Below are 55,313 nucleotides of genomic sequence, written 5' to 3' on the forward strand. Positions count from 1 at the left end.
CCGGTCGGGATCGACCATCGCGGCTTCGAGCGAGCGCAGTTCGGCGGCAACGCTGCTGACTGGCCCTGCCCCGTCCATCACCTCGGTGACGGCGCTGACGCCCGACATTTCTCCGACGTCCTGATTGAAATAGCCGATCGTCACATGCTTCTCGACCGTGACCTGTCCCTCATCGGGCAGCTCCTGGCCGGTGATCATCCGGAACAGAGTCGTCTTGCCCGCCCCGTTCGGACCGACCAGACCGATCTTTTCGCCGCGGTTCAGGGCCGCAGAGGTCTCGATGTAGAGAATGCGGGAACTGTTGGACTTGCTGATATTCTCGATGCGGATCATGGCTGCCGGAAAGTGAGGACGCGTTCGGCGAGCCTTATGTCACGGGATGGGCCGGATGTCGCGGGGTTTCATGGTGCCATAACCGCAAGCATCAAGGTGTGTGGCTCAAGCAGCACTCGACAAACTGAAACGCAAAAGGCCGGACAGTTTCCTGCCCGGCCTTTTGTCAATTTGTATCTCAGAAGATTACTCTGCGCTGTCTTCAGCGGCCTTCTTCTTCGGTGCTGCCTTCTTCTTCGGAGCAGCGGCTTCTTCGCCTTCTGCAGCCTCTGAAGCTTCAGCCTTTGCCTTCTTCGGCGAGGCCTTCTTCTTGGCAGGCTTGTCCGCGTCTTCGCCTTCTTCTTCGGCGAGCAGCTCTTCCTTCGTCACGGTCTTGTCAGTGACCTTGACCTCGGACAGGAGATGATCGACGACCTTTTCTTCAAAGATCGGGGCACGCAGCGAAGCGGAAGCGCCTGGGGTGTTGCGGAAGAAATCGAGGATTTCCTTCTGCTGGCCCGGGAACTGCTGCAGCTGTGCGTAGAGTGCACGCTGCATTTCTTCCTCGGTTACTTCGACGCCGGCCTTTTCGCCGATTTCGGAGAGAACCAGGCCGAGACGGACGCGACGTTCGGCAAGCTTGCGATACTCTTCGCGTGCTTCTTCCTCAGTCGTTTCTTCGTCTTCAAACGTCTTGCCCGACTGCTGCAGATCGGTGTTGATCTGGCGCCAGATGTTGTCGAACTCGGCGTCAACGAGGCCCTGCGGCGCGTCGAACTTGTACATCTCGTCGAGCTGGTCGAGGATCTGACGCTTGACCTTCTGACGCGTGACGTTGCCGTACTGGCTTTCGATCTGGCCGCGGACGATTTCCTTCAGACGATCGACCGATTCGATGCCAAGCGTCGAAGCAAGTTCGTCGTTGATCTCGACGGCAGCCGGAGCAGCGATGTCCTTGACGGTGATGTCGAAGGTCGCGTCCTTGCCAGCCAGGTTCGGAGCCGGATATTCGGACGGGAAGGTCACGGTGATCTGCTTTTCGTCGCCCGACTTGACGCCAACCAGCTGGTCTTCGAAGCCCGGGATGAAGCGACCCGAACCGATGACCAATTCTGCGTCTTCAGCAGTGCCGCCATCGAAGGCTTCGCCATCGACCTTGCCGAGGTAGTTCATGGTGACGCGATCGCCTTCAGCGGCAACGCCGTCCTTTGTCTCGAATGTGCGGGCGCTTTCGGCGATCTTGAGGATCTGCTCGTTGACTTCGTCTTCCGACACTTCAACGACTTCGCGCTCGACGGTGATACCGTCAGTCGACTTCAGCTCGATCGGCGGGATCACTTCATAGGTCAGGGTGAATTCAAAATCAGCCTGTGCATTGAGGATCTTTTCGGCTTCCGCCTCGTCTTCGGTCATCGATACCGAAGGCTGCGTTGCCGACTTCTCGCCGCGCTCGGAGAGAATCTTGGTGGGGCGTTCACGGACGATCTCGTTGACGAGATCAGCCATGATCGACTTGCCATAGGTTTTCTTGAGGTGTGAAAGCGGCACCTTGCCCGGACGGAATCCGTTGATGCGAACCTTGTCCTTGGCATCGGCCAGACGAACGTTGAGCTCGGCTTCCATATCCTGCTTAGGGATAACGACCTTGATTTCGCGCTTCAGCCCTTCAGCGAGCGTTTCGGTAACCTGCATTTTTATACCTTCTTATCGTGGCGGCGGCGCCCATACAGCCGTTCGTGTTTTTCGTGAGCACACCACCGGAACTAAAAAGTGACCAGCCGCGGCTTTCATAAGCAGCGCGTCCTGCCGTTACCGGCGAACAGCGCGTCCAGCGATCCTGGTGCGGGTAGAGAGACTTGAACTCCCACGCCTTGCGGCACCAGAACCTAAATCTGGCGTGTCTACCAATTTCACCATACCCGCGCCCCTAGGCATCGAAACTCTAGCGGCCAGAGGCCTTCCGGAGCGCGCGTCTCTATAACACCCGTTTTCCTACACGCAAAGGAAAAATGAAGGTTTGTGACGCCTGTTTGATGATGATCAAAAGGGAGACTGCGTTCGCCTCGGGTCGAGCTGGCAAGCAGGACAGAAACGGCCCTACGCGCCTTCATTGTGGGTGTAATAGACGTAAAATTCAGCGCCTGATCAAATTATGGTCAGATACAGCTAGTTTCCGCACGATCCTTCTGCATGCAATGCAACAGATGCATAGGTGGCATACGAAATGCGCGCTTTTTCCTTCGCAGCGCAGCATTTAAAACGATTAGCAACGCAGCCGGTAGCAATTAGCCGGCATTGACCAACGAAGGAAACGACCATGAAAATCGCAAAGAAGCTGAACGACTGGCGCAAGTACCGCGAAACGGTTTCGGAACTCGGCCGCATGTCGGACCGCGAACTCTCTGACCTCGGTATTGGCCGCTCCGACATCCGTCGCGTTGCACGCACGGCAGTCGGCTTCTAAAATCTAAAGAACGACCAACGGTCTACCGTTTAAAAGCGCCTCCTTCGGGAGGCGTTTTTCGTTTGTGCATAATGCTTCACGCAGCGAAACGGCTGCTGCTGCTTTTTCGTACGAAGCTGCAAAAAGCATCAACTCATTGCACAAACGCATGGCAGTCGCACATTTTTTGCACTGCACCTTTCCGCGCGTCTCACCTATATGAAGCTCATCGCCGGTGACGATAGATCACTGGGAAAAAGATGATTGAGGAAACACCAAATGAACCCGATCCGCATCGCTAAGAACTGGATCAGCTACCGCCGTACGATCAATGAACTCGGCAGCCTTTCCAACCAGGCGCTCAACGACATTGGTCTGACCCGCTACGACATCCGCGGCATCGCCGCTCGTTCCTTCCGTTAATCCATCCATTGTGATGGACCAGCGCGATATGATGTCGCGATGGCGAGAGAACGATAGTCGCAATGATCCGAAAAGATCAAAGAGACACCCAAGGAATGATCAGAGGCACCTTTTTAGGTGCCTTTTTGATTCCGGCCGTTCGAATGCCGTGATAATGAGCCGGACATGAGCACTATATCGAATTCGTCTACCCCTGCCCCAATCCACGTCGTCGGTGGCGGCCTTGCCGGCTCCGAAGCATCCTGGCAGATCGCTGAGGCCGGCATCCCCGTCATTCTCCACGAGATGCGCGGCGTGCGCGGCACCGATGCCCACCGCACGGACGGTCTCGCCGAGCTCGTCTGCTCGAACTCTTTCCGCTCCGATGATGCGACGGCCAATGCCGTCGGCGTCATCCATGCAGAAATGAGGCTGGCCGGCTCTTTGATCATGGCCTGCGCCGACAAAAATCAGGTCCCGGCCGGCGGCGCACTTGCGGTCGACCGCGACGGTTTCTCTCATGCAGTCACGCAGGCGATCGAAAACCATCCGCTGATCACCGTTGTGCGAGAGGAAATCCACGGTCTACCGCCGGCGGAATGGGACTTGGCCGTCGTCGCGACCGGTCCTCTGACGTCGCCCGATCTCGCAAAGTCGATCCAGGCCGAGACCGGAGAGGACCAGCTCGCCTTCTTCGACGCGATCGCGCCGATCGTCCACCGCGAATCGATCGATATGGATATCTGCTGGTACCAGTCGCGCTACGACAAGGTCGGGCCCGGCGGCACAGGCAAGGATTACATCAACTGCCCGCTCGACGAAGCGCAGTACAATGCCTTTCTCGATGCACTGATTGCGGGCGATACGGTCGGCTTCAAGGAATGGGAAGGCACGCCCTATTTCGATGGCTGCCTGCCGATCGAGGTCATGGCGGAGCGTGGGCGCGAAACGCTGCGCCACGGTCCGATGAAGCCGATGGGGCTTACCAATTCACACAATCCGACCGTCAAGGCCTATGCCGTCGTCCAACTGCGGCAGGACAATGCACTTGGCACGCTCTACAATATGGTCGGGTTCCAGACCAAGCTGAAGTATGGCGCGCAGGCCGAGATCTTCCGGATGATCCCGGGGCTGCAGAACGCCGAATTCGCGCGGCTCGGCGGCTTGCATCGCAACACCTATATCCAGTCACCGATGCTGCTCGATCACTCGCTGACCTTGAAGAGCCGGCCGGGCCTGCGATTCGCCGGTCAGATCACCGGCTGCGAGGGCTATGTGGAGAGTTCGGCAATCGGTCTTCTGGCTGGTCGTTTTGCGGCTGCCGAGCGCAAGGGCGAAGAAATCGTCCCGCCGCCGGCGACAACGGCCTTCGGTTCTCTGCTTGGGCATATTACCGGGGGGCATCTGGTCCACGACGAAGAGCCCGGCAAACGGTCCTTCCAGCCGATGAATGTCAATTTCGGCCTGTTCCCGGATCTTGCTCCCGGCTCGATCGTCAAACCCGAAGGCGTCAAACGCTTTCGCGGCAAGGACAAGACGATCATGAAACGGCAGTTGATGTCGGTTCGTGCGCTGAAGGACTGCCGTGAGTGGCTGGGTATCGCCTAAAAGCCTAATCGGAGCGGCCGGTGTTTGAAGCCGGCTGCGGTTCGGCCGGAAGCTGTCGATCGGCAACGCTGACATAATTGTCGAGAAGCCAAAGCGACACTTCTGCCGCCTCGTTTTCATTCTTGAAGACGAAAGTTCCGTTCTGTGTCGGGGAGTCCAGGAATTCGGCCGAAAAGCCTTTCGGTTCGGGCGTCGGCGTGACCCGCACGCGGCCGGGCCGGATTACGTGGCATGCGAAATGATTGCCACGGTTGCGCATGATGCCTGACTTATTGTCGTGCAGTCGCACAAAGATCGTGTTCGCATCGGCTGTGCTGTGCAGGCTCCTGATGGCTTCGGCAGGATAGGCGCGACCGAATTCGAGTATCGCCAGTCCCATATCGTGAAGGCTGTCCTCGTCACTGTGCTTGACCAGGCGGGTAACATAAAAGGCCAAGGCCAGCATCACGCCGATGGCGATCGACCAAACTACCAAAGGGCTCAAGACTGCTTCTCCACTGATGGCAGATGCGCACCTGCCGATAGAGGGCATTTATCCCTCAAGGCTTGCGTGAAGCGTGGCGACTGGTGATTGCTAGAAGCGTTTGAGGACGGCGGCCTTCAGCATCTGCAACTGACGACGCCATTGGGGAGACTGCATGTCTCCGTCGAGAGCATCGGCACCCCGGCGTGAAGCGCGCTTCAGAACCGGCTCGACAAGCGCTACCGGCACGAAGGCCGGCACGAGCGCGGGCGGAACAGGACCGGCACGTCGTGCCTTGTCGAGATGCTCGAGGCCAAGGCCGGCAAAGGCCTGAATTGCTGCGGAAATGCGAGGTTTGTCGCTGCCGGCCAGAAAGCTGTCGCGGTCAAGACCGGTGGCAGCCAGAAGATCGAGCGGGAGGTAAAGCTGGTTGCGGCGCCGATGGATCGGCAAAAGCAGGATGAAACCGGCGATCGCCTGCGCAACACCCGCATGGCCGGCCGCCTGCGCGGACCTTGCGGCGTCTTCGGGCGAAAGGATGAGGCTTGCAAGCTGGATCAAAGCCGAGGCGGTTTCGCCAGCATAGCCTTCCAGCGCGTTGCGGTCAGTGAGCGGATCGTCGTAGAGATCGAAGATTCGCGCTTCCGTCATGCCGACAAGCGTCTGACGCGGCAGCCGATAGGTTTCGATCGCATCCTGCAGTCCCGCAGCGATCGGATTGCCGCCCGTGTCTCCCAGCCCGTCTGCCTGACTTCCACCCTCAAGGAAATCCCGCCACCATTGCAGGCGGATCTCTCCCGGGAGAGGATCGCGGACCATGTCCCGGACGCGCGCAATTTCGGCGTTGAAGGCGTAGAGCGCGGCGAGCGCCGGGCGCTTGTCTTCCGGAGACAGGAGGCATGCGAGATAGCGGTCGCGGTCCGTGTCTCGCAGCGTCGCGAGACAGAGTTCGCCATTCGTTGCACGATCGTCACTCATGGGTCAGACGGCAATCAGCGCGACGGCGACGGCACGGGATTCGGCGAGCATGATATTGTAGGTGCGCACGGCAGCACCGGTGCTCATCGGGTCGGAAGAGATGCCCTTCGCCTTCAATGCGGCTTTCACCTCGGCAGGTATCGGCTTCAGGTTCTGGCCAGTGCCGATCAGCAAGACCTCAATGCCTGAGGCTTCGTCGAGGACCTTGTAGAGGGAGGAAACCGTCAGGGGCTCACCTTCGCCCAGATCCCAGCCGTGTATCCCTGAGGGAAGGCAGAGGATCGACCCGCGATGCGACATGTCGGCAAAGCGGAACCCGCCATTGCCATAGGCGTCGATCTGGGCGCGACCGGGGAAATGGGCTTCGCGTATCTCGATCCCTTTTGCCATCACCGCGTCCTTGATTGATTAAAAATGGAAAGGCCCGCCAGAGCGGGCCTGCCGGATGTCAGGACGCGGTGTCGGCCTTGACCGGCTCGCCCTTGACGCGGACTTCGGCGATGTAGGCGCGCATTGCGCGGACCTTGACGCCGTCGGCGATTTCGACTTCGACTTCGTTGTCATCGACAACCTTCGAAACCCGGCCGACGAGGCCGCCGCCCAGCACAACCTGGTCGCCACGGCGAATGCTCGTCAGGGTCTCCTGGCGTTTCTTGGCCTGGGCGCGCTGCGGACGGATAAGGAAGAAATACCAGACCACCATCAGAGGTGCGAAGAGCAGCACCATCTGCAGAATCGAGTCTGTTGCGGAAGCCGCCGGCGCCGCTCCACCCGCCTGCGCGAATGCCTCAGTAATGAACATCAAGAACTCCTAAACGATAAGCGGAGGCGCCGAGCCCCCTGTCATAAGCCGCCGGAATATAGTTGTGACACCCAGGAATGCAACAGAAAGCGGTCCTCCCGCGTACTGAATCCACGGCTCTACGGCTTTTGATGCAATAACGAGCATGTTACCTGCTGAAAAAAGCGGCCGAGAGGGCGCGACCGATGACAAAAAGTCTTGAGGAATACCAGATGACCGACGAGCTCAACGCCCTGATCCTGTCTGAAGTGCGCCGGCTCGCCGACGCAGTCGAGCGGCTGGCGGGCCCTCCACCAGCGGTCAACGACTGGACTGTCGCGGATTGCTTTGTCTGGGTGCCGACAAACCAGCGCCTGCAGCCCGTGCCACGCCCCAACCGCGTCGCCCTCACCCTGATCCGTGGCGTTGACCACGTGCGCGACATCCTGCAGGAAAACACGTTGCGGTTTGCCGAAGGTTATCCGGCAAACAACGTCCTTCTCTGGGGCGCGCGCGGCATGGGCAAGTCGTCGCTGGTCAAGGCCGTGCAAGAGGATATCCGCGCGTCGACCGGTGTCTCGCTGAAACTGGTCGAAGTCCACCGCGAGGATATCGCCTCGCTGCCGGCGCTACTCGACATCCTCAAGGCATCCGGCCATCGCATCATCGTGTTTTGCGACGATCTGTCCTTCGACCACGACGATACGGCCTACAAGTCTCTGAAGGCAGCGCTCGACGGTGGCATCGAAGGCCGGCCGGACAACGTCCTGTTCTACGCCACATCGAACCGGCGCCACCTTTTGCCGCGGCATATGCTGGAAAACGAGCAGTCGACGGCGATCAACCCGTCCGAAGCGGTCGAGGAGAAGGTTTCGCTCTCGGATCGTTTCGGGCTTTGGCTCGGGTTCCACAAGTGTAGTCAGGACGACTACCTGACCATGATCGACGGCTATGCCGACCATTTCGATCTCGGCCTCAACCGCGAAACCCTGCACCACGAGGCGCTCGCCTGGGCGACGACGCGCGGCGGGCGTTCCGGCCGCGTCGCGTGGCAGTATATCCAGGATCTCGCCGGGCGGATGCGCAAGACACTCACGCCGTGAGTTCTTGAAGCAGCCCCAAAACGAAAAAAGCGCAGCCGAAGCTGCGCTTTTCTCCCGTCCCCTTGAAACGCACTACAATTATTCAAGGAAAGTGATGGGGTTGACCGGTGTCGCATCCTTGCGCACCTCGAAGTGGACCTGCGGACGCTGAGCGTCGCCGCTCATGCCGGACGCCGCAACAGTCTGGCCGCGGGTGACCTTCTGGCCGCGCGTGACGTTGATGTTGCCGGCGTGGCCGTAAACGGTGACCTTGCCATCGTCGTGGCGAACCAGAACGGTGTTTCCGAGCTGCTTCAGGCCGTTGCCGGCATAGATGACGACGCCGTTTTCAGCGGCCTTGATCGGCGTGCCCTCGGGAACCGAGATGTCGATACCGTCATTGCGGCTGCCGTTGACGTTGGCCCCGTAGCCGGCGATGACCGCGCCACTGACTGGCCAGCGATATTTCGAAATGCCGGTCGACTGCGGTGCAGCGGCAGACACATCGGACTTCTTCTCGACGTCCGACAGCGATGCTGTTTCCTGTGGCGCAGGCTTTGCGGGTGCTGCTTCAGCGACAGGCGACGGTGCAGCAGGCTTCGGCTGGGCAGCCGGCTTTTCCGGGATGGATGCGGTTCTGACCGGATCGGTCGCAACCGAGCTACCACCGACCTTCAGGCTCTGGCCGACCCGCACACCGTCCGTCGTCAGACCGTTTGCGGCCTTCAGCTGATCAATCGGTGTGCCGGTTTCGCGAGCGATCTTTGCAAGGCTGTCGCCAGGCTTGACCGTGTAGGTGCCACCGAGAGGCTTGCCGCCCGGAGGTGTGATCTTGCCAGGCTCCGCCATCGCCTTGTCGCGGGTCGGCGTCGGCAGAACGGCAACCTTCTGCTCGGTCTGCTGGGTGGGCGCTGGCGCCTTGTTCTGCAGGTCGATATCGGACGCCGCAGTCTTCGCGGAATTACGGGACGGGCCGAAGGTCGGGATGACAATCGTCTGGCCCGGCTTCACAGCGCCGCCATTGGCCTTCAGGATTTCCTTTTCAGGAACGCCGTAGCGGGAAGACAGGGTCGATGCGGTCTCGCCTGCCCTGAGCGTTACCCGCGGAGCGTTGACCGAAGACCAGCCTGACATCGGCTTCGTCGAAGCCGTTGTCAGGTTGTCGCCTCGAGCGGTCGACGGTGTGGGAGCCGTCAGAGACTGCGAACCACCGCTACGACCCGGGTATGACTGGGCCATCGATTCCTGGCGAGTGCCCTGACCGCGGTCAGCCGCCATCGGTGCACGGGACGCCATGGGAGCGGACGCCTGAGCCGAAGGCATGCCGGGAGCTGCCAACTCGTTGCGCTGGACGGCCATCGGCGCCGAAGCGGCGCGGGCCGGTGATGAATAGCCACCGGACTGGGCCGGATAAGGCTGGTTCATCGCGGTATTTCGCGAACCGTAATCCTGCTGGACCGGTGCCACCGCCTGGCCCGACCGCACATCGTCGCGCGGCATTGGCGCCTGGCCATAGGCCCCGCCGACCGGACGCTGGGGTATTGAAGCCGTTGTCAGCTCATCTTTGGAGAACAGCCCGGAGAAACGGCTCGAATCCGAGCTGCAGCCAGTGGCCGCACTCGCAAGCAAAGCCGCAACTGCGAGCTTAGCTACTGATTTTCCGACTTTTTGTGCACTGTTGACACGCATGGACTCGACCTACACTCACGCAACCATCGTGGGAGTCATTAAAGCGCGTTAGTCTTACTGTGGGGTTAAAGTGTCGGAAGAGATGCGATTTTTTTGATAATTCGCTAACCATGAGTTGGAAGCGCTTGGCAGGAGCGGAACCAAAGCCGAACCAGCTTAAAGCGCTGCCGCCATCTGCGGAATGATCGGCAGGAATGGCACGGTGAACAGGTCTTCCCGTTCGAATCGGCTCCCGGTCTTGGTGAGCCTAACCATCATGCAGGTCTCGTCGTCGCCGATCAGCGGCGCAACCATCGAACCGCCATGGGTCAGCTGCTCCGCATAGAATCGCGGCAGAATCGTAAATGCCGTGGTCACGAATATCCGATCGAACGTGCCCTCACCCGGCATCCCGTTGCTGCCATCCGCCTGTCGTACGATGACGTTGCGCATTCCAAGGGCGTCAACGCGGGCCTGCGCCGCAACGGTGAGCGTCTTATAGCGATCTACGGTCAGCACCCGTTCTGCGATGCGGCCGATGACGGCGGCTGTAAAACCGCTGCCGGTACCGATTTCGAGAACGCGATGACCGGGTTTCACCTGCAGAGCGGCCAGAAGGCGAACCGCAAGATCTGCCCCTTCCATAAAGGCACCGCAATCGATCGGGACCGTGCGGCTGGAATAGGCTTCCTGAGAAAGCGTGGGCGGCACGAACTGCGAACGAGGCGTCTGCTCGACGGCAGTCAGAAGGTCGATATTAGAAATGCCTGCGGACCGGAGCCGCAAGACAAGTGCAGCAAACCCTTCCTTCTCGACCATGCCCGATTTCAAGCTGTCACTCCGCCTGCCACGTTATCTGGGTTCAACCCAGCGCCTTCATCAAGCGATCCTGCACCGAATAGTCGGTCAGGTCCAGTTTCAGCGGTGTTACTGAAATGCGATTGGCCTTGATGGCGTTGATGTCGGTGCCCTCCGCCTGGCGGCCGACACGCGAGGCAAAGTACAGCCAATAGTATGGGAAGCCTCGACCATCCTGGCGTTCGTCGATCGCCACATCGAAATCGGTCTTGCCCTGAGACGTGACTTCCGTCCCCTGGACGTCGTCAGGCGCGCAGGCCGGGAAATTGACGTTGAGAAACGTGCCGGCCGGAAGGTCCGTATCCAGCAATTTGCGGATCAGGCCCGGGCCATGCGATTCGGCCGTATCCCAAGGCAGGACGCGGCCGTTCTCCTTGCGGTAGGCCTGGCTGAGCGCGATCGACCGGACGCCCTGCAGGGTGCCCTCGATGGCGCCTGCGACCGTGCCAGAATAGGTCACGTCGTCGGCAAGGTTGGCGCCGACGTTGACACCCGACAGAACGAGATCCGGCTTGCCCCCCATGACGTGGCGCATCGCCATGATGACGCAGTCCGTCGGCGTGCCGCGCACGGCATAGTGCCGGTCGCTGATCTCGCGCAGGCGCAGCGGCTCCGACAGGGTCAGGGAATGCGCATAACCGCTCTGGTCGGTTTCTGGCGCAACAATCCAGACGTCATCGGAAAGCTGGCGGGCAATCCGTTCGAGAACCGCCAGGCCTTCCGCGTGGATACCGTCGTCGTTGGTGAGCAGGATGCGCATTCAGGGCTGCCTTATGCTTTTTTTATTTTGGTCAGTCCGCCCATGTAGGGCAGCAGCGCGTCCGGGATCGTGACGGAGCCGTCTTCATTGAGATAATTTTCGAGGACTGCGATCAGGCAGCGGCCGACAGCGGTGCCCGAGCCGTTCAGCGTGTGAACAAATTTCAAAGCCTTGTCGTCCTTGCCGCGATAGCGCGCGTTCATCCGGCGGCCCTGGAAATCGCCACAGACCGAGCAGGACGAGATTTCGCGGAACGCATCCTGTCCCGGCAACCAGACTTCGATGTCATAGGTCTTGCGGGCGCTGAAGCCCATGTCGCCGGTGCAGAGCGTCATCGTCCGGAAATGCAGGCCGAGACGCTTGAGGACGTTTTCGGCGCATTCGGTCATCCGCTCGTGCTCAGCGATCGATGATTCCTGATCCGTGATCGAGACGAGTTCGCATTTCCAGAACTGGTGCTGGCGCAACATGCCGCGCGTATCGCGACCCGCAGAACCGGCTTCCGAACGGAAGGACGGGGTAAGCGCCGTAAAGCGCAGCGGCAGCTTTTCGGCGTCCAGAACCTCGCCCGACACGAGGTTGGTCAGCGTCACCTCAGCCGTCGGGATGAGGTAGCGGCCATCCGTCGTCTTGAAGAGATCTTCCTCGAACTTCGGCAACTGGCCTGTGCCGTACATTGCCTCGGACTTTACCATCAGCGGCGACGACACTTCCGTGTACCCGTGCTCGCTGGTGTGCATGTCGATCATGAACTGACCGATTGCCCGCTCAAGACGGGCAAGCGGTCCGGTCAGCACCGTAAAGCGCGAGCCCGAGAGTTTTGCGGCGCGCTCGAAATCCATATAGCCGAGCGCTTCGCCGATCTCGAAATGCTCCTTGGCGGGATGATTCCAGCCGGGCTTCGTTCCGATCGTGCGCGTGACGACGTTCCCTGATTCGTCCGAGCCGACGGGGACATCGTCGAGAGGAATGTTTGGAAGGCGCGACAGCGCGTCATCGAGCGCTGCGACAGCTGCCCGTTCTTCCTGCTCGGCGGCCGGCATCGTGTCCTTGATGGTGGCGACTTCCGCCTTCAGCTTCTCGGCGAGTTCGGTATTCTTCTGCGCCATCGCATTGCCGATCTCCTTGGAGGCGGCGTTACGGCGCGACTGCATATCCTGAAGCGTCTGGATGACGCTGCGGCGGGTATCGTCCATCGCAAGCAGGGTGGCAGCCATTGGCTCGGCGCCGCGCTTGTTCAGCGCTGCGTCGAAAGCTTCCGGATTATCGCGGATCCACTTGATATCGAGCATGATTCTTGGCCTTCAAAGCATGAGGCCGCTGCGATATCGATCGAGAGAAAAACCTCAGGCCTTCTCCGTCTCTGCGACGTCAGACGAGGCCTCATCACTCGAAGCGTCCTCATCGCGTCTGCGCTCGACGAGTCGCGCGGCGTAGATGGAAATCTCGTAGAGAAGGATGGTCGGTATAGCAAGACCGATCTGGGACATCGGATCCGGCGGCGTCAGGACGGCGGCAACGACGAAGGCGATGACGATCGCGAACTTGCGCTTCTCGCGCAGCCACTTGCTGGACAGGATGCCCACGCGAGCAAGCAGCGTCGTGACAACGGGAAGCTGGAAAACCAGTCCAAAGGACAGAACCAGCGTCATGATGAGGCTGAGATATTCCGAAACACGCGGAAGAAGTGAGATCCCCACTTCACCCTCGGTCGGCGCCTGCTGCATGGCCAGGAAGAACCACATCACCATCGGCGTGAAGAAGAAGTAGACCAGTGCCCCTCCAAGCAGGAACAGCACAGGCGAGGCAATCAGGAACGGCAGGAAGGCTGCCCGCTCGTTCTTGTAGAGGCCGGGAGCCACGAACTTGTAGATCTGCGAGGCAATCACCGGAAAGGCAATGACCAGCGCGCCAAACATCGCAACCTTCACCTGGGTGAAGAAGAATTCCTGCGGCGCGGTGTAGATCAGTTCGGATTTCGCGATATCGAGCTTTGCCCAGATGACCGCCCATTTGTAGGGAATGACGAGAAGGTTGAAGAGCTGCTTTGCGAAGAAGAAGCACACGACAAAGGCCAGGAAGAAAGCGCCGATCGACCAGATGAGCCTTGTCCGCAACTCCATCAGATGCTCGATAAGCGGCTGCGGCTTATCTTCGTAATCACCGCTCATCAGGCATCGTCCTTCGGGGTATCGACAGGCTTCTTCGGGGTACGCTTGCGGGCGGCTGCAAGCTTGACGGCCGTCTCAGTCGTTTCAGGTGCGGACACCGGGACCTTGGCCACGCGAACACGTTTCGGCTGTTCGGCAGACGTCGCCACTGGGGCAGGCTTCTCCGCCCTCGTGGATCTGCGTGTCGTTGCAGGCTTATCCACAGCTGCCGGTTCACCCGTGGCCGCCAATTTCGGTGCGCGAGGTTTTCTAACGCTTCCGGGTTCGGCAGGCGTTGTCGCCTCCGCTGGTGCCGGCGTCGCAGCAGAGGACGTCGGCGCAGCAACAGGAGATGCCGTGACGGGCGTAACCGGCACAGCCGCAACAACAGGCGCCGTATCGGCGACCGGAGCACCTTCGACAGCATGCTGCGCTTCGACATCCGTGCTGACCGGCGTCGGCGTCGACGGCATATGCGTCGCCTTCTGCAGATCGTTTCGGATGTCCTGCCCCATCTGGCGAAGCGGATTTATCGCGTCGCGCAGGCTGTTGGCGGGATTGAGGCTCTTGGCGTCCGAAATCGTCTTCCGGACGTCATCCATGTCTGCCTCGCGAAGCGCCTCGTCGAACTGCGTCCGAAAGTCACCCGCCATCTTGCGCAGGTTTGATGTCATCTTCCCGAAAGCGCGCAGCATGGGCGGCAAGTCCTTGGGACCTACGACCACGATAAGCACAATGGCAATGACAAGTAGCTCGGTCCAACCGATATCCAACATTCAGCGAGGCTCCTGAAACCCTCCCGACCAATTAAGACCGGGTGGTTTCCTTGATCTCGTCGGGCTTGTGATCGACCGTCCTGCCGCCGTTCACAGTATCGGTAGGCTTTGCCTCAGGGGCATCCTCGTCCGCCATGCCTTTTTTGAAGCTCTTGATGCCTTTGGCAAAGTCGCCCATCAGCTCAGGAATCTTGCCGCGTCCGAACAGGACAAGCACGATGACTAGAACGATCAGCCAGTGCCACACACTAAAAGAACCCATAGTCTAACTCCATTGGAACGTGACCCCGATGTAAGCTTTTTAAGTTTGTTTTTCAAACACCAAATACGTTGCACGAAAAGCTATGAACGGATGACTTTCGCGATGTAGCGACGCTGCTGTCGGCAACGGACGATCACGCACGGTCCATATTCGGGAACACAGAAATAATAAGGGGAAAGCTCGCTGAAAGCCCTGCTAGCCATCACCGTCGCCGGTTGGCGGCAGCAAGCCAAGCTCCTCCAGATCAAGCTGGGTGATGGGGTCTTCCTCGTCCGAAAGCTCGTCCTCACCGCCCGGAACCGGCACCGAAAAGCCGGATGGAATGCGACCGGATAGAAGTCCCGCGCCCTTCAATTCTTCGAGACCAGGAAGATCGCGTAGCTCTTCCAACCCGAAATGATCGAGAAAATCTCCTGTCGTTCCGAGTGTCACCGGTCTGCCCGGCGACCGACGCCGACCGCGGAAACGGACCCAGCCAGCTTCCATCAGCACGTCAAGCGTACCTCTTGAGGTCTGGACGCCGCGAATATCCTCGATCTCGGCGCGGGTCACAGGCTGGTGGTAGGCGATGATGGCAAGCACTTCGAGGGCGGCCCTCGACAGCTTCTTCACGTCGCTGTCGTCTTTGCGAATGACGAAGGAAAGGTCTGCTGCCGTGCGGAAAGCCCAGCGATCGGCCACCTTGACCAGGTTCACTCCGCGTGAGGCATAGATGCCCGCCAGTCTCTGCATCACGGCCTGGATATCTTCTCCCCGTGGAAGACGCTCAGCCAGAAACGCTTCAGAGACAGGCTCGGCCGATGCAAACACGAGGGCTTCGGCGATCCGCTCGATCTCCTCCGACGAGTAGGGCACCGGCACAATAGTATCCACTGCCGCGTCGTCGTCCATCGCGTCCTCGATCTGGCTCATTCGGCTGTCCCTGCCTTTAGAGGCAACGTCTCGGCCTTCGGCCGCCCGGGTCCCTTTCTGAGATAGATTGTCTGGAAAGCGCCATCCTGGCGGATCTCGAGCTGTCCTTCGCGCACCAGTTCCAACGAGGCGGCAAAGGCGCTGGCAGTCGCAGTGACGCGATCCTGCGGCGGCAGATACGGCAGAAGGTACTGCTGCAGGGCCGTCCAATCGCCGATCTCGCCCAGCATGCGGTTGAGAAGGTCCCTCGCCTCGACCAGCGACCAGACCTTGCGGCGTTCGATCGTGACATGGGTGATGGCGTTGCGCTGTCTAAGATTTGCGTAGGCCGACAACAGGTCGTAGAGCGATGCGTCATAGGCCGACGGCCTGTGCTGCGGGATATGCTCCGGTGCCCCACGTGCAAAAATATCGCGACCGAGTCGGTTACGGTTGACGAGCTGGGCGGCTGCATCGCGGATTGCTTCCAGCCGTTTCAACCGGAAGGCAAGCGTTGCCGCCAGTTCCTCGCCCGTCGGGCCGTCGTCGATCTTGATCTGCTTGGGGATCAGCAACCGCGACTTCAGATAGGCGAGCCAAGCTGCCATCACGAGATAGTCGGCCGCCAGTTCGATCCGAACGCGCCGCGCGCTGTCGACGAATGTGAGATACTGCTCGGCGAGTGCCAGGACAGAGATCCGCGACAGATCCACTTTCTGGCTGCGAGCAAGATGCAGCAGAAGATCGAGCGGTCCCTCGAAGCCCGCGACGTCGATCACCAGTGAAGGATCATCGATCGCCCGCTCGGTCACGTCTTGCCACATCTTGTCCATCGGAATGGCATTTTCAGCTTTTGTCATCGCCATTCCGATCCGTCTTCACTGTCGGCGGTCAGGCGACCCCAATCAGTCCGTGGAATTCGTCGCGAAGCGTGTCTTCCTGTGCATCATCAGCAACCGGGAAACCTTGCTCCACCGCTTTGGCACGTCGAAGCGCCTCGCCGCCAAGCGGGATCGCCTCGTTCACAACCGCCTTCATTTCGTCCATCAGGCCGTTGCAATGCAAGACGATATCACAACCGCCCCCAACGATTCTCGCCGCGCGCTCGCCGATCGTGCCCTTTAGGGCGTTCATCGAGCTGTCGTCGGACATCAGCAGGCCATCGAAGCCGATATGACCGCGAATGACATCCTCGATGACTTTCCGAGAAATCGTTGCCGGCTCTTCCGTGTCGATCGCGGTGAAGACGATATGCGCGCTCATCGCCATCAGCTCGTTCTTGAGCGCCACGAAGGGCAGGAAGTCATGCGCTTCGAGTTCCGCCCGCGATGCCGATACGACAGGCAGTTCGTGATGCGAGTCGGCCAAGCCGCGGCCGTGGCCCGGGATGTGCTTCATCACAGGAAGCATGCCGCCGGCCTTGAGGCCATCGGCCGCAGCCTGCCCCATCTCGGACACCGTCTTCGGATCAAAGCCATAGGCCCGGTCGCCGATGACGTTGCTGGCGCCTTCCACCGGTACGTCCAGGACCGGCAGGCAGTCGACGTTGATGCCGAGCTTCATGAGATCGAAGGCGTGCAGCCGCGACATCAGCCATGCGGCGCGCAAGCCCATTTCACGGTCATTCTTGTAGAGAGCCCCCAAGGCGGCGGCTGACGGATAACGCTCGATCATCGGCGGACGGATACGCTGAACGCGGCCACCCTCCTGGTCGATCAGGACAGGCGCATCTGGGCGGCCGACGGCGTCGCGCATGGCTGCAACCAGATCAGTGATCTGGGCCGGCTCGACACAGTTGCGGGCAAAGAGAATGAAACCCCAGGGACGCTCATCCCGGTAGAGCAGGATTTCGTCCTGGGTAAGCTGCGGGCCGCTGGAGCCCAGGATCATCGCTTTCGATTCGGTCATGTTCGATCCTAGAATGCTGGGAGCAGAATAGAAAACGGGGCGCTGTGCGCCCCGTTCGATGGTTTCTCGTCAAAGATCTCAGCGAGCGACGAGGCAGGTGCCGCCGACACCGCGATACTTTTCGCAGAGTGCTACGGCTTCCGTCTTGCTGCCGGCCGGGATGCGAACGCGATAGAAGGTACCCTTGCCGGCGATTTCAGCAGCCTTGATATCGACCCCACGTCCGCCGATCACGTTGCCGAACTTCGACGACAGGTTCTGGTAAGACCTCTGAGCGTCAGCCTGGGATGGCAGCGATGCGATCTGGATGACGTAGCCGCCCTCGCCGACCGACGCGACCTGTGCATTGGCAGCGGCAGGAGTTGCCGAAACCGGCTGAACCTGTGCTGCGGGAGCGCGAACGTTGCCCTGATCGCTGACGGATGCGACGACATTGACCGGCTGCTGCGAAGGACGAACCTTCGGGACCGGCGCCTTCGCGACAGCAGCAGGTGCCGAAGTGTCCAGTGGCGCCATAGTGGCTGCCGTCATCGGCGCAGACGCCGGGATGATTTCGGCAACCGTACTGGCAGCAGGTGCAGATGCGGCGATCGCAGCGGCCGGAGTGACTGGCTGGGCCAGTTCCGGAGACTTCACCGAAGCCGCCGGCATCTTGCCTGTATGCGCCGCAGCAAGCGCCGGAGCCGGCACTTCCTGTTCGACGAGCTTCCCATCCGGACGCACGATCATCGTCTTTACCCGACGCGGCGTAACGGTGAGAGGATCCTGTCCGCCCGTCGAAGCAACCTGCTGGCCCTGATCGGGAAGCAGACGTGCATCCTGGGTCTCGCCGGTATCGGTCGGATCGATATCGTTTTCGCCTTCGAGCGGAAGGCTTTCCGGCATCAGCGTCTTTTGAACGACATCGACCGGCTGCTCTTCGCTGGAGATCAGCGCTTCCTGCTTCGGCGTTTCGGATGCAGCGCCGGCAACGCGGTCGTAAACAGCCTTGTCCTGATTCGGAACGGTCTTGCCACCCGGATTTTCCGGGACAACCTTTACCGGATCGGTATCGGCTGCGATGACGACCGGCTCGCCGCCCATCATCCGCGAAGGTCCGCTACCCAGCATCGTGTAGGCACCTGCGCCGGCAACGACCAGGACGCCGACAACGGCGATGGGAAGAAGCCACGTCCGGGACGCCGACCGGGGCGAACGCTGGTCGAGGTCGTTTTCGTATCCGTTGAGATCGCTGTCATGGTCGTTGGCCGGAAGCGGCGCGACAAGGCTGCGACGGAAGTCTTCTTCCAGGGCCCGCTCGAAATCGTCGAGGTCGGGGTAAGCGCTGCCCGATGTCTGCCGAGGCTGCTCTGGGAAATTGCCGGCAGCGACGGAAGCCGGGGCAGCCGCCTCCTGATGCCGCGGTGCCGGAGCAGTCTGCGACGTCGGGTTTACCAAGAGCGCCGCGAGTTCTGCATCGATATCGATATCGTACTCGGACGCGTAGGCAGGCTCTTCTTCCGGCTGCTCGACTGGCAGGTCCGGCACGTTGAGATCGGCGATCGCCTCGACATGCTCTTCCGATTCGGAAATCATCGCCGCATCGAACGGCATTTCCGCTTCGACGACGGCGACTTCTTCTTCCGGCTCAGGCGCTGCTGCAACGATGGGTGCTGCTGCAGCCGCGGGCGTCGAGACGGCGGCAGGGATTGCCGCGGCAGGTGCCACCGGCTGAACGGAGTTTTCCGCCACCACGATGTCGGCTAGATCGAGTTCGAGATCGTCAAGCGCCAGTTCAAAGTCTTCGTCGGCGAAAGGATCGAAGTCATCTGCCAGGTCGGCGACGGGTGCCGCCTGCTGAACAGTCGGCGTTGGAACCGGCGTCGGGATCACGGGCGCCGCCACAGCGGCAACGGTCGGAGCGACGGCGATTGGCTGCGGCTTGGAGGCCGGAGCCTGCGGCAGTTCGAGTTTCGGCTCGGCGCGAACAGTCGCAGGCGCTTCCTGGCTGACCGGGAAACGGGCAACGTCATAAACCAGCTCGTTAAGCGGCGAAAATTTCTGCGCCTCCAAAGAGGGCTGGACGACCTCTTTCACAGCGACCGGTTCAGCAGCGCGAGGCTGTTCGACCGGGGCAGCAACGGCCTTGGGCTGGACAACCGGCGGCTTTTCGACGGGGCGTTCCAGCGACGTGACACCGGCGTTCAAACCGAAATTCGCAAGCGGCATGCGGAAGCCCGGCGTGTAACCGGTGCTCTTGCGGGGTTCAGCCCGAACAGGCTCCGGCGCCGAAACCATGGGAGCTGCAGCGACTGGCTCGGCTGCAACGGCGAACGAGCTCTCCAGCTCTGCGGCCAGATCGAAAGCGTCAACCGACGGTTCCTGCCTGGACTGAGTCGCAGGCTGGTAGTCATCGGCGCTCTCTACCTCCGCACTGAGTGTCGGAAGCCCATGGAAATTTGACGGGTCGAAATTCGGCTCGGCCGGTGCACGGTGAGCATCGACGGCAGGGGAAACAGCTTCCGCCTCCGCAGGTGCTGCACCAAACGGATCGACGGAAAATTCCGGAGCATCGAAAGGGTTGAGATCTTCCTGCTTCTGCGACACCACCGGCTGGACCGGCTGTTCGAAAACCGGCTCGCGTTCGATGGGAGGCTCATAGGCAATAGAAGGCGCAGCCTGATAGCCGTGATCGACCGGCAAAGGCGCCTCCACGCGGGAAGGCTTGGCGTCGAGCGGGATATCGTTGACCGGATCGATCCGCGGAGTATCGTATTGCTCGAATTCCCGCAGCAACTCGTCTTCGAGATTGAAGGCCGGCTCGCGGCGGGCAGATGCCGCCATTGGCGCAGAACCCACGGAAGGGGCAGCCGGATTAGCGACTGTCCGTTCCTCGTAGCCTACGATGCGAGCGAGCTCTGCCAGAGGATCGCCGTCAGCAAAAAATTCCGGGGCGTCATTCCGGCTACGCGCTAGGTTGTTGTCCGCCATTCGCTCGTCCACTCACCACCATTACAACTCATCTGCCAGTGCAATGTGGGGAAATGAGGGCGTTTCTACCGCATTTCCTCAGGTGCCGCTGTACCTGTGATTGCAAGTCCCGACTTCAGGACACAGGCGACTGCGTGCACCAGTCCAAGCCTGGCAATGCTCAATTGTCGGTTTTTATCGTTAACAAACCGTAATTCCGGTTGGTCCTTGCCCTTATTCCAGTGAGCATGGAAGAAACTGGCCAGATCATAGAGGTAAAATGCGAGCCTGTGCGGCTCCTGGGCCAGAGCTGCAGCTTCGACGATTCGCGGATATTCCGCAAGCTTCGCGACCAGCTGAAGCTCGCTCTTGTCGGTGATTTCGCCAATGTTTTCAGCGAAATCGAGCGCCTCTGTATCCAGACCCGGAAACGCCTCCCTTGCCTGGCGGAAGATCGACATGCAGCGGGCGTGGGCATACTGGACATAAAAGACAGGGTTGTCTTTCGACTGCTCGGTCACCTTGGCAAAATCGAAATCGAGCGGCTCCGAGCTCTTCCGGTAGAGCATCATGAAGCGAACTGAGTCGCGACCGACCTCGTCCACGACGTCACGCAGGGTCACGAAGTCGCCGGAGCGCTTCGACATCTTGACCGGCTCGCCGTTGCGGTAAAGCTTGACGAGCTGGCAGAGAAGAACAGTGAGCTTTGCCTTGCCTTCGGAGACGGCGCGCGCCACGGCCTCGAGCCGCTTGACGTAGCCACCGTGGTCGGCACCGAGCACGTAGATCATCTCGTCGTAGCCGCGGTCGAACTTGTCCTTGAAATAGGCAACGTCGGCGGCGAAATAGGTGTAGCTGCCGTCCGACTTGATCAGCGGACGATCGATATCGTCGCCGACTTCGGTCGAGCGGAACAGCGTCTGGTCGCGGTCTTCCCAGTCTTCGGGAAGCTGACCCTTCGGCGGCGGCAGCTTGCCCTTGTAGACATGGCCCTTGAACGTCAGATCGTTGATCGCCGCACGGATGCGCTGCGCGCCGTCCGCATGCAGCGTGCGCTCGGAATAGAACACGTCGTGATGCACGTTGAGGGCTTCGAGATCTTCGCGGATCATGGCCATCATCGCGTCGATGGCCTTCTCCTTGACGATCGGCATCCACTCGTCTTCGGGCATGGCATGCAGCCGGGGACCGTATTCAGCGGCCAGAGCCTGCCCGACCGGGACGAGGTAGTCGCCCGGATAGAGGCCAGCCGGAATCTCGCCGACTGCTTCGCCCAACGCCTCGCGGTACCGGATGAAGACCGAGCGGGCCAAAACGTCGATCTGGCTCCCAGCGTCGTTGATGTAGTATTCCTTGGTGACGTCATAGCCGGCAAAGGCCATCAGGTTGGCGAGCGCATCGCCCACGACAGCGCCGCGGCAATGACCGACATGCATCGGCCCCGTCGGATTGGCCGAGACATACTCGACGTTTGCCTTGCGACCGGCGCCGACATCCGAGCGGCCGTAGTCCGTCCCTTGCGCAATCATCTTGGCGAGCATCTGCTGCCAGTATCCGGTGGAAAGCCTGATATTGATGAAGCCGGGACCGGCAACGGAGACTTCCGAAATATCCGCGTCGCCACGCAACGCTTCGGCGATGATCTCGGCGAGCGCGCGCGGGTTGGTGCCGAGAGGCTTGGCAAGCACCATCGCTGCATTGGTCGCGACGTCGCCATGGCTCTGATCGCGCGGAGGCTCGACCGTGAGGCGTCCGAAATCAACCGCACTTCGATTTTCTCGAATGATTTCGAGAGTTTCTAGCGCGTTCTTAATTCTATTGTCGAATTCGGCAAAAAGATTCATATGTTTACATCCGCTCAAAGTGTTTTGGGCGGGCCCCTCGAAGCCATTGGTGTCGGGCAGGCCCTAGCGCAAATCAGGAGTCTGGTCAAACAACTCGGCATGGACGCGGGTTGCGTAGGTGTCGGTCATACCGGCAAGATAATCTGCAACGTGGCGCGCACGGGCCGCCTCCGGGACGCCGTTCATCTGCTTGACCCAGTAGTGGCCTTTCATCAGCGCCGGGTCGTCCATGTAGCGATGGAACAGGTCGACGACGATCTGCGAGGCGCCGGCCCGGATGCGCATGATTTCGGGGTGCCGGTAGATCCGGGAGAACAGCACTCGTTTGATCTGCTTGTCCGTTTCCGCCATCTCGTTGGAGAAGGTCGAGATCACCCTTCCCGCCATGCGCACATCTTGTGCGCTCTCGGGTGCAAGCTCTCTAAGGTTCTTCTGGGAGACCGCGATAACGTCCTCGACCATGTGGGTGATCTGGCGGCGCGTCACTTCGTAGGCAAAGCGGGTCGGGTCCAGATTGGGGTATTTCGTCCTCACTTCCTGCATCAGTCCGGCGAGGAACGGCACCTCCTCCAGCATATCGAAAGTGAGCAGGCCAGAGCGAAGCCCATCGTCGATATCGTGGGTGTTGTAGGCAATGTCGTCGGAAATCGCCGCGACCTGCGCCTCCAGGCTGGCATAGCTCGAAAGCTCGAGATCGTGCAGGAGGCAGTAGTCGCGGATCGGCTGCGGCAAAGGACCGTGGGAACCCTCGCTGCCGTCGGCCATCATCAAAGGGCCATTGTGCTTGACGAGACCCTCAAGCGTTTCCCATGTCAGGTTGAGACCGTCGAACTCCGCGTATCGCCGCTCAAGCTTGGTGACGATCCGCAGCGACTGTGCATTGTGGTCGAACCCGCCATAGGCCTTCATCAGCTCATCGAGCGCATCCTCACCCGTATGTCCGAAGGGGGTGTGGCCAAAATCGTGAACGAGCGCGACGCCCTCCGCCAGATCTTCATCCAGCTTCAGGGCACGGGCCAACGCGCGGGCCACCTGCGCCACTTCGATCGTATGGGTCAGCCGCGTTCTGTAATGGTCGCCGTCAGGACTAATAAACACCTGCGTTTTGTGCTTGAGCCTGCGAAACGCCGTCGTATGGACGATACGGTCACGATCGCGCTGAAACTCCGAGCGCGTCAGGCTGCTCGCTTCGGGAAACAGGCGGCCCCGCGAGGCCCAGGGATTGGATGCATATAACGCACGCTCGCCCCCACCGAAACCAAGTACCCCCGTATCGATCGCCATAACCGTCCTCAATGCCTCAAGCGTGCCTGCGTGTTGTCGTGTATGGGTACGCCCCATTGACGCGCCGTTCAGGTCTTCATACCTATAGTGTTGCCGTGTGCAACGGCAGTGACATCCATCTTCGAGTTATCAGGGTGCCTTTACCCAAGACTCACCGGGCCTTTACCCCGGCAGGAGACCATTGAAATGACGATGAACGTAACTCTCTCCGATGCTGCAGCCAAGCGGATCGCCCAAATCGTTGCGGCAGAATCCGAAAAGCAGTCTCTGCGTGTTTCTGTTGAAGGCGGCGGCTGCTCCGGTTTCTCCTACAAGTTCGACCTCGCGGGCGCGCCGGAAGCAGATGACGTGGTGATCGCCAACGGCGATGCCAAGGTGCTGATCGACAGCCTGTCCATCGTCTACATGGAAGGTTCAGAGATTGACTTCGTCGATAATCTGCTTGGCCAGTCATTCCAGATCAAGAATCCGAACGCGGTCGCAAGCTGCGGCTGCGGTACCAGCTTCTCCATCTAAGATCTTCCGGTCGTCCTGATCAGATTGCCACTCGACCCTTCCCATCAGCTTGTCTTTCGCTAAAAGGATAGGCTGAAGACGGAAGGACGACTGCAATGAAGATTGCCACCTGGAACATCAACGGCATCAAGGCGCGGATTGATAATCTGCGTCAGTGGCTTGCCGACTCGTCGCCTGACATCGCCTGCCTCCAGGAGATCAAATCCGTCGACGAAGGCTTTCCGCGGCTCGAGATCGAATCGCTTGGCTATCATGTCGAGACACACGGCCAGAAGGGCTTTAACGGGGTGGCGATCCTGTCGAAGATAAAACCCGACGAAGTGATGCGCCGTCTACCCGGTGCCGTCGGTCCCGACGGACAAATTGACGAGCAATCGCGCTACATCGAATGCGTCTTTTCCGTTCAGGGCGGCGTGATCCGCGTTGCGTCGATCTACCTGCCCAACGGCAACCCGTCCGATGACCCGGTCAAGTACCCGTACAAGCTTGCCTGGATGGAACGGCTGCGGCTGCATGCCCAGCAATGCTTGGCACTCGAGGAGCCACTGATACTTGCCGGCGACTACAACGTCATTCCCGAGCCGCACGATTGTTTCGATCCGGCCGCATGGGCGACAGATGCGCTCTTCCTGCCGAAAACGAGGGCGGCATTCCGTGCGCTCGAAAATCTCGGCCTGACGGACGCCGTTCGCGCAACCACGGATGCCACCAAGCTCTATACGTTCTGGGATTATCAGGCGGGCGCCTGGCAGAAGAACAACGGCATCCGCATCGATCATCTGTTGCTGTCGCCGGAAGCTGCCGACCGGTTGAAGGCGACGGTCATCGAGAAGCATGTGCGCGGATGGGAAAAGCCGTCCGACCATGTCCCGGTCGCAGGAATTTTCGATTTCGCGCCGGTTTGACCGGGGCTCGTCTTCCCTGATAGCTCGGAATTGAAGGAAGCGGCTGATGCCGCTTCTTTAGTCCATGCCCTTGGCAAACTCGTGGGATAGAGCGATCGCCCCGCGCCGGTCTTCCTCGCTTGCCATGGAAAACGCCTGCTCCTGCAGGGGCTCCATCCACATACAGTCCTTCGTGCTACACTTGTCGAGTGCAGCCGTCAGGAATGCCAGGCCACGCACCGTCTGCCCCTCCTCGAACAGGATATCGCCGAAGACGGCCATGGCGCCTGGATGGCCGCTCTTGCGGGCTTGGTTCAGCCACTTCTTCGCCTGCTGGATATTGGGCGATCCGCCCTCGCCTGCAAGAATCATCTTGGCAAGCTGGAACTGCGCTTCTGCTACCCCGAAGGTCGAAGCAACCTGGAAATAGATCTGCCGCGCCTGGGCAAGATCGGGCTTCACCGGTGTATCGGGGATGCCGCGGCGATAGTAGCTCGCGAGCGACAGGAGTGCGTTGACGAAGAAGCCGGTGTCTTCGGAGCCGGGTTCAACGCCCTGGGTGGCAATCTCGTTATAGATCTTGAACGCTTCGAGATCGTTCTTCGTGACGCCGTCGCCAAAGGCATACATGTTGGCCAGTGCCCAGCGGGAGCCGGTATGGCCCTTCTCGGCAGCATAGCGATAGGCTTCGACCGCGTCTTCCTTCTGACCGTTCTTGTAGGCCTTGAAGCCGAACTTGAAGAGATCGAAGGGACCGGATTCCTTGGTGACGCCGGATTGGATGTCGAACGCCGCTGCCGAACCCACCATTGCAGAGGTGAGCGACACGCCAAGAAGCAATACTTTCATGGACACAATGCCAAACTTCGACATGGTTCAGTTTCTTCCCATACACCCGGGAGTCATAAAGCTTGCCATCTCCGCCCGATTGCTCGGCAAAACCTGCGAACCGGTAATGAGGTAGAGGCCAGCTATCGCTGCCGTTCTAGGTTGGAAACTGTACATCCCGTTTTCGGCAAGAGTAGGACCTGCCTGCAAAACGCGCCGAAGTTGTGCACGGCGATCCGATCCGCCTGCAACAACGCGGCCAAAGCCCCGTATCTTATTGAAAAACCCGCCCATGGTACTCCAATTCACACGCGCCGCCCCCGCGGTCCGCGTCCGTTATTCCTTTACCGCTGCTCCCTGTTTGTGGCGGGAAATGGACAAAACCGCCCTTGTTCGCCAACCCCTTCATCGTGACAAAAGAGTGTTGCCAAATCGTCACAAATTTAGTGACCTCGGAGCCCGGCAGCCACAAACGAAAAAGCCCGGCGCGAGCCGGGCCTTTACCAATTCATAACAGATTTCAGAACTTTACCTTCAGCGACGTAGAAAGTGCTGCAACCAGGTCGCTATCGTATTCATAGCTAGCTTCGTCGCCGGCTTCCTTGCCGTCAATAGTCATTTCACTAGAATCGCCGCCAGTAAGAATGCCAAGTACGCCGCCAAGGCGGATTTCAACATTTGTCGTCGGCGAGTAAGCAACGCCGGCGTTAAACAGCCACGTATCGCTGAGGCTGCCATATTCCTTCGAGGTACCGCGGTCCCAAGTGACGCTTACGGCACCACTCCACTGTTCATTGAATTTATGGCCAACACCACCAGTCAACGTCCAGCCATCACGATAACCTAAATCAAGCGACGTAACCTCTAAACCAGCACTGTTATAGAAGGGGATACGCTGTAACTGGCTCCAATCAGTCCACTTAACCGAACCAAATGCAAGCCAGTCAGGCGCGATACCGGATTGTAGCTTGAGCTCAAGGGCGTCCGGCATCGCCGTTGAGCCATGGACTGGAATTACGGTGCCAGCGCCGGGAATGAGAGGACCGCCATCGGGCCCGGGGATTGCGCCCAGCAAAGCCGGAATGTTAGTCAAATCAACGGATCCTGTGATGTCGTCAAGTTTGACTTGGCTGTAGTACATAAGGCTGGCACGGAAAGCATATTCCGGAATTTCATACGCCAACCCGGCTCTCCAACCCCATCCATCACCCTCCAAATCAAGACGGCCGACACCGCTCCCGGAAAGTCCAAAGACGTCCAACGGCGCAGTGTCGAACAGCCCTGGTGCAATGACTAGCCGTTCCTTGAAGCCATCCATCTTGAGATAGCTGCCGCCACCAATAATACGTAGCTGACCTGGACCGGCGTCAAACCGGTAGGAACAGGTGAGAGCGTAATTATCGCTGTTTATTTTGGTTTCGATATTTTGCTGCGCACCAGCCCAATTCTCGCCTGGGTTAGTGTGCGCGCCGTACGGCTGAGAATAGTCGAACATGCAGTCGGCGTTCTCATAGCCTGCCTTTATCCCGATACGCGGCGACCAAAAGTTTTCCGTCTCATCCGCAGACGAGGAATAGCCGAACGCATTGAGTGGACCGTCGGTTGGCTCGCTATCAACAACGTTCTTCAACTTACGACCCGGCATTACAAACGTAGCTGTGGATTCGGCTGCAATTCGGGATTGGTCGAAAAGCAGATCTATATTGTAACCGCCCCGTTCGATCCCGCCCGCTAACGCTGGCGAATAAACGCTCCATCCAGCCATCAGAACAAAGGCGCCCTTGGCGATGTAATTGCTTTGCATCTCGTCTCCCACTCCCAGGCAAGTCATTGAGACAATTCTAAATACTCTGCCCAAAATAACAACTTTCGGCTGTCCCCGATCTTGCGCTGCAAAACGGTCGCTAATTTACGTAAGCGGAGGAACAATCGCCACCGAATCGGTGGTTGGGAACAAAATTACCTAATCTGGGGCCGTACCGTAGCTGGAATTAGAACACCATCCCGCATGGGCGCGGCGATGTGACAATGCGGCAACATTGCGGCTTTCTCCCGTTGTGCATGTGCACGCAAACGGAACTTCTGGATCGAAGCGCAGCAAAAAGCCGCGGTCACAGGACCGCGGCTTTCAGAGATTCGTTCGTTGGCGCCGGCCTAGAGCACGGCGGAGACCTTGGTCATCAGCCGGCTTCGATGACCCGCTGCAGAGCGATCTTGAGGCTTTCGAGCTGAACTTCCAGTTCGGCATGGCGCTCCCGGTCAGCCGCAACCACGTCCGGATCGGCATTGGCAATGAACTTCTCGTTGGAGAGCTTCTTGCCGAGACGGTCCTTTTCCTGCTCGTTCTTGACGATCGCCTTCTCGATTCGGGCCTTCTCCGTGCCGAGATCGATCAGGTTGCCGAGCGGCAGGCAGGCCGTCGCCTCGCCGACGATGATCTGTGCCGCACCCTTCGGGGCGACGTCAGCTGTCGAGATGCTCTCGACACGCGCGAGCCGGCAGATTGCCGCCTCGTGACGCGCGAGCCGCGACGAGGTGACCGCATTGGCACCAACCATGATGAGCGGTGCTGTCGCCGATGGCGGGACGTTCATTTCGGACCGTGCAGAGCGGAGACCGGATACCAGATCGACAAGCCAGTTGATCTCGTCGGCAGCGTCAGCGTCCGCAAAACCGGAGACCGGCCACTCGCCATGGGCGAGCAATCCGTCACGGGCTGCCGTGTGAGCCCAGAGCTCCTCGGTCATGAACGGCATGAACGGGTGGAGAAGCGCGTAGCTCTGCTCCAGGACATAGGCCATGCAGGCCTGCGCCTCGGCCTTGGCGGCTTCATCCTCGCCCATGAAGATCGGCTTCAACAGCTCGACATACCAATCGCAAACCTGGTTCCAGACGAAGCGGTAGAGCGAAGCGGCAGCCTCGTTGAAGCGCTGCGTCTCGATCGCGGTGGTAACGTCAGAAACGGTCTTCGACAGTTCCGTGAGGATCCAGCGATTGACGGTCAGCTTCGCATTCTCAGGATCAAAGCCCGCATCACGCTTGACGCCGTTCATCTCCCCGAAGCGCGTTGCGTTCCAGACCTTCGTGCCGAAGTTGCGGTAGCCGGCGATACGGGCCGGATCGAGTTTCACATCGCGACCCTGTGCCGCCATGATGGCCAGCGTGAACCGCAGCGCATCGGCGCCGTATTCGTCGATCAGGTCGAGCGGATCGATGACGTTGCCCTTCGACTTCGACATCTTCTGGCCGTTCTTGTCGCGAACCAGCGCATGAACGTAGATCGTGTGGAACGGCTCGACAGGCTCGCCTTCCGCATCCTTCATGAAATGCATGCCCATCATCATCATCCGGGCAACCCAGAAGAAGATGATGTCGAAGCCGGTGACGAGAACGCTGGTCGGGTAATAGCGCTCCAGTTCCGGCGTCTTGTCCGGCCAGCCCAGCGTCGAGAAGGGCCAGAGTGCCGACGAGAACCAGGTGTCGAGCACGTCCTCGTCGCGGATCAGGATCTCGCCAGGCTTGAAGTTCTCGAGCTTCTCCTGAACCCAGGCCTTCCATGGGCCTTCGTGTGCCAGATAATGCTGGATGGCCGCGTCGAGTGCTTCTTCCTCGGACTTTTCGACGAAGCACTGACCATCAGGACCGTACCAGGCCGGAATCTGATGTCCCCACCAGAGCTGGCGCGAAATGCACCAGGGCTCGATATTTTCCATCCAGTCGAAATAGGTCTTTTCCCAGTTCTTCGGGACGAAGTTGGTGCGGCCTTCGCGAACCGAAGCAATCGCCGGTTCTGCCAGCGTCTTGGCGTCGGCGAACCACTGATCCGTCAGCATCGGCTCGATGACGACGCCGGAGCGGTCGCCGAACGGCTGCATGATCTTCTTTGCCTCGACATACGGAATGTCGTTGCCCTCGCTGTCCTTGACGGTAACGGCAAGGCCTTCGGCATTGATCGTCTCGATGATCTTCTTGCGGGCGACCATGCGGTCGAGGCCGCGATACTCTTCCGGAACCAGATTGATCTCGTCGATATCGGCTTCGCCCGGCAGTTCGCCGGACTTGGCTATCTCCAGCGCCTTGGCCGCATAGACAGAATAAGCGTCGCCATCGTCGCGCATCGAGGCGGTGGTATCCATCAGGCGATAGAGCGGGATCTTGTTGCGCTTGGCGACCTGGTAGTCGTTGAAGTCATGCGCGCCGGTGATCTTGACCGCGCCCGAGCCGAAATCCGGTTCCGGATATTCGTCAGCGATGATCGGGATCAGGCGGCGATGCTCCTTCGGGCCGACAGGGATTTCGCACAGCTTGCCGATGATCGGCGCATAGCGCTCGTCCGACGGATGGACGGCAACCGCACCATCACCCAGCATGGTTTCGGGACGCGTCGTGGCGATCGAGATATAATTGCGCTCTTCGGAAAGCACGATATTCCCGTCCGCATCCTTCTCGACATAGGTATAGGTCTCGCCGCCGGCCAGCGGGTATTTGAAGTGCCACATGTGGCCTTCGACTTCCCTGGACTCGACTTCAAGATCGGAGATCGCCGTTTCGAACTTCGGATCCCAGTTGACCAGCCGCTTGCCGCGGTAGATCAGGCCTTCCTTATAGAGCGTGACGAAGACTTCGAGAACGGCCTTGGACAGACCCTCGTCCATGGTGAAGCGTTCGCGCGACCAGTCGCAGGATGCGCCGAGGCGCTTCAACTGGTTGAAGATCAGGCCGCCCGACTCTTCCTTCCATTCCCAGACGCGCTCGACAAAGGCCTCGCGGCCCATCTCGCGACGGCCGGGAAGCTTTCGCTCGGCCAGCTGGCGCTCGACGACCATCTGCGTGGCAATGCCCGCATGGTCCATGCCCGGCTGCCACAGCACGTCCTTGCCGCGCATGCGCTCGAAGCGGACCATGATATCCTGCAGCGTGTTGTTGAGCGCGTGCCCCATGTGCAGCGACCCGGTCACATTCGGCGGCGGGATGACGATGGTGAAGCTTTCCGCACCAGCCTTTGCGTTGGCACCGGCACGGAAGGCGTCCGCATCGTCCCAGGCTTTGGCGATCTTCGGTTCGACGGCGGCGGAATCGTAGGTCTTTTCGAGCATTTCCTGACCCGTTTTTCTTTTTGAATGAGATGGTGCGGTGTTAAAGACGTGGAGGCCGTGAAGTCAATAAAAAAGCCGCCCCGTGTGGAGCGGCCCTTGATGACAGGCATTGGAGGCGATTTAGCGACGCGGGCCGCGGGCAACGCGCTCGATTTCCTCGCGCACGAGACGCTCCACCAGTGTCGGCAGGTTGTCGTCCAGCCATTCCTGCAGCATCGGACGCAGCATTTCCTGCGCCATATCCTCGACAGAGCGACGCTCGAGACCATCGAAGACGGCTGCAAGTTCGTTGAACGATTTTGTCACCTGCGCGCCCGCTTCGACCGAAAGGAGCGTTGCAGCGGCCTCCTCGATCATCGCAGGAAGATTTTCCTGTTGAGCCGGTTGCGCCTTCGGTGCCGGCTGTTCGACCGGCTCGGACATCTCCGGCTGCTGCGCGACTGCCGGTTGCGGCTTCAGCGCTGGAATGGGCGATGGTCCTGCAGGCTCGACGTCTTTCGCCATAGGGGTCTCGATCGGCTTGGATACCATTGCCGCAGGCCTTGTTTCGAGAGGGGCGATGGTGTCACGCAGCGCGACGTCGGCAAAGGCCGAGATTGCAGCGGATGCCTTCTCGGCTGCGGGCATCGACAGGCGCGGCGCCGGTGCCGGGCGGCTCATCGCATTTTCCTGCTGGCGGGCCGAAGCGGCGCGGACGCGGGCCGCAACGTCGGCAAGCGAGAGCGAGCGCTCACCCGATGATGAAATCTCAGGGTCGACTGTCGATGCGGAAACAGGCTTGGGTGCGTCGTTTGCGGATGCGGGGGCGTAGGGTTCCGACTGGAACGGCATCGGGGCCGGTGAATGGGGATGAAGAGGGAGGCCCGGGTCGTTTGCAGCGATGCCAGCAGCAAGATCGGACGCAAAGTCCGTATCGTCGATATCGTCGATCAGATCGTCATCCGCATAGGGCGAACGCGATGCCTGATCTGGTGAACCCTCGCCGACCGGCTCGTTGCTTTCGATGATCCGGCGGATCGAAGCCAGGATCTCTTCCATTGACGGTTCACGCGCTACACTTGGCTGAGCCATTTTCATCCCCGTTCTCGCCGACTGGGTGCCAGGTCGGCAGACGACCTCTTTTCAAAGGTCTGATTCGTTTTCACTTTACGAACCTCGTCTCGCGATACAACGACGGGCGCATCAACGACTCTAGCGATACACAGATTTGTTGCCGACGTGAATCCCCGCTGCCGATTTGTATCGCGCTGGAAAAACAAAAAGGAGGCCAAGGCCCCCTTTCTAAACTTCGCAAACCGTCAGCAAGCCGATTTTAGAATACGAAATCCTTCGCTCGGCGGAATCCCGGCAACGGTTTGATCGAAGCGTTGAAGTGGGCGCTTTTCGAAAGTGCACCCTGCTCTTTGACGAAGAGCGTCGCCTGCGCGGCATTGCCGTATCCGAGAACGGCGACCAGACGCCCGCCATCCTTGAGCTGCGCACTAAGTTCAGCCGGCACGTCTTCGATCGAGCCGGCAATGAAGATGACATCGTAAGGGCCCTGGTTCGCAACGCCTTTTTCCATGTCGCCCGTGACGACAGTCACGTTGTGGGCGCCCGCGAGGTTGGCGATTGCCTGCTCGGCGAGCGCTTCATCGGATTCGATCGACACGACCGATTTCGCGAGAAGCGACAAAAGCGCAGAAATGTATCCGCTGCCTGTGCCGACCTCGAGCACCGTATCCGACTTGGTAATCGCAGCCAACTGCAAAAGCTTGGCCAGCGGCGAGGCTTCCATCAGGAAGCGACCGGGACAGATTTCAACATCTTTGTCGATATAGGCCAGTGACTTCGACTTGGCCGGAACAAAGTTTTCGCGCTGTACCGTGAGAAACGCCTGAAGCACGGAATGTGCCGTCACGTCTGTCGTGCGGATCTGGTTCTCGACCATCTTTACACGGGCTGCTTCGAAATCAATCATGTCATCTGCCTCACAGCGCCGGCGTACCGGCCAATCCTTCAGCCGTGTTACTTGCCTCTCGCTGCGCTTTCAAGATAGCGCGCGCATCGATTGGAAAAAACACGGTGATGCAGGCGCTCGTGCAACTCTTGCTTAGTGCAGGATAAGGGTCGGAAGCTCGCGCTTCTTGGCGAGGACGACATCGTGTCCGTAGGATTTGCGCAGGCTATGGCTGCGATCGAATGCCAACTGCTCGGCAGCACTCAGATGAAAGGCTCCATCTGCAAACGTGCCAGTCGCATCATCTTCGGTGACGGGTCTGTAGAGTGCGGTGATCAATCGGTTCAGCATTTTTCACTCCCTGGGCTTCGCTCACTAAAGTCGGAAGAGCTCGGTTCCGTTCCCCTGACCGCGAGGAATATTCGTGAAATATTTACCATAGGATCAACACAGCCAGATGACGCGAACACGCTGCATACAGCCTCCCCCGCAGGGGTATCTTCCGAGGACGCCGCGTTTTGCAGGCGCCCTTCATCACCGGTACAGACAGGCGCCGCTGACGAAGTGGATAAAAACGTCGAGGATTGAACAGAAGGGTATTGCACCCATCGGAGATTCGTTCTAATTCGGCGCCACCACTCGCTTTTTTAGCATCGGATGGCCTCGTGGCGGAGTGGTGACGCAGAGGACTGCAAATCCTCGTACCCCGGTTCAATTCCGGGCGAGGCCTCCATCCCTTTCTTGATATATCGCAATGGGTTAGCATCGGCGTCAGCCGATCGACACGATCTGTCCGATCGCAACCGGTCGCGCACATTCCTCGATGTTATTTAGGTATTGCGACTGGTGCACGAGAACGCCAGCGGATCTTCTTTCACGCCCGCCAGCCTTCCGCCAATTCGCGACTGAAGCTGTCGCCTGCCCGGATCAGCCCACCGGCCGCACCAGTTCTTCAACCAAGCCACGATACGCCTCTGCGGCCAGTTCCAACTCCGCGATGAGGGTCTCGTTCGACGTCGTCTGCGTCCTGAACCCGCTCGTGGTCAGCCACTCGATGTCCGCACGAAGGATTTGGATAGTGTCTTTATAGCGTTGGACGCGATTTTCCGGCTGCATGTTCGGCTCCTGTGAACCGGAACAACTACCGCGCTTTGCGTTCGAGGCAATAAGCGGGATGCCAGAGACCGGACGTTTATCGGCACCGGTCGCTGGTTTGTGTCAAGAATTCAAGGATTGGGCGCGAAGCGTGATAATGTCAGAGAGCAGACGCCGCGGCCGGCTTGCGTCCCCTGGCTGCCGCGGAAAGATCGATGGAGCTTATGGTCGCCACCAGGAACATGACCGGAATGCCGAATTCCAGCACTTCTTCGACGATACCCAACAGAAGATTGGTGTGATCGCTGACAATGACGCCAAAAGGCGCAAGCTTGCGATCCAGCCCATCGATCGACTTGGAGACAATGGCAAGACCGATCGCCGCGATGATGTTCCAAGCCCAGGACGCGCGATACCTGACGCCGGAGAGAAGCTCAGGGCCGTTGCGAACGATCAGCCGGAACGCGACGGTTGCCACGAACAGGATCACCAGAACGCCAAAGACGCGCTCGACAGGTTGCGCCATGTTCGTCAGGTAGAGGTTGCTCTTGAGCATGCCGACACTGGTCAGACGCTTGTCGAGGTCGAGTTCTCGCCCCATCATCAACAGCATGATGGCCGCAACCTGCCAGTCCCGCCGCCATATGTCGCCGGTGCGCGTCCACAGCCACACCATTGCGGTATAGGCGTAGAGCAAGGCCGTCGAAATCTCGAGCGCGCCGGTTTCCTTCGTCAGTGCTGTCGTAAAACCGTTACTCGCAAGGTCTATAGCGAACAGAACGGCAGCCCCGACCAATGCCAGTGTCAAAAGATACCAAGGACGGGAAGTAACAGCGTAGGCGTGGTGTGGGAGCATTTCGATTCTCAAAATTCATGTCGACGAGTGTGGATTGAGGGCGTGGACCGCTTAGCGGCCCGCTGACCGGTGCCGTGCGCGCCGATTCTGGATGAAAACGGTCTACTACTGGAGAAGCCGGTAGTCCATGTCTTTGACGGCGGACAGATTCTGCTCTGCCCCTGTTTCCAAAGAAACCGGCAAACCCGAAAAACTGTAGAGCAGTCCTTTACGCCGTTGATTTATTGCTTCTATTAGCAAATTTCCTTTACATTTCTGCAGGCGCGACTATTTCCGGCCCCTCACGGAATGATCGCAGCGAGGCCGATTTGAAGGATGATCCCGCCACACAACTCGCAGATATTGCGCGGCAACTCGCACTGCTTGCGGAGGCAGCCAAGGCATTGTCGCAGACGCCGCTGGTGGAACTGTCCGGTCAGCTTCTGCCGGCCGGCCGCGAGAAGCCGGACGAGCCCAAAACCCCTCTCCCAAACAGCGTCAATTAGATTTGAACGGCTCGTATCGGACAAGCTTGCCGTGATCACGTGGTCGCGCAGCGATATGGGGTCTGCGGGGGTGCCCTGCCCATATCAGCGACACGAGCCGCAACATTTCACGATCGGTTCGTAACCAGATATTAACGTTCCTCCATAGGGCTGCGTTAAACTATTTGTCCTAGAAATAGGCAGACGGCGATGTTGCCGCCATACCCTTGTCAGAGGATCGCCATGACGGCGATGGTTCGATATGAAGCTCTCATCTTCCGACGCCGTCATGGCGTTCACGACTATTATATCCCTCGTCAGCATCATTTATGTGGGGCATCTTTTCGTTGCCCTGTTTTGACGGTCTCACCGAGACACGCTGACTGACGGCCTCTTCTCGTCCCCCACAAGCCGCACGCTCGCCATGATCAACATTCTCGCTCACGGATCAAAATCGTGTTAGAGTGTCTGAAGTCAGGTGTGGGAGACATCTGGCGGCTTGGCTAACGGGAAGAGGAGACCGTTATGCAGTATCTCGATTTTGTAGCCGCATTGAATCCATTCGTCTTGTGCACTCTTGGTGTCGTGGTGGCCTGCGGCCTCTATGATCGCTGGGCGCAACCGAAATAGTGGATTGCATGCGCAGCCGGGAAACCGCGAGGCGTTGCTCGTGTTCGAAAACCGGTACATCTGGAGGCGGCTTGATGGTCGACTGACGCGCCGCGCGTCGCGCGAGTTCGTTTTGTTGCCTTTGAGTTGCTTGTTTCTGCTGTTATTCAGACTGCATTTCTTATGATAGAGGTGCAGCTTTGCAGGATAACGCGGAATTCGAAGATACATCGGCAGGTCTCAGCGAAACGCTGAGGAAATTGATCGGTCGGATTGACGGCGGCACCGTGACGCTGCGTCAGTTGATGGATGGCGTCGGTGAACAGGGTCTTCTGCTGATCTGCGCGGTCACATCCCTCCCCTTTCTGCTGCCCGTTTCGATCCCGGGTGTTAGCACCGTGTTCGGCGCGGCCATCATAATGATCAGCATTGCTGTGGTGCTGAACCGGATGCCTTGGCTTCCTCGTGCGATTCTCGATCGGGAACTCGACAGCGCAAAGCTGGTGCCGACCCTTGAGAAAGGTGTGAAAATCGTCTCCAGGCTCGACAAATATCTGAAGCACCGCATGGCCGGCATCACGACCGGGCCCATTGCCAACAGGGTCAATGGCCTCGCAATCACGTTCGCCGGTGTGCTGCTGATGTTTCCGCTCGGCCTCATCCCCCTGTCCAACACGCTGCCCGGCATTGCTATTCTGCTTCTGTCGACAGGCATGGTTCAGCGGGATGGTCTCGTCGTTCTCGGCGGTTATTTCTTCAACCTTGCAACGATCGTCTATTTCGGGGCGCTTGCTTATGGCGCGTTCGCCGCCGGCCAGGGCCTGGCGTCACTCGCCGGATAAGACTCATCCCGGGAGACGCTCTCGCACAAGACGATAGCTTCTCCCGGTCTGGTTGACGTCATGTCATTTCCGAAGCGAAGCTGCTTGTTTCTCGCGGCGCCTGCGACCCCACCAGACTTCCAGACGACGACGTCGTCGTCTGACGAAAGCGAGATCCTGCGACAGGATCAAGATACCCAGCGGCACCATCCAGAAGCCCAGAATCGGCAGGAAGCCCAGAATGCCGCCGACGATAAGAACGGTTCCGATGCAGAGCCGCGCCACGCGCGAGCGAGGCATCGGAATGGACCGCCCTGCGATGAAGAGACGACCCTGCCCCGGATCCATTCCAAACCGCCTGACTTGAGGTTTTTCCACCACGTATACGGCTCCAACTAAACGCTTTTTTGTAGGGGCGAGATGGGGATGCATGGGGATAAAACAAGCCGGACCTAATTTTTTTGAAAAAACCGCTTGGCAAATGCGTGAAGCATTTGTATTACCCCGCTCACACCGCAAGCGCGGTTGTTCCCTGGTAGCTCAGCGGTAGAGCATTCGACTGTTAATCGACAGGTCGCCGGTTCGAATCCGGCCCGGGGAGCCAAATTCTGCGATAAGCGCCTGTTTTTGTTGATCCGTATCCGAAGACAGGCGCTTTTCCACTTCCCCTATTTTGACAAAGCGAAAAAGCAACTTGATATCGCGAGCGGTTTCGCGTTCGGGGATGTGTAACGCTGTTGCGTTCAGTTCCACTGCTAAAGAAGCAAGCCGGTCGCGATCAGCCAAGTTGCAACGTGAGTCTTCTGTTTGCTCGCGCTCATCTCAAAGTCGTCTTCACTTCTGATCCGAGGGTGCGGGCGTGCCGGGAAGCGCGTTTTCGCGGGATGGGGCAGCCGGCGTATCGTAATGCGTGCCCTGCGGATCGGGCGGCACACTGTTGGCGGTCGGAGCCTGCGTGACGCCGATGCTAACCGCGACGCCGACGGCGATCGCAACGGCCAAGCCGGCCAACGGGATCAGAGAGCGATGTCGGCTTTCCTTATACGAGCCGTACGCAAGTGCGAGCCCAAGCATTGCTGCTCCGCCTGCGACGACGATAAACCACATGTAATTAGCCATTATTTTTCCTCCTGAAACCAGAACATGCGTATCTGGCCGAAGTTCCGCGTCCAGCGGAGACGCCTCACCGACGCGACTGTTGCAGGCTGGTGCCGCGCGACGTCGCGAGTGACGACAGTTGTTCTCGTGCCTTGAAGTGAGCAGACAGGCTAATTCGATCGCGTTCGTTGGGGCGGTGTCACGACGCCCCGTCCCTGGGCACAGTGCCCGGCGATGCCGCCCCTTAAATGCTCCCAACACACATCCGAACCCGGAAAATCCGCTTGTCCTAATGGAACATTGCGCTAGGCTGGAGGTAGAGGACAGTTGACTTAGGGAGGAGACAACTATGCCGCAGCCGAACTGGCAAAAACCGGTCAAAGTCGCGTTTGGGAATCTTGGGACCGAGGTAATCAATGGGCCATCCGAGGCCCTCATCCTGCTACTGGACCACTGGCCGGATCTTCGGGGTCCGCATTTCGTGCGGGCGCGCAGTGCCTGCCGGGCTGCCCTCGACGGCCGTCGTTCGCCGGAGGACGCACGACAGTTTTTCGAGCAGGCCGTGAGCGAAGCGCAAATGCACGTAAACTGATTGGTCTGACTGCTGCGTTTTCAGTTCTGGCCGATTGACGAATGGTTGACCGCGAACCAACCATTCGATGACAGTGTTCGGCTTTAAAGTCCGATCATATCGCCCATGAGCTGGATCGGCGATCCGCTGAGAGCGATCGGTGCAAACAGGACGGAAAAGCAGACGCACGGCCCCGAATCACCAACGATCGGCCGGTGATCGAGCGTCTCGTCAGCGACCGATATGTCGCCCTGCGTGAAGTTTCCGCGGTGATCGTGGAATTCGCCTTCGATCACCAGCGTGAGTTCGAGACCGTTGTGGCCATGGTTTGGAAGTGCCCTCCCAGGACGGGCCCAGAGAAGACTTGCTTCCACGTCGGGCGACCGCTCGATAATATGCTCGCGCAGTCCCGGCAGCTTGCGCCGCCACGGAATAGAGGTCAGGTCTTTCCCCGTATAATCCCGCAACAGGGCCGGCAACTGGGAACCTTGCTCCGGTGGCAACACGCTCCATGCCGGCGGGTCCGATCTGACAATATCGCTGATGGCCCTGTCTCGAAATTCACGGGACAACGTCTCATCGCAGGTCATGTCTTCCAACCCATCGCCGGCCAGTCGTTGAAGGGCATCGACAAGCTGGGCATTGGGTTTCTGCATCTGCAGATGGGAACCTAACAAGACGTGGGCTGCCTTTGGCAGAGAGCCGGCTACGTATTGCGAGATCAGAAAATCGACTCTCTCAATATTCAGATGCATAAACTAAGCCGCAATCGTTGGCGTGAACGAAATTCAGTTCTCAAAATCAATGCCATCAGGTCGAATCGTCTGAAACCAAAACCGAGCGCTCCACTCTGCGTAGTGCAGGGCGAAGGATGTATTATACAGTTGCATCCGAGCCATGTCGATAAACCTGCCGGTATTGTCCGGTAGATGACAGTCCTCGGTATGCGGGGGCGATCCCACCGCGCGCGATACGCGGAAAGGATTTTCTTGGCGCGGATGCCTTGCCCGCCGAATGCAGCCTGATTACATGATCCTTGAAAAAGAAGGCATTTCCCATGGCAATACAATCTTCTGTTCTCGACCTCATCGGCAATACGCCGCTCATCAGGCTGGCGGCTGCATCCGATGCAACCGGATGCGAAATCCTCGGCAAGGCCGAATTTCTCAATCCCGGTCAGTCGGTCAAGGATCGCGCAGCGTTCTATATCATTAGAGATGCCGAGAAGAAGGGGCTTCTGAAGCCGGGCGGAGTGATCGTCGAAGGGACCGCCGGCAACACCGGTATCGGTCTGACCCTGGTCGCAAAGGCACTGGGGTATCGAACCGTCATCGTCATTCCGGAGACCCAGAGCCAGGAGAAGAAGGACGCGCTGAGACTGATGGGCGCCGAGCTCGTGGAAGTACCAGCCGTTCCCTACAAGAACCCGAACAACTATGTGAAGGTTTCCGGTCGCCTTGCCGAGCAGCTTGCCAAGACGGAGCCTGCGGGCGCGATCTGGGCAAACCAGTTCGACAATGTTGCCAACCGGCAGGCCCATATCGAGATGACGGGCCCGGAGATCTTTGAACAGACGGGCGGCAAGGTGGACGGCTTCGTGTGCGCAGTTGGCTCCGGCGGTACGCTGGTCGGTACAGCCATGGCGTTGCGGGCGCTTAAGCCCGGCGTCAAGATCGGCATCGCGGATCCGGAAGGCGCGGCACTCTACGAATTTTATGCGCACGGCGAGATGAAATCCGAGGGAAGTTCGATCACCGAGGGCATCGGTCAGGGACGTATCACCGCCAATCTCGAAGGGTTTGCGCCTGACTTTTCCTATCGCATCTCGGATGCTGAAGCGCTGCCGATCGTGTTCGATCTGATCGAGAACGAGGGGCTTTGCCTTGGCGGCTCTTCCGGCATCAACATCGCTGGCGCGATGCGACTCGCGAAGGATCTCGGTCCCGGCCATACGATCGTGACGATCCTTTGCGACTACGGCAACCGCTATCAGTCCAAACTCTTCAACCCGGATTTCCTGCAGTCCAAGGGCCTGCCGGTTCCGGGCTGGCTCACGAAGAAGACCAAGATCGATATTCCGTTCGAAACCGTCTGAAACCGACCGCAGAGAACAGAACCGATGGCAACCGAACTCCTCTATCGCGACGACTTCTATCTCTCGACACTGGAGGCGGTTGTTACCGCGATCCATGAGGATGGCGGCATCGAATTCGACCGCACCTGCTTCTATGCGACATCTGGGGGGCAACCTGGTGATACCGGCAGTCTGGAACGCGCCGACGGAACCAGGATCAAGCTTGGCCAGACACGGCACGGCGAGACGAAGGACATCGTCGTCCACGTTCCGCTGGAAGGCGAACCGCGGCCGACGGTCGGCGAAACTGTTGTCATGCATGTCGACTGGGACAGACGGCACAAGCTGATGCGGATGCATACGGCCTGCCACCTGCTGTCGGTCGTCTGCTCCTACCCGATCACCGGTGCCGCCGTGGGCGAAGACGAATCGCGTGTCGATTTCGACATGACCGCCGTCATCGACAAGGATGAGGTGACCGCCGGCTTGATGGATCTCGTCACGCAGAACCATCCGGTCTACCTGCAATGGATCACCGACGCGGAACTGGCGGCCAACCCTGGCATCGTCAAATCGAAGAACGTCCGGCCGCCGGTCGGGCTCGGGCGCGTCAGCCTTGTCTGCATCGGCGAGGATTCGAGCGTTGACAGCCAGCCGTGCGGCGGCACACATGTTGCAAACACCGGGGAAGTGGGCGCTATCCACATTTCCAAAATCGAGAAAAAGGGCAAGGAAAACCGTCGCTTCCGGATCCGGTTCGGCGATATCGCCACGGATGCCTGAAGACACTCGTTTGTCCGAACCGGTTTCTCACCGAATACCGCGTTTTATCAAGGTAGGAGTTTTGACATGAGCGACACCAGCCGTTTCGTCGTTTCGTCCAAGTGGCTCGAAAACGAGCTCGGAAGCCCGGATTTGAGAATCGTCGACGCCTCCTTCTACCTGCCTGCCCACAACCGCGATGCAGATGCCGAATATGCGGCAGGGCATATTCCCGGTGCCGTGCGTTTCGATCACGACAAAGTCGCGGATCATTCCACCGGTCTCCCGCATATGGTGCCCTCGCCCGATGTGTTTGCCGATGCTGTCGGCAAGCTCGGCATCAGCGAGAATGACCGCATCGTCATCTATGACGGCCCGGGCATCTTTTCTTCGCCGCGCGGCTGGTGGCTGTTCCGAATCATGGGGGCGAAACAGGTGTTTATCCTGGACGGTGGCCTCGATGGCTGGGAGGCGGAAGGGCGCGCGCTCGAAACCGAGATCCCCTCGCCGGTTGCGTCCAATTTCGATGCGGAGCTTCGCCTGGACAAGGTCATCGACTACCATCAGATGATGTCGATCGTCAGCGATCGTACAAGCCAGATCGCCGATGCACGGCCGGCCGGACGCTTTACCGGCACAGAGCCGGAACCCCGCGCTGGCATGCGCTCCGGTCACATGCCGGGTGCCGTCAACGCTCCCTCCAGCAGCTTTTCGACAAACGGCAAGCTGAAGACGATACCCGAACTGCGCCAGGCTATTGAAGCCGCGGGAATCGATTTGGGGCGCCCGGTCGTGACGAGCTGCGGTTCGGGCATTACCGCTGCGATCATCACGCTTGCGCTGGAATCGCTCGGGCATGAGGACAACGCGCTTTATGACGGGTCTTGGACGGAATGGGGCGGACGCTCGGACACGCCGATCGAGACAGGACCGGCTAAGCCTACCCCTGCAATCTCGTCGCAGGCGTAACGATGGCGAAAAAGCCCGTACCGCTGAAGGCGCGCGTCACCGTTCTGGAAATGACGGCCGCGCCCAAGACCAGCATGCCGATTCCGGCCAACATTCAAACCGCCATCATACGCGCCACCGAAGTGCCGTTGCATTTCTACCGGTACCTATACCGGCAAGTCGGCAAACGCTGGCACTGGTACGATAGGCTGCGGCTGTCCGACGCCGAGCTTGCGGCCGCGATACACAACCCGCGCTGTTCGATCACGATCCTTCTGGTCGACGGATCGCCAGCCGGCTTCTACGAGCTGAACTCTACTGACGACAACGTCGTAGAGCTGTCCTATTTCGGCCTGTTCGAGCGGGCCCTCGGGCTCGGCATCGGCAAGTGGTTCCTGACGCAGGCTCTTTATTCTGCGTGGCAGAACAACCCGGAGAAGGTCACCGTCACCACCAATTCGCTCGACCATCCCCGAGCGCTGCAGCTCTACCAGATGATGGGTTTTTCGCCCGTCTCGACATACGAGGCCGAGATCGTGCCGATGACCAGCGCGGAACTGGTAAAGGTGCTGGACAGCTAGCTCGCGCAAGGATCGGGTGGCGCTTCGAAGCCCGACGGGTCATCTCCTATACATAGAAAAGGAGACGACCATGCCAATCTTCAACGCGATCCCGGGTGACCACGCAGAGCATCTATGGAACGGAGGCAGCGATTCCTACGGACACCAGCCGGAGACCATGATCTCGGATGGTCCCGGATATCCCTGCCGCCATTGCCTCAGGAATATCGACGCGGGCGAAAGCCTGTTCGTTCTTGCCTATCGACCGTTTCCGACAACGCAGCCCTATGCCGAAACCGGTCCCATCTTCCTGCATAAGACGCCCTGCCCACGGTTTATCGCGGAAGAGGTTCTACCGCCAATTCTTGTCAGTCCCGATTACATCGTCCGGGGTTATGGAGAGGATGACAGGATCGTCTATGGCACGGGTGCGGTGACCCCCACGTCCGAAATCATGCGGCGCGCCGAAGACCTGCTTCAACGCGCCGATATCGCCTATGTCCACGTTCGCTCGGCCCGCAACAACTGTTTCCAGTGCCGGATTGACGCGGCTTAGCAGGAGCCCCTTATGCCTGCGGGTCTCCGCCGTCCCGCTCCAGCTTTTCGGCAAAATCGAGGAGCTGCCGCACGAGATCGCCCGCAGCCTTGTCGTTTTGTTCGATCCTGCGAGCCGACACTTCTCTCAGGTTGAGAAGCGCCGCTTCCACACTGCGCGGCAGAGCCGGGCCGCGGTCATGATGTGGCCCCTTGTCGTGATCGCGGTGGTGTTCGTGCCGTTCCTGCTTCTGCTTGATCTTTTCAGCCAGCTCGGACAAGCGCTCGAGGATGGTCGTTGCGAAACTGCGGTTCTCATCGAGGTGCGCACGGCCCTCGTCAGTGATGGTGTAACGCTTCTTGTTGCCATCCGCTTCAGCCGTCACGTAGCCGGCTTCCTCAAGATAGGTCAGCGTCGGATAGATGACACCAGGGCTGGGTGCGTAAAAACCATACGTCATATCTTCGATATGTTTTATGATCTCGTAGCCGTGGCGGGCTTCCTTCTCGATCAAGGCCAGGACGACCAGTCTGAGATCGCCCTGCATCAGAAAGCGACCGATACGACCCTCGCCATCATCGCCGAAGCCACGGCCACCGCCCGGCCCGCCTTTTCCGCCAAAACCCCTACCCGCAAAGCCTTTGCTGAACGGACCGCCCCGCATGGTAAATAGTCCCTCGAAGCCCGAGCGATCGGCGTTGCAGCTTTTGTTGGTTTCAAATCGTTGAAACATCTTACTCTCCTTTAGAGTATCTTTCGATATATCTAAAGCTAGCACATTTGCGCAATGCTGCAAGCTGCCAGATATATCTAAGTCATATCCATTTGATTTTTGTGGCGGATTTTTTTCGAGCTATCTTCGGCGCGCGGTGCGGCCGATCCGGATTGACCGTCGCGTCATTACCCGGCAGTCACCGAACTTTCGCCGACCGTCATTTTAGGGATGCGTCCGTGGGCGATTGTGCCTAAGCTCGCCTCCATCAGTGATCCGAAGGGAGATATTAGATGTCGCTTTTTACCAAAGACCTTTTCGAAAATCATGCGGTCTCGCGCCGATCCCTTCTCGGTGGCATTGCGGCCACATCGGCGCTGGTCATGCTCCACCCGTTTGCGGCACGCGCGGCCGCCAACCAGGCGCATCTGCGGCTGATGGAGACGACAGACATCCACGTGCATGTCTTCCCTTATGATTATTATGCCGACAAGCCGAACGACACACTTGGACTGGCCCGTACCGCCTCGCTCATCGATTCGATTCGAGCCGAAGCCGGAAATTCGATGCTGATCGACAACGGCGACTTCCTGCAGGGCAATCCGCTCGGGGACTACATCGCCTATGAGCGTGGCATGAAGGAGGGCGACAAGCATCCCGTGCTCACTGCGATGAACGTGCTGGGATATGACGTCGGCACGCTTGGAAACCACGAATTCAACTACGGCCTCGATTTCCTGTTCAAGGTTCTTGCAGGATCCGGCTTCCCGCATGTCTGCGCCAACCTGACCAAGGGCCAGCTTGCCTCCAGTGCCAAGGACGACGATCTCTTCTTCAAACCCTACGTGATCATCGAAAAGCAGATCCGCGACGGTTCCGGCCAGTCGACCCCGATCAAGGTCGGCTTCATCGGCTTCGTGCCGCCACAGATCATGACCTGGGATAGCAAGAATCTTGAGGGCAAGGCGCAGACGCGCGATATCGTCGATGCTGCCAAGGCCTGGGTGCCTGTCATGAAGGAGGAAGGCGCCGACATCGTCATCGCCCTATCCCATTCCGGCATCGATGGTTCCGGCCAGAGCGATCGGATGGAAAACGCGTCTCTTTATCTCGCAGGGATCGAGGGTATCGATGCGATCTTCACCGGTCACCAGCATCTGGTTTTCCCGGGTCCAAAGGATTTCGAGGGCATTGCCGGCGCTGATGCCAAGAAAGGCACGCTGATGGGCAAGCCCGCCGTCATGGCCGGGTTCTGGGGCTCCCATATGGGTCTGATCGACCTGTTGATCGAAAAGGATGGCAGCGGCTGGAAGATCGTCGATTCCACCTCGGAAGTCAGACCGATCTATCACCGCGACGAAAATCGCAAGGTCGTTGCCGACGTCAAAGACAAGCCTGAGGTCACCGCGGCCATCAAGCCGGAACACGAGGCGACGCTTGCCTATATCCGCCGCCCGGTCGGCAAGACATCTGCGCCGCTCTATTCCTACTTCGCGCTGGTCGCGGATGATCCGTCGGTGCAGATCGTCTCAAATGCGCAGACCTGGTACATCAAGGACATGCTGAAGGATGGCGAGTACAAGGACCTCCCGGTGCTATCCGCCGCCGCTCCCTTCAAGGCCGGCGGTCGCGGCGGTGCGGATTACTTCACCGACGTCCCGACCGGCGACATCGCCATCAAGAATGTCGCGGATCTCTATCTCTATCCCAACACGGTTCAGGCCGTGCTGATATCGGGCGCGCAGGTCAAGAACTGGCTGGAAATGTCGGCTGGCATGTTCAACCAGGTCAAGCCGGGATCAAAGGATGTTCCGCTGCTCAACGCCGGTTTCCCGTCCTACAATTTCGACGTGATCGATGGCGTGACCTACCAGATCGACCTGTCCCAGCCGTCGCGCTTCGACAAGGATGGAAAGGTACTGGACGAGAATGCTCACCGTATCGTCGACCTGATGTTTGACGGCAAGCCGATCGATCCGGCGCAGAAGTTTGTCGTCGTCACCAATAACTACCGTGCCGGCGGTGGCGGCAAGTTCCCGGAGATCGCCAGCGACAAGGTCATTTTCGTCGCACCCGACACCAACCGCGACGTCGTTGTTCGCTACATCATCGATCAAGGTACGATCAATCCTTCGGCCGACGACAACTGGTCGTTCAAGGCGCAGCCCGGATCCACGGCCCTGTTCGAGACCGGACCCAAGGCGCGCCAGTTTGCCGGCAGTCTGAAGGGGACGAAGATCGAGGATGCCGGCGACGGCGAGAACGGTTTCGCGAAGTTCAGACTGGTTCTTTGAGGCGCCACATCCAGTCGTCCGGCCGAGGACCCGTGTTATTCGGCAGCCTGCCAATACGTCCTTCCCGGCTCCTGCTTCAGGAGTTCGGGAAGGTCATCATGGTTTGGACATGAGGACAGCTTGGCTGCAAACGATTCGATCAACCACTGTCCCGCGGGTCCGGGCGGATTGGATGCCTTTCGCAAGGCGTAGATCGGATATTGCCCCTGCTCGTACGCGTCGATATCCAACGCGACCAGATCGCCGTTGCGGATGTCATCGAGCACCAGGGACGCCGGAAGCCCGCCCCAACCAAGTCCACCCTCGATCAGCTGATACTTGGTGGCGATGTCACTGATGCGCCAGATCTTGTAGGACAAGACATTGAAGTTACGCCCTGCGGTAAGGCCTGACGCGTCGGTCACGACCAGTTGCGTCTCGTCGCGCACATCGGCGAGGGTGAGTGTGCGGTTGAGCTGCACCAGTGGATGATCCGGCGCTGCGACCGGCAAGAGGTAGGAATGACCGATCCTTTCGGCAATCAGCGAATCGTCCTGCTTCAGGAGAGCGCCACCGATGCCGATGCCGGCCCGCCCACTGATGACCTGGCCCATCACCATGCCGAGTTCCCCGACGCTGAGGTTGAGGGCGACACTTGGAAATTTCTCTCGGAATTCGCGTAGCTGGCTGACCACCGCGTCGGCCGGCACCATCACGCTGACGGCCAGCGTGATCTCGGCTTCCAATCCCTGAGTGATGCTCTTTGCCCGAGACCGCATGATCTGCAGGTCGGCAACAATTCGCCGCGCATCCATCAGCATCGCCCGCCCGGCCTCGGTCAGTTTTGGCTGACGCGCCCCGGCCCGGTCGAACAACTGAATCTCGAGCTGCGTCTCGAGGTTGGCAATCGTGTAGCTGACAACCGACTGAGCCCGGTTCAGCAGGCGTGAGGCTGCCGAAAAACTGCCGCTTTCGGCAACTGCGATGAAGACCTGCAGCTGATCGAGGGTGGGATTCGCGTCCATGTGACCTATCCAGATTTTAGATCGAAAGCTTCGACATTATCCCCATTCCATCGATTGCCGTCTACTCCTATTTGTCTTCTCAGACAGGCGACCTCCAGTCTCCCACCGTCGAGAAATTCATAGGAAACAAAGCAATGCCATCCATCCTTCTCGTGACATCCAGCCCTCGCGGCAACGAATCACTGTCGACAAAGATTGCGACGGAATTTGTCGACAAGCTGAAGGTCCAGCATCCGGGCGCGACCGTTGTGACCCGGGATTTGGGTCAGAACCCGATCGCCCATCTCGACACCGTGACCACATCTGCGATCCGCAAGCCCGCAGATGCTCGCAATTCCGAGGAAGCGGCAGCAGCGAAACTGTCCGACGAACTCGTCGCCGAGTTGCTCGCCGCCGATACGGTCGTGCTTGCCACGGGCCTGATCAATTTCAATATCTATTCGACGCTGAAAAGCTGGATCGACAACGTTGCCCGCGCCGGCATGACGTTCCGCTACACAGCCGAAGGTCCGCAGGGACTTGCGACCGGCAAGAAGGTCTATGTCGTTCTGTCGGCTGCCGGCATCTATTCGGAAGGCCCGGCCATGGCGATGAACCACGCCGTTCCTTATCTCAAGACGGTTCTTGGCTTCATGGGCATGACGGATGTCGAAGTGATCTACATTGAAGGTACCGCATTCGGTCCGGAAGCGTATGAGAAGGCGATTGCCGCCGCACAGGATCGCACGCAGCAGCTTGCACTGGCGGCCTGATCCTAGACGTCCACACCGGTTGGTGAGACGAGACGCCCCTGACGGCCGTGGACATTGTCCCGGCCGTCTTTCTTTGCGTGATAGAGGCGTTGGTCCGCAACGCCGAACAGCGTGGCGAATGTGTCGCCATCGTCAGACGTGGTCGCCACTCCGATCGATACGGTGATGCACTTGCCATCCGGCCTGATGACAGACGCGCAGATATCCTGGCGAAGCCGCTCGGAGAGCGCCAAGGCTCCTTCGTGGTTCGTGTTCGGCAGGATCAGCACAAACTCCTCGCCGCCGAACCGCGAGAGATGATCGCGCGGCCGCGTTCGGGCCTTGAGCTGCGCTGCCACGTCCTTGAGCACCTCGTCCCCCTTCATGTGACCGAAGAGATCGTTCACGTCCTTGAACCGGTCTGCGTCGATGATCACGAGACTGAGCTGCTGCCGCATGTCGATACTTTGCTTGATCATCGCCGGCGCATCGGCTTCCAGCCGGTTGCGATCGAAAACGCCAGTCAACCGATCGACGCCGCTTGTGGCAAGCAGCGCCTGATACCGCTCGCGAAACGTCAGATCGTGAAAAATGTCGGCAATTTCGCGCCGCGACAAGGCAAGCCTCGGGATCTGTTCGACCTTGAGATAGGCGAGCAGCAGCACGGAATAGATGATCACCGCGAGCATTTTGGCGTACCAACCGCCGAACAGGACCGACAGCGGCGCGTCGAACAGCAATCGCAGTCCGGAATAGAAGGCAAGCTGGTCAAAGCTTAGAACGATCGCACCGCTGACGGCAAAGCGCAGGATGATATGGCGCCTGAAGATCCGGCCGAAACGCTCATAGAGAAGAATGATGGCGATGGCGTCGATATAGAGTAGCGCCGTGCCCCATACCATGAGTGAGCCCATCTCGTTGAGAAAGACCATGTCGGCAGGCCGTCCCGCAGGAAGGGTGACGACCGGATGCGCCTGCAGGATCTGCGCGATGAGAACCGTCAGGAGATTGCCGAGAAACAGTCCGTAGATGGGCTGGCGCACCGTCGAGGCATCCTCTTTCAAGTACAAGAGGAGGATCATCATCAGCTTGCCCGCGAAGAAGACGGACGATCCGGGCGATACCAGCCCGAACGGCAGTTCGACATAGAAGACCGCCGCGAGGTAGGTCTCCATGAAGTGCATCACACCGAGCGCAGCCAAGAACACGCCAAGGCCAAGCTGGCGCCTGAAATGCAGGAAGGCGGCCATGATCGTGAAATAGACGATCGCTTCTGCAACGAACAGAAAGAGGTTTAAAACCTGCATCATCACGCCTTTTAAGCCTGGCGGACCTCGCGTTCACATCCCAAAGCCATGACTTTGTTAGATAATCGCAACACCAGTTATGCCGGTAAATTGCTGCGGCGCAATAGAGGATCTCGCGGGACCCACGAACAATCAGGCAGAGCGCGAAACGGCGCCATCCGAGAACAGCGAGGCGCCGTTCTGATCAATGATCTGCTGTGCCTTGCGAACGGCATATTCGGATGCGTCCTCCGCAGAGGTGAACATGTCTGCCCGCACGAAAGTGCGGACGAGTGTTTCGCCAGCGACATCTTTTTCGATGCGGCCGGCAAGCCGGAACTGGCTGCCTTCCTTGATCGGTGCAGGATAGATGCGGCATTCGGCATGCATCTGCGGCTCGGCTTCCCGTGCGGGCGCGGTTTCGGATTTCGGGCCGGAAAACATCGAAAGAAGAGAGGAAAGAAACGAAGCCATGGATGAGTGCTACCCTTTGCTCGGCACCGGCGGAATCCGAAGACCATTCCGGTGCGATTTCGACAAAATCAGATGATCAGGTTGGCAAGGATCTCGTTTTCGGTGATGTCCTCGTAACCAAGCCCCGCCGCCTCGAAGCGCTCGTGCAGACCGGCAAAGTTTCCGGACGCGGTCGTTTCAATACCGATGAGGATCGAGCCAAAGTTGCGGGCCGACTTCTTCAGGTATTCGAAACGCGCGATATCGTCTTCCGGACCGAGCAGGTTAAGAAAGTCTCGCAGGGCGCCCGGACGCTGCGGAAGGCGCAGGATGAAGTATTTCTTCAACCCCGCATAGCGCATCGCCCGTTCCTTGACGTCCGGAAGGCGTTCGAAATCGAAGTTGCCGCCGGAAACGATGCAGACTACCCGCTTTCCGGCCAGCTTCTCGCGGCCGAGCATCTCGAGCGCGGTGATCGACAGAGCACCGGCGGGCTCCAGCACAAAGCCTTCAAGGTTGAGCATCTCCGTGAGCGTCACGCAGATCGCGTTTTCCGGAACGAGCAGGACCTGATCGGGAGAAAATCCCTTCAGCATCTCGAAATTCAGTTCGCCGATCCGCGCAACCGCAGCGCCATCCACGAAGTTGTCGACCTTCGGAAGTGTGACGAGCGACCCGGTCTGGAGGCTGGTCTTCAGGCTTGGAGCACCTGTCGGCTCGGTGAAAATAAAGTTTTCCTTCGCCACCACGTCGGAAAGATAGCCGCTCAGTCCTGACGCAAGCCCACCACCGCCGACCGGCATGATGACGAGATCAGGCGTTGCGCCTTCCGGCAGTTGCTCGAGGATTTCGGCAGCGACTGTCGCCTGCCCCTCGATGATATGAGCCGCATCGAACGGTGGCACCATCATGCCACCGGTCTCCTCCACATGGGCGCGTGCCGCGGCATAGCACTGGTCAAAGATGTCGCCGACGAGCTTGATGGTGATGTACTGGCCGCCGAAGATCCGCGTCTTGTCGATCTTCTGCTGCGGCGTCGTTACCGGCATGAAGACGACGCCCGGCACTTCGAAATGCCGGCACACGAAGGCAAATCCCTGCGCGTGATTGCCGGCCGAGGCACAGACGAAGGTGCGATCCTTTGCCCCGTCGGCGATCGCCTTGCGAAGAAAGTTGAAGGCGCCGCGGATTTTGTAGGAGCGGACCGGAGACAGGTCCTCGCGCTTCAGCCAGATCTCTGCGCCGTATTTACGGCTCAAATGTTCGTTGAGCTGAAGCGGCGTCTCCGGAAAGATCGTCCGCATTGCGGCTTTTGCTTCGTCGACACCGAGCTTCGTCACGCTAAACATCCCAATTCTTCACGATTTCATCCGCTATGCCACACGTGCCGTAACAAGACCAAGGCCGTTTTGCAGACTTTCCGTTCTGTGCGCGTTTTTGGGAACAAAAACATCGATGCCCCAGAATCTTCGGGCAATGGCGACGCGCTCTGCGCGGCACTATCGATGCAGGAGTTTGCCGATGAACCGGGTCGCTTCCGGCAGACCCGAGCGCCAATAGGTCCAGTCGTGGCCACCTTCACGCGCCATGAAGCGGTGCGGCACGCCGAGCTTCTGCAGCTTGACCGTCAGTTCCGCATTGCCCACGAAAAAGCTGTCGGACGATCCGCAATCGATGAAGAGTTCGGTTTTGCGGATTGCGTCTGGAGGCGTCTTGTCGACGAGATCGAGAACGCTGTTGGCGTAGTAAGGCTGGTTCAGCCGATCCGTGCCACTCAACCCCTCACCCCAAGCCTTGCCGTACCGACGGTCATAGCCTGCCTGATCCATCGCTACAATCTGCTGATCGGTTCTGAACGCAGCACTCAGCGCTGCAGCACCGGCAAACAGATCCGGATATTTCAGCGCGTAGGCCATGGCTGCATAACCACCCATGGAAAGGCCCAGAATGCCGCGCGACTTCTTGCCTGCGATCACCGGGAACGAGCCCTCAACGTGCGGAATGAATTCCTTCACGAACATATCCTGCCACAGATATTTTCCGTCGGCATCGTTCATATAATAGGTGTTGAACTTGTTTTCCTCGTCCCGCCGACCCTCAGGCGTCACGGCGATGAAGGGCGGTACTTCGCCGCTTTCGATCAGTTTGTCGAAGATCAGGTTGGCGTTCCCATACCGGTACCAGTCCTGATTCTTTCCATCGCCACCACCGTGCATCAGATAGATGACCGGGTATCGCCGTTCGTCGGATCCGTAGCCTGGAGGAAGATAGAGCGTAAACTCGACATTCTTGCCAAGGATCCGGCTCGCCATCACCTGGCCTTCCTTTACGACGCCAGCCGCGAATGCATTCGCGCTGACGAATAGACCGGCCACAACGATCAAAATTGCCCTGAGCATACGTTTTTCTCCTACCGCTCCTGATGGAAGTAGAGGGCAAGGAGATCAATTCAATTTGGAAAGGTTAAGAATGATGGTGCGGACGACGGGGGTCGAACCCGTAAGACCTGAGGTCGGCAGATTTTAAGTCTGCTGCGTCTACCAATTTCGCCACGTCCGCCTGGGTTCCTGTTTCGTGAAGTTCGCCTTCGACGTCAAGGACGGAAATTGCAGGCGGCGGCAGGCGCGCAACAAAAAAGCGCGGAGCCGAGGCCCCGCGCTTTTCACTTGAAGTGGGCAGATCAGGCGCAGAGCTTGGCTGCAGTCTTTGCAACATGGGCGCCCTGGAAGCGTGCGCCTTCGAGTTCGATCTCGGAAGGCTGGCGCGAGCCGTCGCCGTTGGTGATGGTCGTGGCGCCGTAAGGCGAGCCACCCATCACTTCTTCCGTGCCCATCTGGCCCTGGAAGGAGTAAGGCAAACCAACCACGGCCATGCCCTGGTGAAGGAAGGTCGGGATGAAGCCGAGAATCGTCGATTCCTGGCCGCCATGCTGGGTGGCCGACGAGGTGAACACGGAGCCGACCTTGCCGATCAGCTTGCCGGCGAACCACAGGCCACCGGTCTGATCCCAGAAATTGCGCATCTGCGAGGCAACCGAACCGTAGCGGGTCCCGGCACCGACGATGATCGCATCGTATTCAGCGAGCTCGTCCGGTGTGGCGATCGGAGCCTTCTGATCAAGCTTGAAGTGCGATGCCTTGGCTACCTCTTCAGGAACCAGTTCCGGAACGCGCTTGACGGTCACTTCGGCACCGGCCGAGCGAGCGCCTTCGGCGACAGCATACGCCATCGTCTCGATATGGCCGTACGAGGAATAGTAGAGAACCAGTACTTTTGTCATTGTTTTCAATTCCTTTGCAGGTGCTGGAATGATGATCGCAAGGCGGCAACGGACCACGTCACGATCATGGCAAGCAGGACGCTTTCCGATAACAGGCCTTGAGGCTTAGCTAGCGCAGTGTCACAGCACCGGCCAGAGGGCGATCTCTGCACGGACTGTCCACAATTGCTGAACGCGATCGAATGTTTGTCGTTTCATTCGCACGTCAGTTTTTGGATTGAACGATTGCAATCGTTTCCCGGCGCGCGCTAACGTTCCCGTGCAATGAGAAAGCGAGCGCCTCCATGTCCGATACCCTGTCATCCTCACCTACCCTCGTCAGCGCGGCGATGCTCGCCATCGGCGACGAGCTTCTTTCCGGCCGGACCAAGGACAAGAATATCGGCCACCTCGCCGACCTGCTGACGCTTTCAGGCATCGACCTGAAGGAAGTGCGCATCGTTGCCGACGAAGAAGACGCGATCGTTGAGGCTCTGAACGCTTTGCGTGCCCGCTACGATTACGTCTTCACATCCGGCGGCATCGGCCCGACCCATGACGACATCACAGCGGATGCAGTCTCAAAAGCATTCGAAGTGCCCTGCATTCACGACCCGGAAGCGATGCGGTTGCTCGCCGAGATGTACGAGCGCCGCGAAATGGAATTCACCGAGGCCCGCCAGCGTATGGCGCGGATGCCGCAGGGTGCCACGCATATCGCCAATCCGGTTTCAACGGCACCCGGCTTCGTCATCGGCAATGTCCACGTGATGGCCGGTGTACCGCAGGTGTTCCAGGCGATGATGGACAATGTTCTGCCGACGCTCAAATCGGGCTCGAAAGTGCTGTCGCGGGCAATTGCCTGCCCTTATGGCGAGGGCGATATCGGAACCCCGCTTGCGGCTGTGCAGAAGGCGCATCCGGAGACCAGCATCGGCTCTTATCCAAAATACGACGGCAAGCGCTTTTCAACCGAGCTGGTGGTCCGCGCCCGCGATCCGCAGGTTCTGGACGCGGCCGCGCAGGCTGTCGCGGACATGATTGCCAATATCGACGGCACCCGGATTGCCGACAACCCGACGGCGGACGCCTGAGAGAGACCTGCGCGAGCTGGCCTTCCCCAAGTCGATCGACCAAGCCCGATCTGGGCATCACGTAACAATTAGAGACCGGATTTCGGCTCCCCGGCGCCGGTCAACAAGGGAGATGACGCCATGGCTTACAAAACCATTCTTGCTGTCCTCGACATTCCGCAGAACGCCCGGCAAATGGCGAATTTTGGCGCGGCCCTGGCTGAAACGTTCTCCGCCCACCTGATTGGCGTGCATGCCGAGACGCTTGCCGCCGTGCCGTTGATCGCGCCAATGGAGATCCCCGATCCCGCAGCGGTCCAGGTCCTGCAGGAGGTTGCCCAGAAGGAAACGGCCATGGTCGCCGACATCTTCAACACGGTGTCCACGCGTGAGGGACTGTCGCGCGAATGGCGCAGTTTCGTCTCCTCTGCCGGATATGGCGCGAGTTCGGTGATGGAGACTGCCCGGACCGCGGACCTCATCATTGCAAGCCAGAGCGACCCTTCGCATTCGGATCACCGGGCCGATCTCGAAACATTCCTGTTCGAGAGCGGTCGCCCGATGTTGCTCGTTCCCCACCGGATGACCGCCTTCAAGCCGATCGAGCGTGTTCTGATCGGTTGGAACGGTTCCAAGGAAGCGGCCCGCGCGACCTTCGACGCCCTGCCCTTCCTCAAGACCGCCGCAAGTGTGGAAGTGCTCGTCGTCGACCCGCCGGAGCGCGGCGACCAGACGGCCGAGTTTGCGGGAACCGAGATTGCCACAAGTCTTGCGCGACATGGCGTCAACGTCACTGTCACCACGCGGATCGGTAGCCGCGAGACGCCAGCCAAGGCCATCGAAAACCGGCTTTTGGACGACAGTATCGATCTGCTGGTCATGGGTGGCTACGGCCATTCCCGCTGGTGGGAAATGCTGTTCGGAGGGACGACACGCAGCGTTCTGGATTCAATGACCGCGCTGACGCTTCTGTCGCGATGAAGGGTCGGACCGAAGTCGTCCTACCCACCTTGCCAGAAACATCCGTTTCCCGCTATTAGCGAGAGCCAAAGCAGATCTAAGCCAAGGCTCTCCAATGTCTCTTCCCGAAAAAGCTTTCCCCGTCTCCTGGGACCAGTTCCACCGTGATGCGCGCGCGCTGGCGTGGCGTCTCGCCGGTTTGGGTCAGGATTTCAGAGCCATCGTCTGCATCACGCGCGGCGGCCTTGTGCCGGCGGCGATTATTTCGCGCGAGCTGAACATCCGCCTGATCGAGACCGTCTGCATCGCGTCCTACCACGACTACGTCAACCAGGGTGAGATGAACCTTCTGAAAGGGATTTCGCCCGAGCTCTGCGAAGACGGTGGGCTTGGCATCCTCGTGATCGACGACCTGACCGACACCGGCAAGACAGCCTCCGAGGTGCGTGCCATGCTGCCAAAGGCG

General features: G+C 59.3%; 56 protein-coding genes and 4 tRNA genes (2 of these 60 only partly in view). 21 read left to right on the forward strand and 39 right to left on the reverse strand.

What is annotated here, in order from left to right; all coding sequences use genetic code 11:
* From G6K99_RS13155 to G6K99_RS13165, 3 genes are all read right to left on the reverse strand, one after another.
* Positions 1-333 carry the beginning of an ABC-F family ATP-binding cassette domain-containing protein gene (locus G6K99_RS13155; protein ID WP_062457506.1) on the reverse strand. It extends 1,290 nt beyond the left edge of the window, so the window shows 333 of its 1,623 coding nt (coding positions 1-333); it begins with the start codon at positions 331-333; the stop codon falls past the left edge of the window.
* A 186-nt stretch (positions 334-519) separates the two neighbouring features.
* Positions 520-2,004, reverse strand: coding sequence for a trigger factor (tig, locus tag G6K99_RS13160; protein ID WP_062457509.1), 1,485 nt, complete (start codon positions 2,002-2,004; stop codon positions 520-522).
* 146 nt (positions 2,005-2,150) lie between these two features.
* Positions 2,151-2,235, reverse strand: a tRNA-Leu gene (locus G6K99_RS13165).
* 394 nt (positions 2,236-2,629) lie between these two features.
* Between G6K99_RS13165 and G6K99_RS13170 the strand changes: the two genes are divergently transcribed.
* The 3 genes from G6K99_RS13170 (at position 2,630) to trmFO (ending at position 4,765) form a co-directional block, all read left to right on the forward strand.
* Positions 2,630-2,776, forward strand: a complete 147-nt coding sequence (locus G6K99_RS13170; protein WP_082471897.1) for a DUF1127 domain-containing protein — start codon at positions 2,630-2,632, stop codon at positions 2,774-2,776.
* Positions 2,777-3,034: 258 nt separating this feature from the next.
* Positions 3,035-3,178 (forward strand): DUF1127 domain-containing protein, encoded by a 144-nt coding sequence (locus G6K99_RS13175; protein WP_082471896.1) that lies wholly within the window; start codon positions 3,035-3,037, stop codon positions 3,176-3,178.
* A 165-nt stretch (positions 3,179-3,343) separates the two neighbouring features.
* Complete coding sequence (gene trmFO / locus G6K99_RS13180; protein ID WP_062457512.1) at positions 3,344-4,765, forward strand: methylenetetrahydrofolate--tRNA-(uracil(54)-C(5))-methyltransferase (FADH(2)-oxidizing) TrmFO; 1,422 nt, start codon at positions 3,344-3,346, stop codon at positions 4,763-4,765.
* A 4-nt stretch (positions 4,766-4,769) separates the two neighbouring features.
* On the opposite strand, the gene G6K99_RS13185 is transcribed toward trmFO, so the two are convergent.
* From G6K99_RS13185 to yajC, 4 genes are all read right to left on the reverse strand, one after another.
* The gene (locus tag G6K99_RS13185) at positions 4,770-5,249 is read right to left on the reverse strand and encodes a hypothetical protein (RefSeq protein ID WP_342366082.1); all 480 of its coding nucleotides are present in this window, start codon (positions 5,247-5,249) and stop codon (positions 4,770-4,772) included.
* Positions 5,250-5,339: 90 nt separating this feature from the next.
* Entirely contained in the window at positions 5,340-6,206 is an 867-nt protein-coding gene (locus G6K99_RS13190) for a phytoene/squalene synthase family protein (RefSeq protein WP_174196748.1), read from the reverse strand.
* Between the two features lie 3 nt (positions 6,207-6,209).
* Positions 6,210-6,596, reverse strand: a complete 387-nt coding sequence (locus tag G6K99_RS13195) for an Mth938-like domain-containing protein (protein ID WP_062581393.1) — start codon at positions 6,594-6,596, stop codon at positions 6,210-6,212.
* 58 nt (positions 6,597-6,654) lie between these two features.
* Entirely contained in the window at positions 6,655-7,008 is a 354-nt protein-coding gene (yajC, locus tag G6K99_RS13200) for a preprotein translocase subunit YajC (protein ID WP_062457522.1), read from the reverse strand.
* Between the two features lie 212 nt (positions 7,009-7,220).
* On the opposite strand from yajC, the gene G6K99_RS13205 reads away from it, so the two are divergent.
* The gene (locus G6K99_RS13205; protein WP_174196845.1) at positions 7,221-8,090 is read left to right on the forward strand and encodes an ATP-binding protein; all 870 of its coding nucleotides are present in this window, start codon (positions 7,221-7,223) and stop codon (positions 8,088-8,090) included.
* Between the two features lie 78 nt (positions 8,091-8,168).
* Here G6K99_RS13205 and G6K99_RS13210 read toward each other — a convergent pair whose 3' ends face one another.
* The 13 genes from G6K99_RS13210 to G6K99_RS13270 all read right to left on the reverse strand — a co-directional run bounded on the left by G6K99_RS13210 (position 8,169) and on the right by G6K99_RS13270 (position 23,419).
* Positions 8,169-9,758, reverse strand: a complete 1,590-nt coding sequence (locus tag G6K99_RS13210; RefSeq protein WP_113166257.1) for a peptidoglycan DD-metalloendopeptidase family protein — start codon at positions 9,756-9,758, stop codon at positions 8,169-8,171.
* Positions 9,759-9,914: 156 nt separating this feature from the next.
* Positions 9,915-10,568 (reverse strand): protein-L-isoaspartate(D-aspartate) O-methyltransferase, encoded by a 654-nt coding sequence (locus tag G6K99_RS13215; protein WP_174196749.1) that lies wholly within the window; start codon positions 10,566-10,568, stop codon positions 9,915-9,917.
* A 31-nt stretch (positions 10,569-10,599) separates the two neighbouring features.
* Entirely contained in the window at positions 10,600-11,355 is a 756-nt protein-coding gene (gene surE, locus G6K99_RS13220; protein ID WP_062457534.1) for a 5'/3'-nucleotidase SurE, read from the reverse strand.
* Positions 11,356-11,366: 11 nt separating this feature from the next.
* Entirely contained in the window at positions 11,367-12,647 is a 1,281-nt protein-coding gene (gene serS / locus G6K99_RS13225; RefSeq protein ID WP_174196750.1) for a serine--tRNA ligase, read from the reverse strand.
* A 54-nt stretch (positions 12,648-12,701) separates the two neighbouring features.
* On the reverse strand, positions 12,702-13,526 hold the full coding sequence (tatC, locus tag G6K99_RS13230; RefSeq protein WP_062457539.1) for a twin-arginine translocase subunit TatC: 825 nt from the start codon (positions 13,524-13,526) through the stop codon (positions 12,702-12,704).
* Positions 13,526-14,281 (reverse strand): Sec-independent protein translocase protein TatB, encoded by a 756-nt coding sequence (gene tatB, locus G6K99_RS13235; protein ID WP_174196751.1) that lies wholly within the window; start codon positions 14,279-14,281, stop codon positions 13,526-13,528. Before tatB ends, tatC begins: the two co-directional genes overlap by 1 nt.
* 31 nt (positions 14,282-14,312) lie before the next feature.
* The gene (locus tag G6K99_RS13240) at positions 14,313-14,543 is read right to left on the reverse strand and encodes a twin-arginine translocase TatA/TatE family subunit (RefSeq protein ID WP_062457545.1); all 231 of its coding nucleotides are present in this window, start codon (positions 14,541-14,543) and stop codon (positions 14,313-14,315) included.
* 195 nt (positions 14,544-14,738) lie between these two features.
* Positions 14,739-15,434, reverse strand: coding sequence for an SMC-Scp complex subunit ScpB (gene scpB / locus G6K99_RS13245; protein WP_244631478.1), 696 nt, complete (start codon positions 15,432-15,434; stop codon positions 14,739-14,741).
* Positions 15,435-15,451: 17 nt separating this feature from the next.
* Positions 15,452-16,294 carry a ScpA family protein gene (locus tag G6K99_RS13250; protein ID WP_371816173.1) on the reverse strand — a complete coding sequence of 281 codons (843 nt, stop codon included), beginning with the start codon at positions 16,292-16,294 and terminating at the stop codon, positions 15,452-15,454.
* Positions 16,295-16,325: 31 nt separating this feature from the next.
* Positions 16,326-17,342 (reverse strand): beta-N-acetylhexosaminidase, encoded by a 1,017-nt coding sequence (gene nagZ, locus G6K99_RS13255; RefSeq protein WP_113166259.1) that lies wholly within the window; start codon positions 17,340-17,342, stop codon positions 16,326-16,328.
* 78 nt (positions 17,343-17,420) lie between these two features.
* Positions 17,421-20,165, reverse strand: a complete 2,745-nt coding sequence (locus tag G6K99_RS13260) for an SPOR domain-containing protein (protein WP_244631439.1) — start codon at positions 20,163-20,165, stop codon at positions 17,421-17,423.
* A 212-nt stretch (positions 20,166-20,377) separates the two neighbouring features.
* Positions 20,378-22,135, reverse strand: coding sequence for an arginine--tRNA ligase (gene argS, locus G6K99_RS13265; protein WP_113110972.1), 1,758 nt, complete (start codon positions 22,133-22,135; stop codon positions 20,378-20,380).
* 63 nt (positions 22,136-22,198) lie between these two features.
* Positions 22,199-23,419, reverse strand: a complete 1,221-nt coding sequence (locus tag G6K99_RS13270) for a deoxyguanosinetriphosphate triphosphohydrolase (RefSeq protein ID WP_174196754.1) — start codon at positions 23,417-23,419, stop codon at positions 22,199-22,201.
* A 186-nt stretch (positions 23,420-23,605) separates the two neighbouring features.
* Here G6K99_RS13270 and erpA point away from each other — a divergent pair, with 186 nt between their 5' ends.
* Positions 23,606-23,935 (forward strand): iron-sulfur cluster insertion protein ErpA, encoded by a 330-nt coding sequence (erpA, locus tag G6K99_RS13275; protein WP_062580337.1) that lies wholly within the window; start codon positions 23,606-23,608, stop codon positions 23,933-23,935.
* 95 nt (positions 23,936-24,030) lie between these two features.
* The gene (xth, locus tag G6K99_RS13280; RefSeq protein ID WP_174196755.1) at positions 24,031-24,840 is read left to right on the forward strand and encodes an exodeoxyribonuclease III; all 810 of its coding nucleotides are present in this window, start codon (positions 24,031-24,033) and stop codon (positions 24,838-24,840) included.
* A gap of 57 nt (positions 24,841-24,897) precedes the next feature.
* Here xth and exoR read toward each other — a convergent pair whose 3' ends face one another.
* The 6 genes from exoR to G6K99_RS13310 all read right to left on the reverse strand — a co-directional run bounded on the left by exoR (position 24,898) and on the right by G6K99_RS13310 (position 33,033).
* Positions 24,898-25,692 (reverse strand): exopolysaccharide production regulator ExoR, encoded by a 795-nt coding sequence (exoR, locus tag G6K99_RS13285; RefSeq protein ID WP_174196756.1) that lies wholly within the window; start codon positions 25,690-25,692, stop codon positions 24,898-24,900.
* Between the two features lie 475 nt (positions 25,693-26,167).
* A complete protein-coding gene (locus G6K99_RS13290) occupies positions 26,168-27,451 on the reverse strand; it encodes an OmpP1/FadL family transporter (protein WP_174196757.1) in 1,284 nt (427 codons plus the stop codon).
* Between the two features lie 376 nt (positions 27,452-27,827).
* A complete protein-coding gene (locus G6K99_RS13295; RefSeq protein ID WP_113110975.1) occupies positions 27,828-30,743 on the reverse strand; it encodes a valine--tRNA ligase in 2,916 nt (971 codons plus the stop codon).
* Positions 30,744-30,863: 120 nt separating this feature from the next.
* Positions 30,864-31,814: a DUF2497 domain-containing protein gene (locus G6K99_RS13300; RefSeq protein WP_174196758.1), complete on the reverse strand. Its 951-nt coding sequence runs from the start codon at positions 31,812-31,814 to the stop codon at positions 30,864-30,866.
* 241 nt (positions 31,815-32,055) lie between these two features.
* A complete protein-coding gene (locus tag G6K99_RS13305; protein WP_174196759.1) occupies positions 32,056-32,703 on the reverse strand; it encodes a protein-L-isoaspartate O-methyltransferase in 648 nt (215 codons plus the stop codon).
* A 132-nt stretch (positions 32,704-32,835) separates the two neighbouring features.
* Positions 32,836-33,033: a hypothetical protein gene (locus tag G6K99_RS13310; RefSeq protein WP_062457584.1), complete on the reverse strand. Its 198-nt coding sequence runs from the start codon at positions 33,031-33,033 to the stop codon at positions 32,836-32,838.
* Positions 33,034-33,341: 308 nt separating this feature from the next.
* On the opposite strand from G6K99_RS13310, the gene G6K99_RS13315 reads away from it, so the two are divergent.
* A tRNA-Cys gene (locus G6K99_RS13315) sits at positions 33,342-33,415 on the forward strand.
* A gap of 194 nt (positions 33,416-33,609) precedes the next feature.
* Here the strand turns inward: G6K99_RS13315 and G6K99_RS13320 are convergent.
* On the reverse strand, positions 33,610-33,798 hold the full coding sequence (locus G6K99_RS13320; RefSeq protein ID WP_062580327.1) for a hypothetical protein: 189 nt from the start codon (positions 33,796-33,798) through the stop codon (positions 33,610-33,612).
* Between the two features lie 139 nt (positions 33,799-33,937).
* Complete coding sequence (locus tag G6K99_RS13325; protein WP_139283852.1) at positions 33,938-34,633, reverse strand: hypothetical protein; 696 nt, start codon at positions 34,631-34,633, stop codon at positions 33,938-33,940.
* 308 nt (positions 34,634-34,941) lie between these two features.
* Here G6K99_RS13325 and G6K99_RS13330 point away from each other — a divergent pair, with 308 nt between their 5' ends.
* Together G6K99_RS13330 and G6K99_RS13335 are read left to right on the forward strand one after the other, a co-directional pair.
* Positions 34,942-35,118, forward strand: coding sequence for a hypothetical protein (locus G6K99_RS13330; protein WP_162728347.1), 177 nt, complete (start codon positions 34,942-34,944; stop codon positions 35,116-35,118).
* A gap of 788 nt (positions 35,119-35,906) precedes the next feature.
* Entirely contained in the window at positions 35,907-36,548 is a 642-nt protein-coding gene (locus tag G6K99_RS13335) for an exopolysaccharide biosynthesis protein (RefSeq protein WP_062580325.1), read from the forward strand.
* Between the two features lie 63 nt (positions 36,549-36,611).
* Here the strand turns inward: G6K99_RS13335 and G6K99_RS13340 are convergent, their stop codons facing one another.
* Positions 36,612-36,875: a PGPGW domain-containing protein gene (locus G6K99_RS13340; RefSeq protein WP_062457597.1), complete on the reverse strand. Its 264-nt coding sequence runs from the start codon at positions 36,873-36,875 to the stop codon at positions 36,612-36,614.
* Positions 36,876-37,056: 181 nt separating this feature from the next.
* Here G6K99_RS13340 and G6K99_RS13345 point away from each other — a divergent pair.
* Positions 37,057-37,131, forward strand: a tRNA-Asn gene (locus tag G6K99_RS13345).
* A 230-nt stretch (positions 37,132-37,361) separates the two neighbouring features.
* Here G6K99_RS13345 and G6K99_RS13350 read toward each other — a convergent pair.
* The gene (locus G6K99_RS13350) at positions 37,362-37,646 is read right to left on the reverse strand and encodes a hypothetical protein (RefSeq protein WP_156461830.1); all 285 of its coding nucleotides are present in this window, start codon (positions 37,644-37,646) and stop codon (positions 37,362-37,364) included.
* A gap of 328 nt (positions 37,647-37,974) precedes the next feature.
* On the opposite strand from G6K99_RS13350, the gene G6K99_RS13355 reads away from it, so the two are divergent.
* Complete coding sequence (locus tag G6K99_RS13355; RefSeq protein WP_062457603.1) at positions 37,975-38,217, forward strand: DUF982 domain-containing protein; 243 nt, start codon at positions 37,975-37,977, stop codon at positions 38,215-38,217.
* Positions 38,218-38,300: 83 nt separating this feature from the next.
* Here the strand turns inward: G6K99_RS13355 and G6K99_RS13360 are convergent, their stop codons facing one another.
* Positions 38,301-38,852 (reverse strand): cupin domain-containing protein, encoded by a 552-nt coding sequence (locus tag G6K99_RS13360; protein ID WP_244508805.1) that lies wholly within the window; start codon positions 38,850-38,852, stop codon positions 38,301-38,303.
* A gap of 401 nt (positions 38,853-39,253) precedes the next feature.
* On the opposite strand from G6K99_RS13360, the gene G6K99_RS13365 reads away from it, so the two are divergent.
* From G6K99_RS13365 to G6K99_RS13385, 5 genes are all read left to right on the forward strand, one after another.
* Positions 39,254-40,291 (forward strand): cysteine synthase A, encoded by a 1,038-nt coding sequence (locus G6K99_RS13365; RefSeq protein WP_174196761.1) that lies wholly within the window; start codon positions 39,254-39,256, stop codon positions 40,289-40,291.
* A 24-nt stretch (positions 40,292-40,315) separates the two neighbouring features.
* On the forward strand, positions 40,316-41,053 hold the full coding sequence (locus G6K99_RS13370; protein ID WP_174196762.1) for an alanyl-tRNA editing protein: 738 nt from the start codon (positions 40,316-40,318) through the stop codon (positions 41,051-41,053).
* 66 nt (positions 41,054-41,119) lie between these two features.
* Positions 41,120-42,001: a 3-mercaptopyruvate sulfurtransferase gene (gene sseA, locus G6K99_RS13375; RefSeq protein ID WP_174196763.1), complete on the forward strand. Its 882-nt coding sequence runs from the start codon at positions 41,120-41,122 to the stop codon at positions 41,999-42,001.
* A 2-nt stretch (positions 42,002-42,003) separates the two neighbouring features.
* Positions 42,004-42,561 carry a GNAT family N-acetyltransferase gene (locus G6K99_RS13380; protein WP_062457620.1) on the forward strand — a complete coding sequence of 186 codons (558 nt, stop codon included), beginning with the start codon at positions 42,004-42,006 and terminating at the stop codon, positions 42,559-42,561.
* Between the two features lie 70 nt (positions 42,562-42,631).
* Positions 42,632-43,096: a DUF1203 domain-containing protein gene (locus G6K99_RS13385; protein ID WP_174196764.1), complete on the forward strand. Its 465-nt coding sequence runs from the start codon at positions 42,632-42,634 to the stop codon at positions 43,094-43,096.
* A gap of 10 nt (positions 43,097-43,106) precedes the next feature.
* Here G6K99_RS13385 and G6K99_RS13390 read toward each other — a convergent pair whose 3' ends face one another.
* Positions 43,107-43,808, reverse strand: coding sequence for a PadR family transcriptional regulator (locus G6K99_RS13390; RefSeq protein WP_174196765.1), 702 nt, complete (start codon positions 43,806-43,808; stop codon positions 43,107-43,109).
* Positions 43,809-44,080: 272 nt separating this feature from the next.
* Here G6K99_RS13390 and G6K99_RS13395 point away from each other — a divergent pair, with 272 nt between their 5' ends.
* The gene (locus G6K99_RS13395) at positions 44,081-46,081 is read left to right on the forward strand and encodes a bifunctional 2',3'-cyclic-nucleotide 2'-phosphodiesterase/3'-nucleotidase (RefSeq protein ID WP_174196766.1); all 2,001 of its coding nucleotides are present in this window, start codon (positions 44,081-44,083) and stop codon (positions 46,079-46,081) included.
* A 35-nt stretch (positions 46,082-46,116) separates the two neighbouring features.
* Here G6K99_RS13395 and G6K99_RS13400 read toward each other — a convergent pair whose 3' ends face one another.
* Positions 46,117-47,085 carry a LysR family transcriptional regulator gene (locus G6K99_RS13400; RefSeq protein ID WP_174196767.1) on the reverse strand — a complete coding sequence of 323 codons (969 nt, stop codon included), beginning with the start codon at positions 47,083-47,085 and terminating at the stop codon, positions 46,117-46,119.
* A gap of 134 nt (positions 47,086-47,219) precedes the next feature.
* Here G6K99_RS13400 and G6K99_RS13405 point away from each other — a divergent pair, with 134 nt between their 5' ends.
* On the forward strand, positions 47,220-47,837 hold the full coding sequence (locus tag G6K99_RS13405) for an FMN-dependent NADH-azoreductase (RefSeq protein ID WP_062581389.1): 618 nt from the start codon (positions 47,220-47,222) through the stop codon (positions 47,835-47,837).
* A 2-nt stretch (positions 47,838-47,839) separates the two neighbouring features.
* Here the strand turns inward: G6K99_RS13405 and G6K99_RS13410 are convergent, their stop codons facing one another.
* From G6K99_RS13410 to wrbA, 6 genes are all read right to left on the reverse strand, one after another.
* Entirely contained in the window at positions 47,840-49,126 is a 1,287-nt protein-coding gene (locus G6K99_RS13410; protein WP_174196768.1) for a diguanylate cyclase, read from the reverse strand.
* 129 nt (positions 49,127-49,255) lie between these two features.
* Positions 49,256-49,576, reverse strand: coding sequence for an HlyU family transcriptional regulator (locus G6K99_RS13415; protein ID WP_062457634.1), 321 nt, complete (start codon positions 49,574-49,576; stop codon positions 49,256-49,258).
* Positions 49,577-49,644: 68 nt separating this feature from the next.
* The gene (ilvA, locus tag G6K99_RS13420) at positions 49,645-50,895 is read right to left on the reverse strand and encodes a threonine ammonia-lyase (RefSeq protein WP_371816176.1); all 1,251 of its coding nucleotides are present in this window, start codon (positions 50,893-50,895) and stop codon (positions 49,645-49,647) included.
* A gap of 159 nt (positions 50,896-51,054) precedes the next feature.
* Positions 51,055-51,954 carry an esterase family protein gene (locus G6K99_RS13425; protein WP_174196769.1) on the reverse strand — a complete coding sequence of 300 codons (900 nt, stop codon included), beginning with the start codon at positions 51,952-51,954 and terminating at the stop codon, positions 51,055-51,057.
* A gap of 74 nt (positions 51,955-52,028) precedes the next feature.
* Positions 52,029-52,114 (reverse strand) — tRNA-Leu (locus G6K99_RS13430).
* A 121-nt stretch (positions 52,115-52,235) separates the two neighbouring features.
* The gene (wrbA, locus tag G6K99_RS13435; RefSeq protein ID WP_062581387.1) at positions 52,236-52,835 is read right to left on the reverse strand and encodes an NAD(P)H:quinone oxidoreductase type IV; all 600 of its coding nucleotides are present in this window, start codon (positions 52,833-52,835) and stop codon (positions 52,236-52,238) included.
* Positions 52,836-53,119: 284 nt separating this feature from the next.
* On the opposite strand from wrbA, the gene G6K99_RS13440 reads away from it, so the two are divergent.
* From G6K99_RS13440 to gpt, 3 genes are all read left to right on the forward strand, one after another.
* Positions 53,120-53,908 (forward strand): competence/damage-inducible protein A, encoded by a 789-nt coding sequence (locus G6K99_RS13440; RefSeq protein ID WP_113110988.1) that lies wholly within the window; start codon positions 53,120-53,122, stop codon positions 53,906-53,908.
* 120 nt (positions 53,909-54,028) lie between these two features.
* Positions 54,029-54,868, forward strand: coding sequence for a universal stress protein (locus G6K99_RS13445; RefSeq protein ID WP_174196770.1), 840 nt, complete (start codon positions 54,029-54,031; stop codon positions 54,866-54,868).
* Positions 54,869-54,962: 94 nt separating this feature from the next.
* On the forward strand, positions 54,963-55,313 hold the 5' portion of the coding sequence (gpt, locus tag G6K99_RS13450; protein ID WP_062457651.1) for a xanthine phosphoribosyltransferase. It continues 147 nt past the right edge of the window; 351 of the gene's 498 nt are visible here — the first part of the coding sequence; its start codon is at positions 54,963-54,965; the stop codon falls past the right edge of the window.

The organism is Neorhizobium sp. AL 9.2.2 (genome assembly GCF_013317225.1).
GTDB lineage: Bacteria > Pseudomonadota > Alphaproteobacteria > Rhizobiales > Rhizobiaceae > Neorhizobium > Neorhizobium soli.

Bases quoted from the DNA above. Each gene is read 5' to 3' on its own strand.
- tig (WP_062457509.1), bottom strand. From the start codon at position 2,004: ATGCAGGTTACCGAAACGCTCGCTGAAGGGCTGAAGCGCGAAATCAAG.
- G6K99_RS13170 (WP_082471897.1), top strand. From the start codon at position 2,630: ATGAAAATCGCAAAGAAGCTGAACGACTGGCGCAAGTACCGCGAAACG.
- G6K99_RS13175 (WP_082471896.1), top strand. From the start codon at position 3,035: ATGAACCCGATCCGCATCGCTAAGAACTGGATCAGCTACCGCCGTACG.
- trmFO (WP_062457512.1), top strand. From the start codon at position 3,344: ATGAGCACTATATCGAATTCGTCTACCCCTGCCCCAATCCACGTCGTC.
- G6K99_RS13190 (WP_174196748.1), bottom strand. From the start codon at position 6,206: ATGAGTGACGATCGTGCAACGAATGGCGAACTCTGTCTCGCGACGCTG.
- G6K99_RS13195 (WP_062581393.1), bottom strand. From the start codon at position 6,596: ATGGCAAAAGGGATCGAGATACGCGAAGCCCATTTCCCCGGTCGCGCC.
- yajC (WP_062457522.1), bottom strand. From the start codon at position 7,008: ATGTTCATTACTGAGGCATTCGCGCAGGCGGGTGGAGCGGCGCCGGCG.
- G6K99_RS13205 (WP_174196845.1), top strand. From the start codon at position 7,221: ATGACCGACGAGCTCAACGCCCTGATCCTGTCTGAAGTGCGCCGGCTC.
- G6K99_RS13210 (WP_113166257.1), bottom strand. From the start codon at position 9,758: ATGCGTGTCAACAGTGCACAAAAAGTCGGAAAATCAGTAGCTAAGCTC.
- surE (WP_062457534.1), bottom strand. From the start codon at position 11,355: ATGCGCATCCTGCTCACCAACGACGACGGTATCCACGCGGAAGGCCTG.
- serS (WP_174196750.1), bottom strand. From the start codon at position 12,647: ATGCTCGATATCAAGTGGATCCGCGATAATCCGGAAGCTTTCGACGCA.
- tatC (WP_062457539.1), bottom strand. From the start codon at position 13,526: ATGAGCGGTGATTACGAAGATAAGCCGCAGCCGCTTATCGAGCATCTG.
- tatB (WP_174196751.1), bottom strand. From the start codon at position 14,281: ATGTTGGATATCGGTTGGACCGAGCTACTTGTCATTGCCATTGTGCTT.
- G6K99_RS13240 (WP_062457545.1), bottom strand. From the start codon at position 14,543: ATGGGTTCTTTTAGTGTGTGGCACTGGCTGATCGTTCTAGTCATCGTG.
- scpB (WP_244631478.1), bottom strand. From the start codon at position 15,434: ATGGACGACGACGCGGCAGTGGATACTATTGTGCCGGTGCCCTACTCG.
- G6K99_RS13250 (WP_371816173.1), bottom strand. From the start codon at position 16,294: ATGACAAAAGCTGAAAATGCCATTCCGATGGACAAGATGTGGCAAGAC.
- nagZ (WP_113166259.1), bottom strand. From the start codon at position 17,342: ATGACCGAATCGAAAGCGATGATCCTGGGCTCCAGCGGCCCGCAGCTT.
- G6K99_RS13260 (WP_244631439.1), bottom strand. From the start codon at position 20,165: ATGGCGGCATCTGCCCGCCGCGAGCCGGCCTTCAATCTCGAAGACGAG.
- argS (WP_113110972.1), bottom strand. From the start codon at position 22,135: ATGAATCTTTTTGCCGAATTCGACAATAGAATTAAGAACGCGCTAGAA.
- G6K99_RS13270 (WP_174196754.1), bottom strand. From the start codon at position 23,419: ATGGCGATCGATACGGGGGTACTTGGTTTCGGTGGGGGCGAGCGTGCG.
- erpA (WP_062580337.1), top strand. From the start codon at position 23,606: ATGACGATGAACGTAACTCTCTCCGATGCTGCAGCCAAGCGGATCGCC.
- xth (WP_174196755.1), top strand. From the start codon at position 24,031: ATGAAGATTGCCACCTGGAACATCAACGGCATCAAGGCGCGGATTGAT.
- exoR (WP_174196756.1), bottom strand. From the start codon at position 25,692: ATGTCGAAGTTTGGCATTGTGTCCATGAAAGTATTGCTTCTTGGCGTG.
- G6K99_RS13290 (WP_174196757.1), bottom strand. From the start codon at position 27,451: ATGCAAAGCAATTACATCGCCAAGGGCGCCTTTGTTCTGATGGCTGGA.
- G6K99_RS13295 (WP_113110975.1), bottom strand. From the start codon at position 30,743: ATGCTCGAAAAGACCTACGATTCCGCCGCCGTCGAACCGAAGATCGCC.
- G6K99_RS13300 (WP_174196758.1), bottom strand. From the start codon at position 31,814: ATGGCTCAGCCAAGTGTAGCGCGTGAACCGTCAATGGAAGAGATCCTG.
- G6K99_RS13305 (WP_174196759.1), bottom strand. From the start codon at position 32,703: ATGATTGATTTCGAAGCAGCCCGTGTAAAGATGGTCGAGAACCAGATC.
- G6K99_RS13310 (WP_062457584.1), bottom strand. From the start codon at position 33,033: ATGCTGAACCGATTGATCACCGCACTCTACAGACCCGTCACCGAAGAT.
- G6K99_RS13320 (WP_062580327.1), bottom strand. From the start codon at position 33,798: ATGCAGCCGGAAAATCGCGTCCAACGCTATAAAGACACTATCCAAATC.
- G6K99_RS13325 (WP_139283852.1), bottom strand. From the start codon at position 34,633: ATGCTCCCACACCACGCCTACGCTGTTACTTCCCGTCCTTGGTATCTT.
- G6K99_RS13340 (WP_062457597.1), bottom strand. From the start codon at position 36,875: ATGGATCCGGGGCAGGGTCGTCTCTTCATCGCAGGGCGGTCCATTCCG.
- G6K99_RS13350 (WP_156461830.1), bottom strand. From the start codon at position 37,646: ATGGCTAATTACATGTGGTTTATCGTCGTCGCAGGCGGAGCAGCAATG.
- G6K99_RS13355 (WP_062457603.1), top strand. From the start codon at position 37,975: ATGCCGCAGCCGAACTGGCAAAAACCGGTCAAAGTCGCGTTTGGGAAT.
- G6K99_RS13360 (WP_244508805.1), bottom strand. From the start codon at position 38,852: ATGCAGAAACCCAATGCCCAGCTTGTCGATGCCCTTCAACGACTGGCC.
- G6K99_RS13365 (WP_174196761.1), top strand. From the start codon at position 39,254: ATGGCAATACAATCTTCTGTTCTCGACCTCATCGGCAATACGCCGCTC.
- G6K99_RS13370 (WP_174196762.1), top strand. From the start codon at position 40,316: ATGGCAACCGAACTCCTCTATCGCGACGACTTCTATCTCTCGACACTG.
- sseA (WP_174196763.1), top strand. From the start codon at position 41,120: ATGAGCGACACCAGCCGTTTCGTCGTTTCGTCCAAGTGGCTCGAAAAC.
- G6K99_RS13380 (WP_062457620.1), top strand. From the start codon at position 42,004: ATGGCGAAAAAGCCCGTACCGCTGAAGGCGCGCGTCACCGTTCTGGAA.
- G6K99_RS13385 (WP_174196764.1), top strand. From the start codon at position 42,632: ATGCCAATCTTCAACGCGATCCCGGGTGACCACGCAGAGCATCTATGG.
- G6K99_RS13390 (WP_174196765.1), bottom strand. From the start codon at position 43,808: ATGTTTCAACGATTTGAAACCAACAAAAGCTGCAACGCCGATCGCTCG.
- G6K99_RS13395 (WP_174196766.1), top strand. From the start codon at position 44,081: ATGTCGCTTTTTACCAAAGACCTTTTCGAAAATCATGCGGTCTCGCGC.
- G6K99_RS13400 (WP_174196767.1), bottom strand. From the start codon at position 47,085: ATGGACGCGAATCCCACCCTCGATCAGCTGCAGGTCTTCATCGCAGTT.
- G6K99_RS13405 (WP_062581389.1), top strand. From the start codon at position 47,220: ATGCCATCCATCCTTCTCGTGACATCCAGCCCTCGCGGCAACGAATCA.
- G6K99_RS13410 (WP_174196768.1), bottom strand. From the start codon at position 49,126: ATGATGCAGGTTTTAAACCTCTTTCTGTTCGTTGCAGAAGCGATCGTC.
- G6K99_RS13415 (WP_062457634.1), bottom strand. From the start codon at position 49,576: ATGGCTTCGTTTCTTTCCTCTCTTCTTTCGATGTTTTCCGGCCCGAAA.
- G6K99_RS13425 (WP_174196769.1), bottom strand. From the start codon at position 51,954: ATGCTCAGGGCAATTTTGATCGTTGTGGCCGGTCTATTCGTCAGCGCG.
- wrbA (WP_062581387.1), bottom strand. From the start codon at position 52,835: ATGACAAAAGTACTGGTTCTCTACTATTCCTCGTACGGCCATATCGAG.
- G6K99_RS13440 (WP_113110988.1), top strand. From the start codon at position 53,120: ATGTCCGATACCCTGTCATCCTCACCTACCCTCGTCAGCGCGGCGATG.
- G6K99_RS13445 (WP_174196770.1), top strand. From the start codon at position 54,029: ATGGCTTACAAAACCATTCTTGCTGTCCTCGACATTCCGCAGAACGCC.